This window comes from Microtetraspora sp. AC03309, assembly GCF_020826795.1.
In the GTDB taxonomy this organism is placed as follows: Bacteria; Actinomycetota; Actinomycetes; order Streptosporangiales; family Streptosporangiaceae; genus Microtetraspora; species Microtetraspora glauca.
Genome location: NZ_JADDIL010000080.1, coordinates 1 through 44250 on the forward strand (window position 1 = coordinate 1; position 44250 = coordinate 44250).

The following is a 44250-nucleotide window of genomic DNA, read 5'->3' on the forward strand; positions in this document are numbered from 1 at the left end:
AGGCTCTTGAACTTGGACATAGCGATTCTCCCCCGAAAAGGAATCGATTCCTCTAGACGCTCGAGCATCTCCGCCATCCATGCCGAAGAATGCCCCGGATAACCCCTGATAGGGCTATTTCCGCACCGTCTGGATCTCCGGAACCACGAGACGACAAACACCGCCATACCGTTCTTAGGCAGCTCTTGTCGTGTCATTGATCAACAAGGGCCCGGTTCGCGGCCTGATCATTGATCTGGCCGCAAGGCGCGCAGCGAGACTCCGCGTGACGGGCTTTCCTGGGGGGCGGAGCGCGTCGATCTTGGCCGGCACTGGATGATCGTGGCGGATCGTTGAGGATTACCAGATGTGTAATCCCAGGTCAGACGCTATTCCACGTCCTTGACCAGGAGGGCGACGCACTCCACATGGTGGGTCATCGGGTACTGGTCGAACGCCCTCAGATCATCCAGGCGATAGCCGTACGGGGCGAACCAGGCGATGTCACGCGCCAGCGTGGCCGGGTCGCAGGAGACGTAGACGACGCGGAGCGCGTCCAGCGTGGCGACGCGGTCCACCACGGGCCGTCCGAGTCCCGCCCTCGGCGGGTCGACCACGACGAGGTCGGCCCGCTCGATCTCCAGGCGGTCGAGCGCCTCCTCGACCTTGCCCCGCTCGGTCCGGGCCTGCGGCAGGTCCCGCAGGTTCCACCGCGCGTCCTGTACGGCCTGCGGATCCGACTCCACGCCCAGCACGGCGCCGTCGGGGCCCACGGCCTCGGCGAGGCCGGCGGCGAACAGGCCGACGCCGCAGTACAGGTCGAGCGCCCACTCCCCCGCCTTCGGCCGCGCGAAGTCCAGCACGGTGTCGAGGAGGGTCGCGGCGGCGCCCGGATGCACCTGCCAGAAACCGCTCGCGGTGACCCGGAAGTCCCGGTCGCCGACACGTTCGGTCATGGACGCCTGGCCCCGGACGGCGCGCGTGCCTCGCTTGCCCTCGTCGATGAGGACCGCGGCGTCGACATCGGGCAGGGACACCCGCCTGCCGGGCCTCGGGGTCACGATGACGGCCCGGTCGCCGCCCGAGGACGCCACCACCTCGACGGCGGCGGCCCCCGGCCACTCGAGCCCCTCCGCGCCGACCTCCTCGACCGCCGGATGGGCGATCGGGCAGGCGTCGATGTACTCGATGTCGTGCGACCGGTGCCGGCGCAGGCCGATGGAACCGTGCCTGTCGGCGGCGAACTGCACCCGCGTCCGCCAGCCGAGCCCGCCTCCGGCGGAACCGGGCACCTCCTCGACGGTCACCTTCCATTCGATGCCCGCGAGGCGGCGCAACTGCTCCTCGACGACGTCCGCCTTCAACCGGCGCTGCGCCTCGGGCGACGCGTGCTGCCAGTCGCAGCCGCCGCACCTTCCCGGGCCGCTGAACGGGCAGGGCGGCGTCACCCGGTCCGGTGACGGCTCCAGGATCTCGACCGCGTCCGCGCGCAGGAACCGCGCGGTCTCCTCGGTGATCGCCGCGAGGACACGCTCTCCGGGGAGCGCGTGCCGTACGAACACGACCCGCCCCTCGTGCCTGGCCACGCACCAGCCGCCGTTCGCGACCGGCCCCACCGTCAACTCGATCGCCATCGTGTTCTCCCCGCCGATTCCTTGCTTGGTCATGCCTTGATCTCGCCGTTCTTCACTTCGGTGTGCGACCGCCGTACGGCACCGGGCGCGAACGCCTCGGGGCGGCCCTTGAGCCGGTCGGAGGAGGCGAGCTGCCACGGCACGCTGGTGACCATCACTCCCGGCTTGAACAGCAGACGCCCCTTCAGCCGCAGCGCGCTCTGGTTGTGGAGCAGGTGCTCCCACCAGCGGCCGACGACGTACTCGGGGATGTACACGGTCACCACGTCGCGCGGCGACTTGCGGCGCAGCGACTTGACGTAGTCGAGCACCGGCCCGGTGATCTCCCGGTAGGGCGAGTCGAGGATCTTCAACGGCACCGGAATGCCCCGCCGGTCCCATTCCTCCTGAAGCCTGGCCGCCTCGTCGGCGTCCACGCTCACCGTGACGGCCTCCAGGGTGGACGGCCGGGTGGCCCTGGCGTACGCGAGGGCGCGCAGCGTCGGCTTGTGGATCTTGGACACGAGCACGATGGAGTGGTTGCGGGCCGGGAGCATCGTCTCGTCGATCTCGCCCTCGGGCGCGGCCAGCTCGTCGGCGACCCGGTCGTAGTGGTGCCGGATGCCCTTCATCATCAGGAACAGCACCGGCATGGCGATGCAGACGATGTACGCGCCGTGCGTGAACTTCGTGAGCAGGACGACGATGAGGACGATGCCCGTCATGACCCCGCCGAACCCGTTGATGACGCGGGCGCGCATCATGCGGAAGCGGGCCTTGGGGTCGGTCTCGGTCCTCAGGTGCCGCGTCCAGTGCCGCACCATGCCGATCTGGCTGAGGGTGAACGACACGAACACGCCGACGATGTAGAGGTTGAGCAGCTTGCTCACGTCGGCCTGAAACGCCCAGATGAGCAGGCAGGCGCCGGTGGCGAGCAGGATGATGCCGTTGCTGAACGCCAGCCGGTCGCCGCGGGTGTGCAGCTGGCGCGGCAGGTACCGGTCCTGGGCGAGGATCGAGGCGAGCACGGGGAAGCCGTTGAACGCGGTGTTCGCGGCCAGGAACAGAATGAGCGCGGTGACCGCGGCGATGGCGATGAACAGGATCGAGCCGTCACCGAACACGGCCGACGCGACCTGCGCGATGATCGGCTGCTGGTAGTAGCCGGGCCCGGCCGGCTGCCCGTTGATGAGGATGTCCCTGGCGACGTTGGCGGGCTCGGTCAGCTTCACCCCGGCCTTGAGGCCCAGGTAGATGATGCCGCTGAACATGACGACCGCGATGACGCCCATCATGAGCAGCGTCGTCGCGGCGTTCTTGCTCTTGGGCTTGCGGAACGCGGGCACGCCGTTGCTGATCGCCTCGACGCCGGTCAGCGCGGCGCAGCCGGAGGAGAACGCGCGCAGCACCAGGAAGGCCATCGCGAACCCGGCGATGTCGGCCTGCTCCGCCACGATCTGGTAGTCGGCCGTGGGGGCGCGCAGCGTGTCACCCAGCACGAGCAGCCGGAACAGACCCCACAGGACCATGCCGATCACGGCGAACATGAACGCGTACGTCGGAACCGCGAAGGCCGCGCCCGACTCGCGGAGGCCGCGCAGGTTCATGATGGTCAGCAGCACGACGATCGCGATCGCCACCAGCGGCCGGTTCTCCGCGACGAACGGCACCGTGGCGCCCACGTAGTCGGCGCCGTTGGCGACCGAGACCGCGACCGTCAGCACGTAGTCCACGAGGAGCGCGCTCGCCACGGTCAGCCCGGCGCTCGGCCCCAGGTTGGTCGTGGCGACCTCGTAGTCGCCGCCGCCGCTCGGGTAGGCGTGCACGTTCTGCCGGTAGGAGGCGACCACGGTGAGCATGACCACCACGACGCCCAGGGCGACCCACGGGCTGTAGCTGTAGAACGCGGCACCGCCCAGCGACAGGATCACCAGGATTTCCTGCGGCGCGTACGCCACCGAGGAGAGTGCGTCACTGGCGAAAACCGGAAGCGCGATACGTTTGGGGAGCAACTGGTCGTGGAGTTGCGTGCTGCGAAGCGCACGCCCCACGAGGAGCCGCTTGACGAGGTCCGTCACCTTTGACACGACTGTCGATGCTAGTCCTTCACCTTGGCTCCCCGCTCACCCGGCATCCACAGGGAGCGACATACTGTGCTCAAAGGAGACCGCCCCAACCCGACGGCGGGAGAGCATGCATATCGTGATCATGGGATGCGGACGGGTCGGTTCGACTCTCGCCCACATCCTCGAGGACAGCGGCCACTCGGTCGCGATCATCGACCGTGACCCGCAGGCCTTCCGCAGGCTGCGCGCGGGCTTCCGCGGCCGACGGGTCACCGGAGTCGGCTTCGACCGTGATGTCCTGGAGGAGGCGGGGCTGGCGACGGCCTCCGCCTTCGTCGCGGTGAGCAGCGGCGACAACTCCAACATCATCTCCGCCCGCGTGGCACGCGAGACCTTCGGCGTGGACAACGTGGTGGCCCGCATCTACGACCCCAGGCGGGCCGAGGTCTACCAGCGCCTCGGCATCCCGACCGTGGCGACGGTCCGCTGGACCGCCGACCAGATCCTGCGCCGGGTGCTCCCGGAGGGCGCGGAACCGCTGTGGCGCGATCCCACGGGGACCGTGATCCTCGCCGAGATGGCGTTCAACCCCGGCTGGATCGGGACACGGACGCGGAAGGTCGAGGAGGCGACGGGCGGCAGGATCGCCTTCCTCAACCGGATGGGCGAGGCCCTGGTGCCCAAGGACGACACCGTCATCCAGGACGGCGACATCCTGCACGTCATCGCCGCGGAGAACGACATGGACCGGATCAACAAGGTGCTGTCCGGCGCACCTTCCGAGGAGCACTGATGCGCGTCACCATCGCGGGCGCGGGCGCCGTCGGGCGCTCCATCGCCGCGGAACTCCTGGAGAACGGCCACGAGGTCCTTCTCATCGACGTCGATCCACGAGCCATCAAGATCGACAGCGTTCCCCGCGCCGAGTGGCTGCTCGCCGACGCCTGCGAGATCTCCTCGCTCGACGAGGCCGGGCTGAACGGCTGCCAGGTCGTCATCGCCGCGTCCGGCGACGACAAGGTCAACCTGGTGGTCTCCCTCCTGGCCAAGACCGAGTACGGCGTGCCTCGCGTCGTGGCCCGCATCAACCACCCCAAGAACGAGTGGCTGTTCAACGAGTCGTGGGGCGTGGACGTGGCGGTCTCCACGCCGCGCCTGCTCTCGGCGCTGGTCGAGGAGGCCGTCAGCGTGGGCGATCTCGTCCGGCTGATGACCTTCCGGCAGGGCCAGGCGAACCTGGTCGAGCTCACCCTGGCCGAGGACGCGCCGGTGGTGGGGCAGCGGGCCGGGTCCGTGCCGTGGCCGGTGGACGCGGCGCTGGTCGCGATCCTGCGCGAGGGCCGGGTCCTGGTGCCGTCGGCCGACGACCCGCTGGAAGCCGGGGACGAGCTGCTCTTCGTCGCCAACCAGGACGTGGAGCACGAGCTCGCCGAACTGCTGTCGGGGCGCTGAGCCGCGACTGGGCCGCGACTGGGCCGCAACTGGGCCGCGCAGCTGAGCCGCAGAGCCGGTCGCCCCTCCGAGCGGGGCGACCGCCGCTCAGCCGGTGCTCTGGATCGGGGTACGGCCCCGGGCGAGCACCCACACCATGGCCGCGAGCGCCGCGACCTGGAGTGGCCAGCCCAGTGCGATCTTGGTGAGGCCGAGCGTGACGACCTGGTCGAACATGTAGAGCGGGAGCTGCACCAGCACGCGCACCAGGCAGGGCAGCATCAGCAGCCACGTGAGCTTGGAGCAGAGCCGGACCAGACCCGGATCCTTGTGCCAGGCCGTCGGATCACCCGTCACCGAGCCGATGAGGAAGCCCAGGACCGGCCATCGGGTCACGATCGACAGCAGCATGGCCCCGGCGTACACGGCGTTGTAGAGGATGCCCGGCAGGAAGTAGTCCTTCGCGTCACCGCTGCGGGTGGCGAAGAACGCGCCGATGGCGATGCCGATCAGGCTGTTGATCACGAACTGCGGCGTGCTGCGCTGCACGAGCCGCACCAGCAGCAGGACGACCGCGGTGGCGATGCTGACGATCAGCGAGAGCTTGAGCTCGCTGGTGCCCACCCACATGGCGGTGAAGGCGATCGTGGGCACCGCGGCCTCGATGATGCCCCTCATGCCGCCCAGCGCCTTACTCAGCTGGGCCCTGAGGGCGGCCTCGACGGTGTCATGTGCGGCGTGCGTCGCCGTTACGTCCGCTGCACTCATGATTCCTCCTCGCGTCGCGACCGGCGGGGCCGGTCGCATGGCGCGTCGCTCGCGTCGATCCGCTCGGCGAACGCGCTCACGCGCGCTCCCCGACGATCACTGCCCACCGGCGGGGCGAAGCTCGTAACGTGGGTTGAACATGACCTTCCGGCCGTCCTGGACGCTGACCAGACCCTCGGCACGGACCACACGGCCGGGCTCGATGCCCGCGATCTTGCGGCGGCCGAGCCAGACCAGGTCGATCACGTCGGAGCCGTCGTACAGCTCCGCCTCCAGCGCGGGGGCTCCGCCCCGTGGCCGAAGTGTGACGGTTCGTAGTGTACCGGCGACGCAGGAGCGTTGCCGCTCCCCGCAGGAGGCGATGGGCGTGGCGCCGTGCCTGCCCAGGTCCTCGCGGAGTTCTTCGGCCTCCAACTCGGCCTGGCTGCTCGTCAGCCGCTGGAAGAAGCCGCGCAGACGGCCTTTCTTCACCGGCTCCGCCGTGCTCATCGATCGCTCACCGTCTCCTCGCGGGCCGTGCGGGCCGCCTCGCCGCCGGCGACGCTCTCTCGGGAGGCGTGTCGCCGGCCACTGCGCGTGCTCACCAAGCTCGCTCCCTGTTCATGCTTTCCAAGCGTAGGCGATGGAACGCGGCGGAGCGCATGCCGGGTTTCACCGGATCTCGGAGATCTCCGGGCCTCGCTCGAACGGCTTGAACTCCTCGTGCTCGGGCTCCTGCTCCATCGCCTGCCTGGCCTCGGCGGGCAGGCGCAGCTGGATGGGCTCGCGCGGAGCCATCGGCTCGTCGCCACGGACGACGACGATGTCGCGCACGACTCCTTCAAGGGTCTCGGCCGCGGCCGGATCGAGTGCGGCGCGGCCGCTGAGAGCGGCCCGCAGGAGCCAGCGCGGCCCGTCCACCCCGATGTAGCGGACCGGCTGCGTGCCCTGGCCCTGCGCCGGGACCTTCGCGGCCAACTCCGGCCCGAACGGGCCCTCCTGCTCCTCGGCGGTGCCGCCCAGGGCGGCCACCTCCCGGGACAGCTCGGCACGGACCTCGTCCCAGATGCCGCTGCGCTTCGGCGCGGCGAACGCCTGCACCTGCAGGGCGCTCTCCTCCACGAGCACGACGGCACCCACGATGCTGTCACCGGACATGGTGAGCTGGATCTCGAAACCGGGACCGACGGGCAGGAGCAGACCTCCCAGGTCGACCCGCTCGATCTCCGGATGCGCCTCTTCTGCGTCCCACGGACCTGATTCGCGCGCGGGAGCGGCGGGCTCCCTCTCGGGTACGGCCTGCGCCGTCTCCTCGTCCGCGCGTCGACGGCGTCCGAACACGTCGTTCACACTCCTTATGACCTGTGCTCGCCTGTGATCATCGACCGGTGGAGCCGAACCCGTTCGCGCCGCGTACCGAGCCGGGCAGCCGGTCCACCTCGTAGAAGGACGCCTTCTCCACCCGCTGGATGACCAACTGGGCGATGCGGTCGCCGCGTCTGAGCGACGCGGTCTCCTTGGTGTCGGTGTTGAGGAGGGTCACCTTGATCTCGCCGCGGTAGCCGGCGTCAACCGTTCCCGGCGCGTTCACCAGGGTGACGCCGAACTTGGAGGCGAGCCCCGACCGGGGGTGCACGAACGCGGCGTACCCGTCGGGAAGGGCGATGGCCACCCCGGTGCCGACCACGGCCCGCTCCCCCGGCAGCAACTCGACGTCCGTCGCGGCGTACAGATCGGCCCCGGCGTCACCGGGATGCGCGTAGCCGGGCAGCGGGAGCTCTGTGTCGAGACGGTGGATCAGCACCTCAACATTCATGAGCCAAGACACTACCCGTTGCGGTGGGGAGAAACCGCCTCCACGGACTCGGATGGCTTCGGTGTGGAGCGTTCCGGCGGCTCTGCTCCCTGGGGATGCAGGGGCGGCGACTGCGGAGGCTCCCCGACGGGAGGTGGCGGTTCACGGCGCAGCAGTTCCTGCAACACGCGGTAGATGACCGCGGCCACCGGGACCGCCACCGCCGCCCCCGCGATCCCCGCGATCACACCGCCCACGCCCAGCACCAGGATGATCGCCAACGGGTGGAAGTCCACCGCCCGGCCGACGATGAGCGGCTGCAGGACGTGGTTCTCCAGCTGTTGCTCGACGATGAGGACGCCCACGAAGATCGCCGCGGGCACCCAGCCCTGGGATCCGAACGTCACGAGGGTCGCGACCGTCCCCGCGAAGAGGATGCCGACGATCGGGATGAAGCTCGCGATGAACACCAGCACCGCGAGGGGCGCCCACAGCGGCACCCGCAGCACGGCGAGGGTCGCGCCGATCACCACACCGTGGATCGCGGAGATGGCGACGGTGCCCTGGACATAGTGCGAGAGGGTCCGCCAGGCGGACCGGCCCGCCCGGTCGACGTGCGGCGCCGCCCCGCCGAACGCGCGCAGGAACCAGTTCCAGATGCGGTCGCCGTCCTTGAGGAAGAAGAACGTGACGAAGAGCAGCAGCACGATGCCGGCGAGCACCTCGACCACCGCCGCTGCCCCGGTGATGACCGTGCCCGTGATCTGCCCGCGCCGTTCGACGAGCTGTTTCGTCAGCTCGTCGATGACGCCGGTGATCTGGGACTCCTTCAGATGGAAGGGCCCGTTGATCAGCCAGGTCTGCACCTCGCGCGAGGTCTTGTCGATCTGGTCGACGAGCCGGGGCGCCTCCGCGTTGGCCCTGATGCCGATGAGGAAGCCGATGCCGGCGATGACCGCGAAGAAGAGCAGGACCGTGAGCCAGGTGGCGTAGATCGGCCGCATCCGTCTGCGCAGGCGGCCGGTCACCGGATACAGCAGCGCGGTCAGCAGGAACGCCACCGCCACCGGCAGCGCCACGATGCCGACCCGGCCGATGATCTGCCAGAAGAAGTAGATCACTACGCCGAGGACGATCAGACAGGCGCCCCACACGGCGAGCGTGAGCAACGTGGGGGGCACATGAAGCGTTCGACGTTCCTTTTCCGGGATCACAACGTCCAGCCTGACATGTCGCCCCCCAACGCGCGCACCCGATTATTCATCCGGCGACGAACGCGTGACCGCCGTCACTCGGCGAGTGTGACGGACACCGTGGAATCCGGCCCAGCCGGGTCGAGCACGAACTCCTCGACGTTACCCGCCGCGCACAGGTCGTCCTGCGCCTGCCGTACGAGCGCGGCGTGGGGACCGGAGACGGAGAGGCGGGAGATCTCGGCCCGCATGGACAGCCTGGCCTCGGACTTGGCCTTGCGCACCTGGCGCAGCACCTCGGCCACAGCGCCGAGCACCGCGGGGTCGCCGTGGGCCCCGCGGCCGGGCTCGACGCCGGGGTCGGCCTCGAGATCAGCAGCGGACGGCCAGGCGGCGCGGTGCACAGAACCGGCGCGCCACCAGGACCAGACCTCCTCGGTCACGAACGGCAGGAAGGGCGCGAAGAGCCGCAGGAGCACGTCGAGCGCCTGGCGCAGCGCCGTGACGGCCGAGGCGTTCCCGTCGTAGGCCCGTGCCTTGACCAGCTCCAGGTAGTCGTCGCACAGCTCCCAGAAGAAGCGCTCGGTGCGCTCCAGCGCCCGGGTGTAGTCGTACTCCTCGAACGCCTCGGTGGCCTCCGTCACGACCGTGCGGAGCGCGGCCAGCATCGACAGGTCGAGCGGCTCGGTGACCCGCCGCTCCCCGGCGGGGGCCTCTCCGAAGCCGAGCACGAACCGGGAGGCGTTCAGGATCTTGATGGCCAGCCTCCGGCCGATCTTGATCTGCCCGGTGTCGAACGCCGTGTCCGTGCCGGGGCGCCCGTTCGCCGCCCAGTAGCGCACCGCGTCGGAGCCGTACTGCTCGAGCAGGCCCAGAGGCGTGACCACGTTGCCCTTGGACTTGGACATCTTCTTGCGGTCAGGGTCGAGGATCCAGCCGGAGATCGCGGCGTGCTTCCAGGGCAGGCCGCCGTGCTCCAGGTGCGCCCGGACGACCGTGGAGAACAGCCAGGTCCGGATGATCTCATGGGCCTGCGGGCGCAGGTCCATCGGGAAGACCCGGCGGAACAGGTCGTCGTCGCGCTCCCAGCCGGCCGCGATCTGCGGCGAGAGGGACGACGTCGCCCAGGTGTCCATCACGTCGGGATCGCCGACGAAGCCGAGCGGCTTGCCGCGCATGTTCTCGGTGAACCCGGGGGGCACGTCGCTGGACGGGTCCACGGGCAGGGACGACTCCTCGGCCGGGATCGGCGCCTCGTAGACGGGCAGGCCGTCGCCGTCCAGGGGGTACCAGACCGGGACCGGCACGCCGAAGAACCGCTGCCGGGAGATCAGCCAGTCGCCGGCCAGGCCCTCGACCCAGTTGTCGTACCTGACCCGCATGTGGGGCGGGTGCCAGCGCAGCTCGGTGCCCCGGTCGAGCAGGGCGAGGCGCAGCTCGACGTCACGGCCGCCGTTGCGGATGTACCACTGGCGGGTGGTGACGATCTCCAGCGGCCGGTCGCCCTTCTCGTAGAACTTCACCGGGCGCTGGATCTTGCGCGGGTCGCCGTCGAGGTCGCCGGCCTCGGCCAGCATCTCCACGATCCGCTCGCGAGCGCTGTGCACGGTCTTTCCGGCCAGCTCCTTGTACGGCTCGGCGGGCACGGCCTCCGGCGGGTCGTTCAGCAGGCGGCCGTCCCAGCCGATCACCGGCCGCGTCGGCAGGTCCAGCTCACGCCACCAGGTGACGTCGGTGACGTCGCCGAAGGTGCAGATCATGGCGATGCCCGAGCCCTTGTCCGGCTCGGCGAGGTGGTGGCTGAGGACCGGCACCTCGACCCCGAAGATCGGCGTGCGCACGGTCGTGCCGAACAGCGGGCGGTACCGCTCGTCGTCGGGGTGGGCCACCAGGGCGACACAGGCCGGGATCAGCTCGGGCCGGGTCGTCTCGATCCACACGCGGTCGCCGAAGCCCTGCTCGCGCTGCTCCGGGGACAGCTCGAACCCGATGCGGTGGAAGGCTCCGGGCCACTCCCGGTCCTCCAGCTCGGCCTGGGCGACGGCCGTGCGGAACGTCACGTCCCACAGCGTCGGCGCTTCGGACAGGTATGCCTCGCCGCGCGCGAGGTTGCGCAGGAAGGCCCGCTGGGACGCGACCCGCGCGTGCTCGCCGATCGTGGCGTAGGTCATCGTCCAGTCGACGGACAGGCCGAGGCGGCGCCACAGCTCCTCGAAGGCCTTCTCGTCCTCGGCGGTGAGCCGCTCGCACAGCTCGATGAAGTTCTTCCTGGACACCGGGACCTGGCCCTTGGCGTTCGCCGGCGGCTCGAAGTCGGGGTCGTACGGCAGCGAGGGGTCACAGCGGACGCCGAAGTGGTTCTGCACGCGACGCTCGGTGGGCAGGCCGTTGTCGTCCCAACCCATGGGATAGAAGACCTCGCGCCCGCGCATCCGCTGGTAGCGGGCGACGGTGTCGGTGTGGGTGTAGGAGAAGACGTGTCCGACGTGGAGCGAGCCGGAGACCGTGGGCGGCGGCGTGTCGATCGAGTAGACCTCGTCGCGGGTGCGGGACCTATCGAAGCGGTAGGTGCCGTCCGCCTCCCAGCGTGCTACCCATACCGCCTCGAGTCCATCCAGAGTGGGCTTCTCGGGCATGGCGGCGGTGCGCGGTCGCTGTTCGGTCATGCCACCTAATGGTATGGCGTCGGCGGCTCTACCGTGCGGAGAGACTAGGGTCGTTACCGAGGAGGAATCATGGCGGAAATCACGCACGCCGGCCACGAATCAGGCGCGGTGGACAAACCCGATATGACCTGGCGGATCGTCGGCGGCCTGGTAGGCATCGGCGTGGGCTTCGCCTCGCGCAAGGTGCTGTCGTTCGCGTGGCAGAAGACGACGGGAAAGAAGCCCCCTGCCAGCGCGGACTCGCTCGACATCAGCCTCGGCGAGGCGATCGCGTACGCCGTGGTGATGGGCCTCGGCATGGAGGTGGCCCGCATCGTCGCGGTCCGCGCGGCGGCCAAGAAGTGGCACTCGTGGAAGTCCGACGCCGAGACCAAGCTCTGACCGTCAACCGGCCTCGAGCGCGGTGAGGAAGTCACTGGCCCACTTGTCGACGTCGTGGGTGGCGACCCGGCGCCGCAGCGAGCGCATCCTCCGGGCCAGCTCGTGCGGCGTCGCGCGCATCGCGGTGAGCATGGCCCGCTTCATCCCGTCTATGTCGTACGGATTGACCAGGTAGGCCTGGCGCAGCTCGTCGGCGGCCCCGGCGAACTCGCTGAGCACGAGTGCCCCGCGCAGGTCGTAACGGCAGGAGACGTACTCCTTGGCCACCAGGTTCATGCCGTCGCGCAGCGGGGTGACCACCATCACGTCGGCCGCGCGGTAGAGGGCGGCCAGTTCGTTCTTGTCGTACGACTGGTGCAGGTAGCTGATCGGCTGGCGGCCCAGCATCCCGTACTCGCCGTTGATCCGGCCGACCCTGAGCTCGATGTCGCCCCGCAGCCGGATGTACTCGGCCACCCGTTCCCTCGTGGGGGTGGCGACCTGCACGAACGCCGCCTCCCCCGGCTGGATCGCGCCGTCGGCGAGCAGTTCGCCGAACGCCTTGAGCCGCTGGCCGATCCCCTTGGTGTAGTCGAGCCGGTCGACGCCGAGCAGGACGTGCTCGGGGTCGCCGAGCTCGGCGCGGATCTCCTTGGCCCGGGCGAGGATGTGCGGCTCGCGGACGAGCTGGTCCAGCTCGCCGAAGTCGACGGAGATCGGAAACGCCTCGGCCCGGACGGTACGGCCGTCCACCTGGACCTCGTTCCTGTGGTTCTGCAGGCCGAGCAGGCGGCGGCAGAGCCGGATGAAGTTGGAGGCGCCTCCGGGGCGCTGGAATCCGACCAGGTCGGCGCCGAGCAGGCCCTCCAGGAGCTCCTTGCGCCACGGAAGCTGCCAGAACAGCTCGGCCGGGGGGAACGGGATGTGCAGGAAGAAGCCGATCCGCAGGTCGGGACGGAGCTTGCGCAGCATCGCCGGGACGAGCTGGAGCTGGTAGTCCTGCACCCAGACGACGGCGCCGGGGGCGGCGGCGTCGGCGGCGGCCCGGGCGAACCGGTCGTTGACGGCCCGGTAGGCGTCCCACAGCACACGCGAGTAGACGGGCGTCGCGACGACGTCGTGATAGAGGGGCCAGAGGGTCGCGTTGGAGAAGCCCTCGTAGTAGAGCTCCATCTCAAGGGCGGAGAGCGGCACGGGGATGAGATGCATCCCGTCGTTGTCGAACGGCTTGAGTTCCTCGCCCGCGGCGCCGGTCCACCCGAGCCACGCTCCGTCGCGCCGCTGCATGACCGGCGCGATCGCCGTCACCAGGCCCCCGGGGCTGCGCCGCCATTCGGTCTCGCCGACACGGTCGACGGGCAATCGGTTCGCGACGATCAAAAACGCGCTGGTGCCATCCATTGAGCCCCTCCGGAGATCGTCCCCACTACGTCACGCCCCCGTAGGACAACCATACGAAAGGCCAGTCATACCGCCCATACCCGCCATGAAGTGCACAATTCATTTGGGCGGGTGTGAGAATGATCTCGCCAGGTCACGGGTGGTCACCAAGAGGTTTAGACCAATCGGCTACATTTCCGTATCGTTCGATCACACACAGCGCGTTCGACCGGATCGGCGTCCGGCACGAGAGAGACGAAGATCACACAAGATCACGCGGGAAGTGTCCGGGAGAACACACGGAGCCCGCGCGGAAAGCGGGGAACGCACGGAGATCGCCCGGAAAGCGGGGGAACGCACGGAGACCGTGACGATCACGTGGGTCCGACGCCGTGTCATTCGCCGCGACGTGACGTCACGCGGGGGGAAGAGCGCGCGACCTGAGGTCGGCGCGTACGGCCTGGGCGAGTTTCTTGGTGGCGACGCGATTGAACGTGCCACCCGCGATGGCTCCTGTGAAGAAGGGGCCGAGGGTGGTGAAATGCCGCCCGAGCGTTCTCATCAGGCGGTTGCGCAGCGCGGTCTTCGCCGCGGCGCCGATCGCGAGCGTGGCCGAGCCCGGGGCCAGCGGGTTGACTCCGCGCTGCCTGGCCCAGGCCACCGCGAACGCGGTGGCACGCTGGGTGCCGTTGCCGGGAACCTGCACGCCGTACACCTCGTGCAGCTCGGCGAGAAGCTTGACCTCGATGGCCGCGACGACGAGCGTCTCCGCGACCAGCTGGGCGGGAGCGGAGAGCAGCAGCGGCGGAGCGGCGAACTGGGCCGCGGCCAGGGCACCGCCGACGGCGCCGACGGCCATCGTGCCCTTCGCGGCGGTGCGGACCAGGTCGTCGGCGAGTTGCTCGCCGGTCAGCCCGTAGTGATGCCGCTGAAGCGTCGCGGCGTCTCTGATCGGGAGACGCGGCGCGATGTTCATGAAGACATCGGCGAGCCAACGGCCACGCTCGGGGCCGGCGACCTTCGCCTTCTTGGCGGAGTCGACGAGCACCCTGCTGAGGCGGCCGAGCAGGCGGCGCCGCTCGGCCCCGTCCGTTTCCTCAGGGGTCACGAGCTTGCCGACCAGCTCGGCGACCTCGTCTTGTGATCGATCCGCTTCAGAAGCCAACGGACTACTCCTAGCGTCTCCTAGGCGGCGCACTCGCGGCAGACCTGCTGACCGTTCTTCTCAGAGGCCAGCTGACTGCGGTGATGCACCAGGAAGCAACGCGAGCAGGTGAACTCGTCGGCCTGGCGCGGGATCACGCGGAGCGAGAGCTCCTCGTTGGACAGGTCCGCCCCCGGCAGCTCCAGCGACTCGGCAAGGTCCGTCTCGTCGATGTCGATGCTGCCCGACGACTTGTCGCTACGCCGTGCCTGGAGTTCCTGAAGGCTGTCCTCGTTCAGGTCGTCATCGGTCTTGCGCGGGCTGTCGTAGTCGGTAGCCATGTGCGTACTCCATCCCCCTCATCTAACTGTCGCGCTGGTCGCGCGTCTTTAACGCTTGGAAGGCCGTTCTTGTGCCCGTTTCGCCCGGGAGATTTTGCAATCGGTACCCCGGTTCGCGGAACACTGAACCTCCCGGCACGCGAGGGGATGCCGCGCAAGGCTCCAGTTAGCCAAATATGGCGAAAACCAGAGTATTGCGGGTATGACCCACCGCGTTCGACGGCACATCCAACCACATGTGCGGGGCGGTCGCTGTATCAGCGCGCCGACAGTGTCGTCCCGGCCGGGGCGCCGAGCCCCGCGAGACGCACCGTCACCACGAGACCGCCTCCGTCCCTGGGGACGGCGGTCACGGTCCCACCGTGCGCGCGGACGATCGCCCGCACGATGGACAGGCCGAGTCCCGCGCCCTTGGCGGACTCCACCCGGTCGGCGTTCAGCCTGCGGAACGGTTCGAAGATGGAGTCCACTTCGTACGCGGGGACATGTTGCCCCGTGTTGGCGACCTGAACAACGGCACCCCCGTCCACCATTCCCGTCCGTACCCAGACTTTTCCCGATGGGCCGGAATTGTGCTTGATGCCGTTCTCGATGAGGTTGGAGACGCAGCGTTCGAGCAAGACGGGATCACCCGTGACGGGCGCGGGATGGAGATCGTGCTCGACCGTGACGTCGTGCTCGGCGGCGAAGGGGGCGAGCTGCTCCACGGCGGTGGTGGCGACCTCCTGGACGTCCACCGGTTTGCGCACGGTCAGCTCGCGCTCGCTCCTGGCCAGCAGGAGAAGGCCCTCGATGAGGCGTTCGTTGCGGGCGTTCGTGCCGAGGAGGGTACGGCCCAGCACCCTGAGGTCCTCGGACGCCTCCGGGTCGGACAGCGCGACCTCCAGGACCGTCCGGTTGATCGCGAGCGGGGTGCGCAGCTCGTGGGAGGCGTTGTCGACGAACCGGCGCTGCGCGTCGAAGGCGCTGTTGAGCCGGGTGAGCATCTCGTCGAAGGTGTCCGCCAGCTCCTTGAGCTCGTCGTCCGGGCCCTGGAGGTCGATCCGCTCGTGGGCGAGGGAGGTGCCGGAGAGCTTCCTGGCCGTGGAGGTCATCTGTTTGACCGGCCGCAGCGCACGGTCTGCGACGAAATATCCGAGGATCAGCGCGAGGATCCCCACCCCGACCAGAGCCTCAAGCGACCTGATCAGCAGGCCCCTGCGCGCGCCCTCGATCGCCTGGTACTTGACGGACTCCCAATAGACCTGGAGGCGGATGAGCTCCTCCTGGGACGCGCCGACCATCGGCAGGTCCGGCCAGTTGGCCTGGATGGCCCAGCCGACCATGAGGTACATCACGAACATCAGCACCGCGCCCGCGACGAAGAACAGCGCGCCGTAGGTCAGGGTCAGCCGCCACCGGATGCTCATCCGGCCGGGCAGCGCCCGGATGTGCTCGAGCGGTCCCGCCGGTTGCACCGGGTTGGCCTCCACGGGCGGCGGGCCGTCCCACACGGGCGGGCCGCTCGGCGGCGGCGGGACCTGGGCGCGGTACGGGCCCGTTCCCATCGCCGACGTCATCCGCCCGAGGCGGCCACGCGGAGCCGGCGGGCCCTGGTGCCCCCGCGCCGTCTGTCCGCTCAGGCCACTCTGGTCACCCTGGTTCCCCTGGGGGACCCGGGCGGCGGGCCCTCCGGCGGTGCCGTCCGAGCCCGCGGAGGACTCCCTGGGAACGTCCGCGTCGTTCTTCGCGGGCTCGTACGGCTCGGTCACAGTCGGTACCCAACTCCGGGGACGGTCTCGATGATCTGAGGCTCACCCAGCTTCTTGCGCAGCGTCATCATCGTCACGCGCACCACGTTGGTGAACGGGTCGATGTGCTCGTCCCACGCCTTGTCCAGCAGATCCTCCTGGCTGACGACGGCGCCCTCGGCGCGCATCAGCTCCTCCAGGACGGCGAACTCCTTCTTGGTGAGGGCGACCTCCTTGCCGTCCCTGGTCACCAGGCGCTTGCCCGGGTCCAGCCGTACGCCCGCGCGTTCCAGCACGGGCGGCAGCGCGGGAGCGGAGCGGCGGCCGAGCGCGCGTACGCGCGCGACCAGTTCCATGAACACGAACGGCTTGGCGAGGTAGTCGTCGGCGCCCAGTTCCAGGCCCTCGACCTTGTCGTCGACCTCGCCCGAGGCGGTCAGCATGATGATCCTGGAGGCGGACCGCTCGGCCACCAGGCGGCGGGCGACCTCGTCTCCGTGGACCTTGGGCAGGTCGCGGTCGAGCACGATCACGTCGTAGTCGATGTAGCTGGTCTTCTCCAAGGCGGCGGCGCCGTCGTACGCCACGTCGACGGCCATCGCCTCGCGGCGGAGTCCGGTGGCGATCGCGTCGGCCATGACGCGTTCGTCCTCCACCACAAGCACGCGCATCCAGGTCCTCCTCAGAAGGTCGCAGGCCTCCATTCTGGCCCTGTCGGACGTAAGTCGACGGTAAGCGGTCCTCCAGCTCTACGTGACGTAGAGCACAGGCATTGGATGGTTTGAAAGTTCCTAACGTGTGGGTACAGGCAGGTCTACACCCCTCTGTCGTGTGCCGGGGAAGGGTCATGCTCTCCCCAGGATCCGGTGACGGGGTCAACTGGCACCTTTTCGCCCCCTGAGAAAGAAGGTGAGTATGGGCGAGTTCACGACCACGATCGAAACCCGGCTCAACCAGGCCTACAAGGGCCTCCAGGAAGCCACGTCGAACGGGGACGACTTCCTCGCCGACACCCTCACCGCCGAGATCGAGGACCTGCGCAGGCTGGCCGACGATCACGGCGTCGCGATCGAGCGATAGCACCCTCAACGACGCGGGGACCCACCGTTTCGGTGGGTCCCCGCGTCGTGTTCAGGGCCGGTTCCCGTGTCCGGGATCCGCTCCGGTCCGGACCGTCCGCCGTCTGCGGATCACCGTCTGCGGATCACCGGGTACGGATCACTCGTGGACGGCGGGGGCGTCGCGTTCGGGGTCGAGCGGCACGAGCAGGTCGTGCAGCCGGTCGAACAGTCCGGGAGCCGCGCACACCACCATGTCCGTGCCGTGCGGCCTGCCGCGCAGCCCGCCGATCCGCGCGCCGGCCTCGGTCGCGATCAGCCCGGCGGCGGCGTGGTCCCAGTAGTTGGTGCCGCGCTCGTAGTAGGCGTCCACCCGCCCCGCGGCGACCGAGCACAGGTCGACGGCACAGGAACCGCCCCTGCGGATGTCGCGCACCCGGGGCAGCACGTGCGCCAGCACCTCGGCCTGGACGGCCCGACGGCCGGAGTCGTAGCCGAATCCGGTCGCGACCAGCGCCCGGTCCAGCGCGACGCCGGTGTTGCAGCGCAGCCGCTCTCCTCCCAGCCAGGCGCCCTCGCCCCTGGACGCGGAGTAGAGCTCGCCGCGCCGCGGGACGCTGACCGCGCCCGCGACGATCTCGCCGTCCACCTCGACGCCGATGCTGACCGCCCAGTCGGGCAGGCCGTACAGGAAGTTGACGGTGCCGTCGATCGGGTCGACGACCCAGCGGGCGCCGCCGGTGCCGGGCGTGTCGCCGCCCTCCTCGCCCAGGACCGCGTCGTACGGCCTGGCCGCGGCGATGCGGGCGCGGATGAGCTCCTCGGCGGCGCGGTCAAGCGCGGTGACGACGTCGGTGGGGCTGGACTTGGTCTCGACCACCTCCGGCCGGGCCGGGCGCTTGGCGACGAGCATCCTTCCCGCCTCATCGGCGATGCTCACCGCCAGCGCCAGCAACTCCGCCCGGTCGGGTGAAACCCGCACCTCGTCCATCCTGACCCGCCCCCCTGCTCGGTCTGATCACACGATGTCCTGAAATTTCGTGACCGGTGAGGTCACCTGAGGCATCCTCCCAGACCGGGGGGCCAGCCGATCAGGCGAGAGTGGCCGGGTGGGTCCACTCCTCTCCGAGGACGTGCTGCGCCAGGAAGGCCAGCACGGTCTGGTACCAGGCGACGGCGTTCCCCGGCTTGAGCACCCAGTGGTTCTCGTCGGGGAAGTACAGGAACTTGGACTCGACGCCGGACCGCTGCAGGTCCCACCAGAGCCGCAGCCCCTCGCCGATCGGGACGCGGTAGTCCTTGTCGCCGTGGATCACCAGCATCGGCGTCGAGATCTCGCCGAGCCAGTTGTGCGGCGACAGCCGCGCGTACCGCTCGCTGCCCGGCCGGCCGAACTCGCGCTCCCAGTACATCGAGGCGTCCGTCGTGCCGGCGAACTGCTCCAGGTTCCACAGGGACGCGTGGGTGACGATCGCGCTGAACCGGTCGGTGTGCCCGGCGACCCAGTTGGCCATGTAGCCGCCGAACGAGCCGCCCATCGCCGCGATGCGCTGGTCGTCGATCTCGGGCAGCTTGAGGCACTCGTCGGTGATCGCCATGAGGTCGGCGTGGGTGACGGGACCCCACTCGCCCCACCCACGGTCGATCATCGCCTGGCCGTAGCCGGTGGACAGGCACGGGTCCGGCAGCAGGACGGCGTAGCCGTGCTCGGCCATGATCCACGGGTTCCAGCGCCAGGACCAGTCGTTCCAGCTCGACACCGGGCCGCCGTGGATCCACAGGAGGAACGGGGCGGGGTTCTCCGCCGTCGCCCCGGCGGGCAGGACCAGCCAGCCGCGGATCTCCGTACCGTCGTCGGCGACGGCGCTGACCTCGGTCAGCGTGCCGGGCAGGTCCAGCGCGGGAACCGGTGACGGCAGCGTGGTCACGGCGCCGTCGGGGGCGACGCGCACCGGGACGGGCGGCGCGTCCACGGCGCTCCTCAGCGCGTAGATCGACCCGTCGGCCGCCGGGCACAGCTCAAGGTAGGCGCCGTCATCGGGGGTGATCCGCACCGGTTCGCCGTCCTCCGCGCCGGTCACCGGCACGCGGAAGATCGGGCGGCGGCCCTGGTGGTCCGCGGCGATGAAGACCGCGTCAGACGAGGGCGCCCAGGCGACGTCCGCCGGGAAGAGCTCGCCGCCGAGCGCCCGGCCCTCGCCGGTGGACAGGTCGATGACCCACAGCCCGTACGCGCTGGAGAGTTCCTCTGTCGCGTGCCGCTCCCGTGTGCAGGCGACGAATCGGCCGTCGGGCGAGACCGCGACCGGCCCGCCGAAGTCGTGCTCCCCGGAGGTGGCCAGCACCCTGCGACCCAGCGCCTCGCCCGTGGCCGGGTCCAGGTCGATGGCGACGAGTTCGGAGCGCACCTTGCCGCTCGGGAGCGGCACGTACCAGGTGGTGATGACCGTGGCGCCGTCGGGCGTCACCGCGAACGACGCCAGGTCGAGCGCCCGGCCGGGCTCGGGCGTCAGATCGTGCCCGTCGAGCCGGTCGTAGTCGGCTCCGGCGCGCGCCGCGAAGAGCCGGGACTGCGCGGGACCGAGGTCCTGGTCCCAGTAACGGATGGGGTACCCCTCGTGCAGGATGGCGCTGACCCCGGCCTCCTTGCGCGCCTTGCGCCGGTCCGCCTCGGTGGCGGCGTCGCCCGGCAACACCTCGGCGGTGTACACGATCGTGCCGCCGGCCGCCCTGACGCCGGTGACGCCCCCGGGCCGGTCCGCGATCCGCCTCGGCTCGCCCCTCTCGGGCAGCAGCCAGAGCGCGGGGACCTCCTCCGCCTCGTCCTTGACCGTCTCGTCGGGTCTCCGCGAGACGAACAGCACCTCGCCTTCGGTGGTGAACTCCGCGCCCGCCTCGCCCTTGGCCGACCGGGTCAGCCGGTGCGGGCGGCCCTCGGGATCCAGGGGGATCTCCCAGAGCGCGGTGCCGTACGATTTCCTGTCGGGATTGAGGGACTGGACCACGGACACCAACCGCGTCCCGTCCGGGGAGAGCCGCAGCGACTGCACGCGCGGCACGGCGACGTATTCACTCATGTCCCGGAAATGACTCACCGATCGAACCTACCTCGATCTTCCGGCGCCACCAACGTACTCATCCCCCGCCCGGCCGCCGGACGCCCGGCAGGTCTCCCCACCGGACCGGCGTACGGGCCGAATAGGCTGTGAGACCGGATCGGCGGCGAGGCCGGGACGGCGAGCGTGATCGGGCGGGGAGCGATGGGCGATCTGACACATGAGGACGGGCGTCCGGCTCCGCGTTACGACGCGCTGCTCGTGGTGTCCTTCGGCGGTCCGGAGAAGCCCGACGACGTCATGCCGTTCCTGGAGAACGTCGTACGCGGGCGCGGGGTGCCGCGCGAGCGGCTGCTCGAGGTGGAGGCGCACTACCAGCGCTTCGGCGGGGTCAGTCCGATCAACCGGCAGTGCCGTGACCTGATCGCGGCTCTCGACGTGGACGTCCCCGTCTACTGGGGCAACCGCAACTGGCATCCGTTCCTGGAGGACACGGTCCGCCAGATGGCGGCCGACGGGGTGCGCAAGGCGGCGGCGTTCGCCACCTCCGCGTACAGCTCCTATTCGAGCTGCCGGCAGTACATCGAGGACATCGCGCGGGCGCGGGCGGCGGTCCCGGACGCTCCGGAGATCGTGAAGCTGCGCCACTACTTCGACCACCCGGGCTTCGTCGCCGCGATGGTGGACCACACGCGCCAGGCCCTGGAGCGGCTGCCCGAGCCGCGTCGGGAGCAGGCGCGGCTGGTGTTCACCGCGCACAGCATCCCGATCTCGATGGCGAAGACGGCCGGGCCCGCCGGGGGTGCCTACGAGGCGGAGCTGCGCCGGGCGGCCGCGCTCGTCGCGGCGGAGATCCCCGGGGACCGGCCGTGGGACCTCGTCTGGCAGAGCCGCAGCGGCCCTCCCCACATCCCGTGGCTGGAGCCCGACGTCTGCGACCACCTGGAGGCACTGCACGCCTCCGGCACGGAAGCGGTCGTCCTGGTGCCGATCGGCTTCGTCTCCGACCACATGGAGGTCGTCTACGACCTCGACGTGGAGGCGAAGGCGCTCGCCGAGCGGCTCGGCCTGCCGCTCTCCCGCGCGGCCACGGCCGGGATCCACCCCCGGTTCGTCGCGATGGTCTCCGAGCTGATGGCCGAGCCGGAGCCGACCCCGTGCCCGGCGACCTGCTGCCCGGCACCGGTACGGCACCCCCGCTGACCCCCCGCTGAACCCCCGCCGGGCCGACGCCCGCCGCCGGCGGATCAGCGGTAGGCCTGGGCGTACGCCTCGGCGAGGCCGAGGACCTTGTTCACGTAGTCCCACGAATGGTTGTAGAACCAGACGGCCTTCCTGAGCTTCTCCCCGCCGCGGGCCGCGCCGTTGGCGCAGAGGTACTTCGCCGCCGACGGCACCGCGTCGTAGGCGCTCCAGATGTCCGCCTTGCCGTCGCCGTCGCCGTCCACGCCGTACGACTTCCAGGTGGCGGGCATGAACTGCATCGGGCCGAGCGCGCCCGCGGAGGACGGGCCGTTGTTGCGGCCGTGCCCGCTCTCCACCTGGCCGATGGCGGCCAGCACGGTCCATGACAGGCCGGGGCACACCTCGGCCGACTTCCGGTAGAGCTCCAGGTAGCTGTCCGGCCGTCCCACCAGACCGTGCCCGGCCGTCCTGGTGGAGCCGCCGTCGCCGGCCTTCGTCGCGTCCCCGCCGCCCTTGCCGCCCTCGCCGTTCTTCGCGCCCTTCGTGTCCTTCGTGTTCCCGCCCGCGTTCCCGCCCGTGGTCCCGGCCGCCGGGACGGTGAGGACGTGCGCCTTCGCGCCGAGCACGCGCCCGACCCCGCGCGCGTCCGGAGAGTCCCCGTGGATCAGGACGACCACGCCGGGGGAGAATCCGAGCCGCCGCCCGAGGTCCACGCCGATCAGCCCGTCCACGGCGGGCAGGCCGAGGGACGCCGAGGCCGCCAGGCGCAGCCGCGGACCACCGTCCACCTGGTATTCCGCGCCGAGGTTCATGCCGAGCCGCCGGACCACCGCGGAGTCAGCGACGAGCTCGCCCCGGCTGAGCGCGCTCCACACCTCGGGGTGCTCGGCGACCGGCCGGGGAGTCCAGGACCGGAAACCGGCCGGATCGACGGCGAGGAGCTGCAACGAGTTGCCCGCGATGCGTATCGTGCCCCCGTCGGCCGCGGCGACCTTCCGTACGCGCTTGAGAGCGGCGAGCTTCCGCAGCGCGCCGTCGGACACCGCCGAGGTCATGATCGCCATCAGCTCGGGAGGGGTCACCTGGACGGCCGCGTCCGTGACCGGAGCGCTGGACGGGAGCGTGGCGTCGGGGCGCAGGGGCGCGCCGCCGCCGGTCCCATCTCCCCCGGCCGATCGCGGTGCCGGCGTCCGCCCGTCACCCCCGCCGTCCGCCGCCGCGGCGTTCCGGCCGTTCCCGCCGTCCGCCCTGCCATCCAATGGGCCGTCCGATCGGCCGTCCGCGAACACCATCGCGCCGCCCACGGCGCCGACGATCGCCAGCAAAGCCACCAGCCCCACCACAACCATGCGAAGTGACGCAAACCACGGAACAGGGGGCACCTGGTTCAGGTTAGACCCTCTGGCGTGCTGATCGAGAAATCACTTGCCAACCGCAGGGCGGTACGCCAGGGTCTGACAGGATAAGTGCACGTCCGCGTGCCGTGGGCGGGGGAGCCCGTGGCCGCATCCGATCACATCGAGGTGCCCGGACGCACAAGGTGCGAGGGGAATCGACATGGTTGGGCCGTACCGCGGGCTGCTTGGCACGCCCGGCGTCAAGGGCTTCGTCATCGCGGGATTCGTCGGCCGGATCCCGATGTCCATGCTCGGCATCGGCATCATCCTGCTCGTCTCGGAGCTGACCGGATCCTACGCCACGGCGGGCGCCGTCTCCGCGGTCCAGTCGGTGGCCTTCGCGGTCGCCGCCCCGCTGTCGGGCCGGCTCGTGGACCGGTTCGGCCAGGCCAGGGTGCTCGTCCCGCTGGTCTTCCTCCACGGCGTCGCGCTCGTCGCGCTGATGCTGTGCGCCCACGCCAAGCTGCCCATCTGGACCCTGTACGCCACCGGCATCGTCGTGGGAGGCGCCGCCACATCGCTGGGGTCGATGGTCCGGGCCCGGTGGTCGCACGTTCTCGACGATCCCTCGAAGCTGCACACGGCGTTCTCGTTCGAGTCCGTGGCCGACGAGGCGATCTTCGTGGCGGGTCCGGCCTTCGTCACCGCGCTGGCCACCGGCGTCAACGTCTACGCGGGGCTCATCGTCGCCGTCGTGCTCGCCGTCGGCGGCACCCTCGCCTTCGCCGCGCTCCGCGGCACGGAGCCGCCGGCCGTACGGCACCGCGAGCACTCGGGGTCGCCGATCGCGATCCCGGGAGTCGCGATGCTGGCGGTGGTGTTCCTCGCCGTGGGTTCGGTCTTCGGGTCGGTCGACATCGTCACCGTGGCGTTCGCCGAGGAGCAGGGCTCCAAGGGCCTGGCCGGCCTGATGCTCGCCTCGGTCGCGGGCGGCAGCATGATCTCCGGCCTGTGGTACGGCTCACGCCGCTGGAAGATCGCCCTGCGTGGCCGGCTCGTGCGCGGGCTGGGCGTGTTCGCCGTGGGGCTGACGCCGCTCATCCTGATGGGCAACGTCCCCACGATGAGCGTCGCGCTGTTCTTCGCGGGCCTGGCGATCTCCCCCACGCTGATCACCGGTTTCTCCCTCGTCGAGCGCCTGGTTCCCGCGTCGCAGCTCACCGAGGGCATGTCGTGGCTCTCGACGTCGCTCGGGTTCGGCGTGGCCATCGGCGCCTGGGCGGGGGGACGGCTCACCGACCTGTACGGAGCCTCCAACGCCTACGGTTTCCCCCTCATCTGCGCGCTGCTCGCCGTCGCCGTCGGGGTCGCCGGGTCAGCCTGGCTGCGCACTCCCGAGACGGCCGGCCAGGACGCCGTCTGACGGCGCCCGCCCGGGTCACGCCGGGGGGCGTGAGCGGCGTGAGCGCGGGCCGGTCCCGCCGGGAGCCGGCTCCCGGCCCCTCTTTCCCTGGTCTCACCTCTGGCCTCGGCCCATATTTCATGAGTATTGTTCATATTCTCCGAAATCGTGGGCTTGGATGGTCATGAGCGAGTTCCGCAACTGGGCTGGGAACCAGTCAGTCACCCCGGGCGAGGTCAGGACGCCCGCGTCCGCCGCCGAGGTGGCGCAAGCCGTACGGGACGCGGCGGACAGCGGGCGGCGGGTGCGCATGGTGGGCACCGGGCACTCCTTCACCGGCGTCGCCCTGGTCGACGGCATCATGCTGCGCCCCGACGCGCTCACCGGCGTCATCGCGACCGGCGACGACTGGGCCAAGGTCGCCGCCGGCACCCCGCTCCACGTGGTCAACGACGAACTGCACCGACGCGGCCTCGCCCTCGGCAACATGGGCGACATCACCGCGCAGACCATCGCGGGCGCGATCCAGACCGGCACCCACGGGACCGGCCGGGACATCGGCGGCCTCGCCGACCAGGTCATCGAGCTGGAACTGGTACTCGCCGACGGCACGATCACCACCGTGAGCGAGGGCCCGCTGTTCGACGCGGCCCGCGTGGGTCTCGGCGCGCTCGGCATCCTCACCGCGGTCACCTTCCGGGTGGAGCCGTCGTTCCTCCTCCACAGCCGCCGTGAGCCGCTGCCGTTCAGCGGCATCCTGGAGTCGTTGGACGAGCTGACCGCCGACAACGAGCACCTCGACTTCTTCTGGCTGCCGCACACCGACACCTGCCTGGCCAAGCGGAACAACCGGTCCCCCGGCCCGGCCAGGCCCACCGGTCCCTTCAAGCACTGGCTGGACAACGTCTTCCTGGAGAACACGATCTTCGGTGCCGCCTGCGCGACCGGCGCGAAGATCCCCGGCGCCATCCCGCGCATCAACGGGATCTCCGCCAGTCTGCTGAGCGCGTCCGAGTCCGTGGACACGTCGTACAAGATCTTCAACTCGGTTCGGGAGGTGCGCTTCCTGGAGATGGAGTACGCGATCCCGCGCGAGCACCTCGCCCGAGCCCTCCGCGAGACGCGTGACCTCATCGAACGGATGGACTGGAAGATCACCTTCCCGGTGGAGGTCCGCGTGACCCCTCCCTCTGACGCATGGCTGTCCACGGCGTACGGGAGGCCCAGTGCGTATATCGCCTGCCACGTCTACCGCCCGACGCCGAACCCGGCGTACTTCGAGGGCGTCGAGGAGATCATGACGAGACTTGAGGGACGCCCGCACTGGGGCAAGCTGCACACCCGGAACGCGGCCTACCTCTCGACGGCCTATCCCAAGTTCGCCGACTTCCTGGCCCTGCGGGACGAGCTCGACCCGCGGCGCCTGTTCACCAACGACTACCTGGACGGCGTCCTGGGCTGACCGGGCCGTCCCCGATCACCTCCCGACTCTGCTCACCGCCGCCCCGGAACCGGGCCGCGGCGGCCACCGCGACTCGCCGGAAACCTTCGAGGGCCGAGAACCGCTTGCGGGCACCGCCGCCCTGTAGAAAGGTGAATGCGACAAATGTGACTGGCGTCACGTCGCCTGCCACGCCCCTTGGGAAGGCGATGTTCGGACATGCCGGGTACGGTGCTGGAAGGCAACCGGCTCACGCGAGAGACTCAAGGGTCCGGGGGAAGATTGAGCACGACGACGAAGGGACTCGCATGCAGGAGCTCCGTCTCGTCGCGGTAAGTGAGGACGGCACCTACCTCGTTCTGGCGACGGCCGGGCGCGGTACGCGGTTCACACTTCCCGTCGACGACCGGCTCCGCGCTGCGGTCCGCGGCAACTTCTCCCGTCTCGGCCAGTACGAGATCGAAGTGGAGAGTCCGTTGCGTCCCAAGGAGATCCAGGCTCGCATCCGCGCCGGCGAGTCGGCGGAGGAGATCGCGGCCACCGCCGGTATCCCGGTGGAACGTGTCCGCTGGTTCGAGGGGCCCGTGCTCCAGGAGCGCGAGTACATGGCCCAGCAGGCGCAGCGCGTCGCCGTACGCCTTCCGGGCGAGAACACACCCGGGCCCACGCTCGGCGACCTGGTCGCGGAGCGGCTGACCCGGCGCGGCGTACCCGCCGACGAGATCGACTGGGACTCCTGCAAGCGCGACGACAACCTCTGGCGGGTGAAGCTCGGCTTCGTCTGGAACGGTCACACGCGGCACGCGGAGTGGCTGTTCGACCCGCGCCGCCGCCACATCACGCCCAACGACGACGAGGCGATGCGCCTGTCGGCGGCCGAGTACGTCGAGCCCGTCCCGCGCGAGGACACGACCGTGCGGCCGTTCCTGCCCCGCCTCGCGTCGAAGCTCGCACCCGTGCCGCCGCTTCCCGACGGCTCGCTCTCGATCCGGGCCGGTCGCACCGAGCCCGACTATCCGCCCGTACGGCACGAGCCCATGCGGCGGGACGAGCCGGTGTACGACGAGCCCGCCGCGCAGAGGGCCGAGACGGCCTACCTGCCCGAGCCGCCGATCGTCGCGGGCACGACCGCGTTCCGCCCGGATCCGGGCCGGGAGACGGCGTTCCACCTGCGCGAGCCCGTTCAGGAGCAGATCCAGGAGCAGATCACGGCACGGCCCGCTCCCCAGGCACCGGCCCCGGTTCACATGACCGGACCCGGCGTGGAGCGGCCCGGCGCCTTCGTCCCCGACCCCGCGGAAGCCGTGCCGCGGACCTCCCCCGCGCCCCCGGCCGGTACGGCGCACGAGCCCGCGATCGAGGCGACACCACGCGCCGAGGAGACACCGCGCGCCGAGGAACGGCTCTCCGTCGTTTCGGAGAGCGCGCCTTCGGCCGATCAGACGCGGGTCGCTCCCCCGGCGGTCGACGCGCCCAGGGTGGAGGCGCCCGCCACCATCGAGCATCCGTCGCGGCAGGTGGAGACCACGCCACAGGCGACGGCCGATGGCGCACGGCCTCCCGTCAAGGACGAGACCGGCACCCCCGACATCCCCGGCGCCGTGCCGCGGCAGCTCGTCACACCCGCTGTCGCGGACGTCGCGGCGGAGGAGAAGGCCGCCGTCACGGCGTCCGGAGACACCGGCACAGCGCCCGAGACCACACCCGCCGCCACACCCGCCGCCACGCCGGACGCGGCGTCCGCCACGCCCGACGCCCATTCCGTGCCGGATGCGGTGCCGGACGTGGTGCCGGACGTGGTGCCGGACGTGGTGAAGGATGTCGTGCCGAATGTCGTGCCGGATGTCGTGACACCGCCCGAGGCACAGGCCGTCACCGCACAGGCCGTCACCGCACAGGCCGTCACCGCACAGGCCGAGCCGGACGTTTCGCCGGAGGTCGGGCACGACACCGGGACGACTCCCCCGGCGGCCGAGGCCCGTCCCGAGCCCGTCTCACCCGAGCCCGAGCCCGAGCCCGAGCCCGAGCCCGCGGCTCAGGGCGAGGCCGCCGCTCCCGCGGCCACCGCTGAGCCCGCCGGTCCCGCGCCCACGGAACCCGAGCCTGAGCAGGCCAAGGAGCCAGTCGCCGTACCCGCGGCGAGGATCAGCGAAGAGCGCGCCGCACCACCACCAGTCCCGGCACCTGCGCCGGCCGCACCGGCGCCGGGCGCCAAGGGCACCGGCAAAGAGGCCGCGGCGGCGAAGGAGACGAAGCCCGAGCCGCCGGCTCCGCCCGCGCCCAAGCCCACCCCGGCGCGTCCCCGCAAGTCGCGTGGCCGCCGCGCCTCCGTGCCGACATGGGACGAGATCATGTTCGGCGCCCGCAAGCAGGAGTGACCCGCCGACTCGACCTGCGGCGGCTCAGCCGTCGATCCGGCCCGAGTTCTCCCCCCGATCGGGAGCGACGGCCACGAAGGGCGCGATCCACGCCGGGGTGACCTCGGCGGTGGTGGTGGCGATGTTCTGGTCCAGCGCCCATAGCCCGGCCCCGGCCCGCTGACGCGGTCGGCGATCTCCTTCAGCGTCTTCACCGACCTGCCGAGCCGGTCCGGCTTGGTGAACACCACCACGTCGCCGGGCCGCAGCGCATCCGTCATCGTGGACCCTATGCCGACACTCGGGGGTTCCTACTCCGGTCGTCGTCGCACGGCGTCGGCGATGACCCCTGTCACGAACTTGTCGACGACCGCCGTGGCCGGCGGGCCGGGGTCGCGGTCCGCGAACAGGAGATGACCGCCACCGACCAGGGAGAGGGTGAGCGAGTCGATGTCGGCGCCCGCCGCGATGCGGCCCAGTTCACGCTCATCGGCCAGATAATCGGAGATCGCGGTCGTGGCCTCGGCGAGGATCGCGATGCCACCTCCGGGCCTGGCTTGCCGCAGCCGCGCGCGCAACTCGTCCCGGAAGGTGATGAGCGGGATGATCGCCACCGGAACCGGTCCGAACAGGGTGGTCAGCGCACTGGTGAGGTTGTCGGCCACCGTGCCGGTACCGGCGGACTCGCGCAGCGCGCTCGCCTGCGTCTCGAGCCGCGCGGCCCGGTCGAGCACGAGGTCGGCGAGGAAGGCGTCGAAGTCGGTGAAGTGCCGGTGCAGGACGCCTTTGGCGCAGCCCGCCTCGTCGGTGACGGCCCGGCTGGTCAGCCCGTTCGGCCCGTCACGCAGAAGCACGCGTTCCGCAGCGTCGAACAGCTGCTGCCGGGCGTCGCGAAGGTGTACCCCCGTCGGCACTTAAGAGATCCTCTCGTGCGTCAACCAGCTGACATCTGTTGGCTAGTGGGCGTGCGCCCACTAAGGTGGGCGCATGCCCATCCTACCTCGAGAGCAACCAGAACCGTCCCCAGCGGATCCGCACAAGGCCCGACGGATGGCCGAGTCGTTCGGCGTGGACGCGCAACGCTACGACCAAGCCCGCCCCGGCTACCCCGATGCGTTGGTGACGCGGATCGTCACCGGGAGCCCCGGGCCTGACGTGCTCGACGTCGGCTGCGGTACCGGCATCGCGGCCCGCCAGTTCCAGGCCGCCGGCTGCACCGTGCTCGGCGTCGAGCCCGACGCTCGGATGGCCGACTTCGCGCGAGCCCGGGGCCTGCGGGTCGAGGTGGCGGCCTTCGAAGCCTGGCAGCCCGCCGGCCGGACGTTCGACGCGGTCGTCGCCGCCCAGTCATGGCACTGGGTGGATCCGGTCACCGGCGCCGCCAAGGCGGCACGTGTGCTGCGTCCAGGAGGACGGCTGGCGATCTTCGGGCACGTGTACGAGCCGCCTGCCGAGGTAGCCGAACCGTTCGCCGCCGCCTACCGGAGGGCGGCGCCCGACTCCCCGCTCAACGGCCAACCGGCCCGACGTCCGGTCGCCTTCTACCAGGCGGGATACGCGAAGTTCGCCGACAAGATCCGCGAGACCGAACAGTTCAACGATCCCGAACAGTGGCGATTCGACTGGGAGCAGTCCTACACGCGCGACGAATGGCTGGCCCTGCTACCCACCACCGGCGGCCTCACCCAACTCCGCCCCGATCAGCTGGCCGAGATACTGGACGCGGTCGGGGGCGCCGTCGACTCCCTGGGTGGACGCTTCACGATGAGCTACACCACCCTGGCCGCGACCGCCGTACGCGCCGGCGCCTCCTGAGTCCCACCCCCGAGTCGCCACCCGCCTAGGAATCCGCGCGGCCGTTCGACGCTCTGCCAGGCAGTTGGCGGAGTGCGGCCGGCCGCGTGGACGGCCGGCTCGACCGGGAGTCGCCGGCCGGGCGGATCGCCGGTGCCGACCGCCGACTCGTGTACGCCCTGTGGTCCGGGGCGTCGGGCCACAGGATGCCCGCCATCAGCGCCCGGGAGACGGACCGGCCGCAGAGGGCGATGAACGACAGAAGGCGCTCGGGTCCCCGGTGACAGGCATCTGATCGTCTCCGGCGAGTAGACGGAAACCGCCGAGAAGGGCGACCCGCAGCGGGCCGGTCTCAGCTCTCCATAATCCTCCCTCCTCGCATGGGAAACAGATGGGAACAGGATCCGACCGTCGGTTCCGCGGCGCTTTCCCTCCCCAGGTACCCGATATGTGATGAATCGCTGTGATTTTCACCGAATGGGTGGCCAACGTGCTTCCAATCGGATGTTCCCCGAGGTCACGCGGTGTCCGACCACACCTCTCAGCGCGCCGTCAGCGATATGTCAGCGCCGGCCGGAGAGGATCAGCGAAATGTCAGTGCCGTCCTCCAGAGTGGATCCGACACCGAAGAGAGAAGAGATCATGACATACGCGATTCAGGCCGAGGGTCTGGCCAAGCGTTATGGCGAGACCAGGGCGCTCGACGGGGTGGATCTGGAGGTGCCACGAGGCCGGCTGCTCGGCGTCCTCGGGCCGAACGGCGCGGGGAAGACCACCGCGGTGCGCGTCCTCGCCACATTGCTCAAGCCCGACGCGGGCCGCGCCCGGGTGGCCGGGTTCGACGTCGTCAAGCAGGCCCACCAGGTGCGGTCGCTGATCGGCCTGACCGGGCAGTACGCCGCGGTCGACGAGGCGCTGACCGGCGTGGAGAACCTCGTGATGATCGGCCGCCTGCTCGACATGCCGCGGGCCGAGGCCAAGCGGCGCGCCGCCGAGCTGCTCGACCGGTTCGACCTGACCGAGGCCGGCGGCCGGGCCGCGAAGACGTTCTCGGGCGGCATGCGCCGCAGGCTGGACCTCGCCGCGAGCCTGGTGGGCCACCCCCAGCTGCTGTTCCTGGACGAGCCGACGACCGGCCTCGACCCGCGCAGCCGCGCGGACCTGTGGGCGGTCGTCCGCGGACTGCGGGACGACGGCGTGACGGTGCTGCTCACCACGCAATATCTGGAGGAGGCCGACCAGCTCGCCGACGACATCGTGGTGTTCGACCACGGCAAGGTGATCGCGCGGGGCACGTCCGACGAGCTCAAGGCCACCACGGGCGCCCAGGTGCTGGAGGTGCGGCCGCTGCGGGCATCCCATCTGGACGTGGTCGCGGGTGTGGTGGGCGACGTTCTCGGCTCGGCGCCGGAGATCGCGGGCGGCCTGGTCACCGGCAGCGTTCGCGACCCCGCGCTGGTTCCCGCCATCGTGCGCCGCCTGGACGACCTCGGGGTGGTCGCGGCCGAGCTGTCGCTGCGCAAGTCCAGCCTCGACGAGGTCTTCCTGGCCCTGACCGGCCACCGCGCCGACGACGGCGGCGCCGACTCCCACGACGACACGCGGGACGGCACCGCGCGGAAGGAGGAGGTCGCGATATGACGACCTTCACGCAGACCGCCCCGGTCACCGCCTCCCCGAGGCCGGGGATCGCGGCGACCGTCCGCCACACCGCCACGCTCGCATGGCGGAGCCTGGTGCAGATCAAGCACAACCCGATGGAGCTCCTCGACCTGAGCGTCCAGCCGATCATGTTCCTGCTGCTGTTCACGTACGTGTTCGGCGGGGCGATCTCCGGCTCCACGGGTGACTACCTGCAGTTCTCGCTGCCGGGCCTGATCGCGCAGAACATGCTGTTCGCCAGCTTGACGACGGCGATCGGGCTGAACACCGACATCACCAAGGGCGTGTTCGACCGGCTGCGCAGCCTGCCGATCGCCCGCTCCGCACCGCTGACCGGGCGCATTCTCGCGGACACGCTCAAGCAGGTGTGGGCGTTCGCGCTGTTCCTCGGCCTCGGCATGGTCCTGGGGTTCCGGGTCCAGACCGGCGTGCTGGGGGTCGTGGGCGCCCTCGCGCTGCTGCTCACGTTCGCTCTGGCGCTGTCCTGGGCGGCGGTGCTCATCGGGCTGACCGCGGAGAACCAGGAGAAGGTGCAGATCGTGGCGTTCTCCCTGATGATGCCGATCACCTTCACCAGCAACGCCTTCGTGCCGACCGACACCATGCCGGGCTGGCTGCAGAAGTGGGTGGAGATCAACCCCGTCACCCACCTGGCCGACGCGGTCCGGGGCCTCCTCAGCGGTGGCCCGGTCGCCTCCAGCGCGACCATCTCCGTGCTCTGGGCGGCCGGTCTTGCGGTGGTGTTCGCCCCGCTGTCCGTCCGTGCCTTCCGCAACCGCACCTGAGCCGCGCCTGAACCACACCCGAGCCCACCTGTTGCTTTGGCCCGCCTTGTGCTCCGGGCCCACCGGGCCTCTCACGCCGAGGCGGCGGCGACCACCTCGTCGAACGGCATCCCCCGGCCGCGCTCGTACGACCGCGAGAACTCCTCGGGTCCGAGCGCGGCCTGCGCGTTCGCGGTGATGCGGGCGTGGTCGTAGGCGGTGACCTCCTCTATGCCGCGAATCGCGGCGGCGGCGCCGAGAAGGCTTGCGGCCAGTTCCGGCTCGTCGTCCAGCAGTGCCAGACCGGCCCGGGCGATCAGGATATATCCGATGATCGGCCCATCTTGCGACGTGAGGGCGGCGTCCAGCGCCTCCGCGTGCATCCGCCGGGACCGGACCGCGTCGCCCTCCTGCTCGGCGAGCAGCCCGAGGGACGCCCGCAGGGTCGCGAGGAACTGCGGCGGGTGCACCTCGGGTCCGTCGAGCATCCCCACGGCCTGCGCGTAGTGCATGCGGGCGAGGTCGAGGTCACCGTCCTCGCGGGCGAACTCTCCCTTGATGACGCACACGCCCGCCGCGCCGACCGGGTCGTCACCGTTCGCGCAGATGCGGGCCGCCTCGGCGAGCACCGCGATCGCCCCCGCGCGGTCACCCGCCGCGTTGAGGGTGAGCGCCAGCCGGCCCCGCATGTACGGGGTGTCGTCGGAGGCGCCGATCTCGTCGACGAACGCGATGGCCTCCCGCATGACCGGGATCGCCTCGGCGTTGTTCCCGCGCATGGCGCTGACCTCCGCGAGCGCGGACAGCGAGTTCGCGATGCCCCAGCGGTCTCCGGTCACGCGGAAGCCGTCCAGCGCGGCTCGCACGTCGGCCTCTCCCTCCTCGACCCTGCCGCTGTTGAAGTGCAGGTGACCGCGGAAAAGATGGGCGGAGGCGACCAGCCACGGATCCCGGTCGGCGAACAACTCCTCCAGGAGGGCGTCGATGGGGGCGTCCTGGCGCAGGAAGAGGTTCAGCACCGGCCGGGCGAGCGCGACGATCGGATGCAGCGAGCCTGGTTCGAGGAGCCCGGTCAGTAGGGAGACGCCTTCGAGTGCCTCCCTCGCCCGCTCCCAATCAGCGGATCCGCCCAGGACGGTCACTCCGTAGACCGCCAGCACCAGGGCCCGCCTGGCCGGATCCATGTCCTCGGGGACGATCCGGAGCACTTCGGCGGCACGTGCCGCGCCCTCCCCGCGGCGGCCGGCCAGCCACCAGTACCAGCCGAGGGCGCCGACCAACCGGACCGCCAGCTCCGCGGCGCCGCCGTCGACCGCCCGGCGCAGCGCGGCCGACAGGTTGTCCTGCTCTGCCGTCAGCCGCGCCAGCCACTCGACCTGGTCCCGCCCGCGCAACCGCGAGTCGGCGGTCTCCGCCAACTCGGTGAAATAGCCGGCGTGCGCCAGCTGTACGCGGTGCTCCTCGCCGGACTCGGCGAGCCGCTCGGCGGCGTAGGCCCTGATCGTCTCCAGCATCGTGTAACGCCCGCCGTCGTAGACGAGGAGGGACTTGTCCACCAGATGTCCGAGCAGGTCGACGGCCCAGCCGGACATGCCGGGACCGGCGCAGACCCGTTCTGCGCTCTCCAGCGTCGCCCCGCCCGCGAAGACCGACAGGCGCGCGGCGAGACGCCGCTCGTCCTCGTCCAGCAATTCCCAGCTCCACTCGACCACGGCGCGGAGCGTCTGGTGCCTCGGCAGCGCCGTACGGCTCCCGCTGGTGAGCAGGCGGAAACGGTCGTCGAGCCGGTCGGCGATCTGCGCGGCCGAGAGCGTGCGCAGCCGGGCGGCGGCCAGCTCGATCGCCAGGGGCATGCCGTCGAGCTCGCGGCAGATGCGTTCGACGGCGGGGCGCTCGCCGTCCACCGTGTAGCCGGACCGGGCGGCGGCGGCCCGGTCGGCGAACAGCCGGACGGCGTGATCGAGGTCGAGCGGCCGGACCGGCCACAACATCTCACCGGTGATCCCCAGCGGCTCGCGGCTGGTGGCGAGGACACGGACGTCCGGGCAGTCGGCCAGCAGCCGGTCCACCAGCACCGCGGCGGGCTCGATCAGGTGCTCGCAGTTGTCGAGCACGATCAGCATGCGCCGGCCCGCGAGAAGGCCGGCCAGCCGCCCCATGGGGTCGGTCTCGGCGTGCGGCGCACCCGGATGCCTGGTCATCAGGGACGCGTCCCTGAGGCCGAGCGAGGTGAGCACCGTCTGCGCGATCTCCTCAGGATCGCGCAGCGAGGCGAGCTCGACCAGCCACGCGCCGTCCGGCATGCGGGCGGAGAGGGCCTCGGCGGTCTCGACCGCCAGCCTCGTCTTGCCCGCCCCACCCGGCCCGAGGAGGGTGACCAGCCGGTGCCCGTCCAGCAGGTCCCCCGCGCGCTCGACGTCCGGCTCGCGCCCGACGAAGCTCGTCAGCCTGGCCCGCAGGTTGCCCTTGCGCGCGGCGGACGCGGGCCGCGTGGCGTCGTGATGCGGAGGGCCGTGATGCGGCGGGTCGTCACGCGGGGAGAGCAGGTCGTGACGCGGCGGGTCGTCACGCGGGGAGAGCAGGTCGTCATGCGGGTGGAGCGGGTCGCGGCGGAGCACGGCGAGGTGCAGCTCGGCGAGCTGGGGCGACGGGTCGGCGCCGAGCAGGTCGGCGAAGGAGGACCGGGCCTCCTCGTAGGCGGCGAGCGCCTCCACGTGCCGGCCGGACGCGTAGAGGGCCCGCATGAACTGGCCGCGCAACCGCTCGCGCAGCGGATGGGCCGTGATCAGGGAGCGGAGCTCGGGCAGCACCTCCGCGTGCCGTCCGAGCAGCAGGTCGGCGTCGATCCGGTCCTCGGTCGCGGCGATCCGCAGGTCGTCGAGCCGGGCGATCTCGGGCGCCCCGTCGGGCAGGTCGGGGAGCGCGGGCCCGCGCCAGAGGGCCAGGGCGTCCCGCAGGGTGCGCGCGGCACCGGCGGCGTCGCGCGCGGCCAGCTCGCGGCCGCCGTCCCGGCAGAGCCGGGTGAACAGGTGGACGTCCACCAGCTCGGGCGAGACGGCCAGGCGGTATCCGGAGGGGTGGGCGACCACCAGATCGCGGTCGATCACCGCGCGGAGCCGGGAGATCAGGGCCTGGAGCGCGTTGCCGACGCCGCTCGGCGGGTTGTCCTCCCACACTCCCGCGACGAGGGCGTCGACGGGAACGGCACTGCCCGCGTCGAGGAGCAGTGTCGTCAGGAGGGCGCGGAGCCGCTGTCCGCCGATCTCGATCAGCCGCCCGTCCTGGCGGACCTCGAGAGGACCGAGGACGGCGAATTTCAGACGCGTGTCCCGTTCCGTCCCCTCCATGCCTCGATTATCGGTGCCCGGAGGGGCCGGCGGGTCATCCGGCCGGAGGCGATCCGGGACCGGGCGCGAACATGCCCGTCCCGTCACTCCGGCACCGCCGGTGAGCACGGCGATCATGCCACTCCGGCACCGCCGGTGAGCACGGCGGTCATGTCACTCCGGCACCACCGGTGAGCACGGGTATCGCGTCGTCACGGGACCGCTCGCGGTGGCGGCCGGAGGAACGGATCGGCGCGATCCGGTCAGCGCACCGTCCAGATCCGCGTAGCATCATCGGGCATGGGGTCGCCGAACAAGTCAGGACGCGCGCGGCGTGCCGCCGCCATAGCGGCGGTGGCGCTCACCGCGACGGGCTGCGGGATCCTGGGCGGCGGCTCGCCCAGGAACCTCGACGTGATCAGTGTGTCGAGCCCGCGGTTCCGCGACGGCGCTCCCTTGCCGCACGGCTACTCCTGCAATGGAGGGATGGGCAACCCGCCCCTCCGCTGGTCGGGTACGTCGGGTGCCAAGTCGGTGGCCCTTGTGGTCGACGACAACAGCCCTCGAAGCGAAGCGGAGGTGCACTGGGTGGTCTTCAACATCGATCCCAACACCACTGAACTGGGCGAGAACGGCGTCCCCCGAGGTGCCCGACAGGGCCAGACGACAACGGGGAAGGTCGGGTACGTGCCGCCGTGCGCCACCGAGGGAAACTACCGTTTCACGGTGTACGCCCTCGACGCGAAGCTCGATCTCCAGCAGGGCTCCGCCCTCGCGGATACCTTGCAGCACATCGCCGATCACACCATCGCCCGCGGGCGTCTCACTGCGGCGAACATCGAGTGACATGGTGAACACCTCAGGTAGCAGTGCCTCACCAATCTTCACCAAGGGTGTGACAACGGTCATCGTGGTCGAGCAGAATCGGATCCAATTGCTGAGCGCAGGTGAACAAAGGGGGCAGGTCGCGTCGATGGCCGCGCGACCTCACCGGCGCCGCTGGAAGGCCATGGCCTTGAGGGTGGTGCTATGATCGCGGTCATTTTTGGCCTCGTCGCCGTCGTGCTCTTGGTGCTGGTGGTCGTGGCCATGGGCATGCGGTCGATGAACCGCAGGGAGAGCGCGCTCTCTCCCGAGCGGATCAAGGCGATGGCCGAGAACAAGGGTCCTAAACCCCGGCGGCCGGCCGAGGACACGTTCTTCGAGAGTTTCCCCAAGGGCTTCGACGCCTTCGAGGAGCCCCCGGCCAAGCGCCCGGCCGGCCCCCGTCCGGCGCCCCGTCCCGGCGGCCGCCAGGCCTCGCGCCCCGCGCAGCGCGGCGGCAAGCAGCCCGCCGCCGCCCGCGGCCGTCGCGGGGTGGACGAGTGGGGCGAGCAGGACGATTACGACGACGACTACTGGACCCGCGTCCGCGCCGACGACGGCGGTTACGACGGCGCGGCCGGAGGGCAGGCCGGTAAGCCCCGCACCGGCGCCGCCTCACCCGATCCCGACGCCGTCACACTCCAGGGCTCCTTGCCGCAGCATTCCGGCGCGTCCGGCCTGGCCGATCTGGTCGAACCCCGGCGCGCCACCCCCGCCTCGGCACTCGCCGAGCAGAAGACCATGACCTTCTCCGCCCCGGCCTCCGACGCGCTGAGCGCTCTGGGCACCCCGGCGCCCGCCTCGCGGCCTGACCCGCTGCTCGACCGCGGCGCCCCGATGCCCACCGGCCCGTTCGCGGCCTCTCAGCCGAGCGGTCCCTTCCCCGCCCCGCTTGCGGGCGATCCGCTGGACACCTCCCGCGGCAGCGGCTCCTTCGAGGCCGTACGCGGCGCGACACCGTCCACCGGCCCGTTCGAGAGCGTGATGCCGTCCACCGGGATGTTTGAGGCCATCCGCGACACCGGCCCCGCCCCGTCCACCGCCTCCGGCTCGTTCGAGGACGCGATCCCGTCCACCGGGATGTTCGAGGCCATCCGCGACACCGGCCCCGCCCCGACCTCCGCCCGCTCCACCGGCTCGTTCGAGACCACCGCCCCCTCCACGGGGATGTTCGAGCGGCCCGCCTCCTACGACGCGCCTCCGGCCGACCCCTACGGACCGACGGGGCGGTTCACCTCCGACACCGGCCCCTCCTACGCGGTGCCTCCGGCGAGCCCGGCTCCCCTCCCCTCGACTCCGCCCGTGGACGAGCCCGTCTGGGGGCAGGCGTCCCACACGCCGCCTCCGGCGGCCACACCGGCCTGGCCGGGCGCGCGCGACGTGCTCGACGACCCCGAGCCGCCGCACGGCTACCAGACCCCCTCCTACGGCGGGTACTCCTCGGACCAGACCTATCCGCCCACCCCCTCCTCGGCGTCCTACGAGGTGAGCGCCGGCTGGGCGACGATCGACGACTCCGACACGGTGACCGGGCCCACCCCCGCCTCCGGACTTCCCACCAGCCCCTCCAGGGCGGTCTCTCCCACCGCTGACGCCTCCCCGGCAGCGCCGTACGAGCCCGACTACTACGGGCAGGATCGGCAGCAGGGATACCCGAGCACGCCCGAGCCGTCCGCGTGGCCGGAGCAGAACCCCGGCGGCAGCTGGCCCTCCTACGACGAGCTGTACGGCGGCGCCACTCCGGAGCCGAGCGGACGCCGGGGCAGCCACCGCACCCCCGAGAGCGACTATCCCGACTATTACCGCTGACTTTCCTCCCGCTTGCCTGACCTGCGCGTGATCCCTGCCATAGGGTCGCGTCATGACGGAGAGTGGCTATACGAATACAAAGCGTGATTGGCGGTCGGTTCTCCGGCACGACTTTCCCGCTTCGCTGGTGGTTTTCCTCGTCGCGGTGCCCCTCTCCCTCGGGATAGCCGTCGCGTCCGGTGCGCCGATCGCCGCGGGACTGGTCGCGGCGGTCGTCGGCGGCGTGGTCGCGGGCGCCCTGGGCGGGTCCGTGGTCCAGGTCAGCGGTCCGGCCGCCGGGCTGTCCCTGGTGGTCGCCGACCTCGTCCACACGTACGGCTGGCGCGCCACCTGCATGATCACGCTGATTGCGGGGCTGGTGCAGCTCCTGCTGGGGGTCTTCCGGGTGGCGCGGGCGGCCCTGGCCGTCTCCCCCGCCGTCGTCCACGGGATGCTCGCCGGGGTGGGCGTCGTGATCGCGTTGTCGCAGCTGCACATCGTTCTCGGCGGCCAGCCGCAGAAGTCCGCCGTGGAGAACCTGTTGGAGCTGCCCTCACAGATCATGAACAACCACGGCCACGCCGTCATGGTGGGCGTCATCACCATCGCGGTCATGCTCGTGTGGAACCGGCTCCCCCGTCTGCGCGCGGTCCCCGCACCGCTCGCCGCCCTCCTGATCGGGGCGCTCCCGGCGAGCGTGCTGGGCTGGGACATCACCAGGGTGGACCTGACCGGCGGGTTCTCGTCGCTTCAGGGTCCGGTGCTGCCGGCGGGCGACTGGCACGCCATCGTCTCTGCCGTGCTGCTGGTCTCCCTCCTCGCCGGGGTCGAGTCCCTGCTCACCTGCGTCGCGTCCGACCGGATGCACAGCGGACCGCGCGCCGACCTCGACCGGGAGCTGACCGCGCAGGGGGCGGCCAACGTGATCTCGGGAGCGCTCGGCGGGCTGCCCGTGGCCGGCGTGGTCGTACGGACCACCACCAACGTGCGGGCGGGGGCGCGCAGCCGGTGGTCGACGGTGCTGCACGGCGTGTGGGTCCTGCTCTTCACCCTGGCCTTCGGCTGGGCGATCATGCTGATCCCGATGGAGGCGCTCGCCGCCCTGCTGCTCTTCATCGGCGTCCAGATGGTGAACGTCGCCCATGTGCGCAACCTGCGCGGGCACGGCGAGATGCCGGTCTACTTCGTCACCATGGCGGGCGTGGTGCTGATCGGGCTCGCCGAGGGCGTCCTGATCGGGCTCGGCCTGGCCGCGCTGCTCGCGCTCCGCCGCCTCACCTGGCTCTCGGTGCAGGTACGGCCCGACGCCGGCTGCTGGCGCGTCGTCGTCACCGGCTCGCTCACCTTTCTCGGCGTGCCCCGGCTGACCGACTCGCTGCGGGCCATCCCCGCCGGCTCGGCGGTGGAGCTCGACCTGCACGTCGACTTCATGGACAACGCCGCCTTCGAGGCGCTGCACGCCTGGCGGCTGGAACACGAACGGACCGGCGGCACGATCGACATCGACGAGCTGCACGACGAGTGGTACTCAGCCGCCGTGAGCGGCACCCGGATGTTCCCGGCCAAGAGCCCGTTCCGGCACGACCGGTGGTGGCTGCCCTGGGCGTACCGGCGTTCCGGCCCCCCTTCCGGTGAGGTCGGCCCGGACGCGGTTACCGCCGTGGCGGTCGCCGAGGCGGAAGCCGTACCGGATCTGCTGAAGGGGACCCGGGAGTTCCAGCGGCGGACGGCCCCGCTGGTGCGGCCGCTGCTGACCCGGTTGGCACGCAGGCAGGCGCCGTCGCATCTGTTCATCACGTGCGCCGACTCGCGGATCGTGCCGAACATCATCACCGCGAGCGGGCCAGGCGACCTGTTCACGGTCCGCAACATCGGCAACCTGGTCCCCCGCCATCGCATGGCGCCGCACGACGACTCCCTCATGGCCGCGGTCGAGTACGCCGTGGGGGTCCTGGCGGTGCGGACGATCACGGTGTGCGGGCACTCCGGCTGCGGCGCGATGGCGGCCCTGCTGGGTGAGGTCCCGCCCGCACCGGCCGAGTGGGAGGCGGTGTTCGGGACGGACTTCCCCTCCCTGCGCGGCTGGCTCCGCCACGGACGGCACACCCTCGCCCGGTTCGTGGCGTCGGAGAGCGCGGGGGACGACGCGGGCCCGCTGGACCGGCTCTGCCGGGTGAACGTGATCCAGCAGCTGGACAACCTGCGTTCTCATCCCCGTGTGGACGCCCTGGTCCGGTCGGGGAAGCTGGAACTTTCCGGCCTGTACTTCGACATCGGCTCGGCGAGCGTCCACGTGCTGCACCAGGAGCGCTTCACGCCCGTACCCGAGCTACGGGCCGCGGCGGGCACCGGATGAAGCAGGGGTACGCCGGGTGCGGCCGCTTCGTGGTCTCCCGCCTGCCGCGAGGCTGCTCTCCCGTTCACCCTGAGCACACGTCGTCCGCTCACCGTGAAACGCCGGAGACACGCGCCGCCATCGGGCTGAGGATGACGGTATGAAAATCTTGGTTATCGGTGGCTCGGTGTTCCTCGGCCGGGCGATCGTGGCGGAGGCGCTCCGCCAGGGTCACGAGGTCACGACATTCAACCGCGGCAAGAGCGGGCCGGACGCGCCCGGGGTCGAGGCGGTGCACGGCGACCGCGGCGTGTCCGCCGACCTGGACCGTCTCGTCGAGGGCCGCACGTGGGACCTCGTGATCGACGTGTGCGGCTTCGTCCCGCGGGTCGTCCTCGACTCCGTACGGAGGTTGTCCGGGCACGCCGGGCACTACACGTTCATCTCCAGCATCTCCGCGTTCCCCGGTTTCCCCGCCGAGATGGAGCTGAACGAGGACTCCCCCCGGTACGAGTGCCCGCCGGACGCGGACAGCGAGTACGGCGACTACGGCGTGCTCAAGGCCGGCTGCGAGCGGGCGGTCGAGGAGCACTTCGACGGGCAGACCCTGATCATCGACCCGGGCCTCATCCTCGGGCCGCACGAGAACGTCGGGCGGCTGCCGTGGTGGCTCACCCGGATCGCCCGCGGGGGCAGGGTGCTCGCGCCCGGCGACCCCTCGCGGGCCATGCAGCTCATCGACGCCCGGGACATCGCGGCCTTCACGGTGGACCAGGCGGCCAAGGGCACCACGGGCCGGTTCCTCACGTCGGGGGTGCCGGGCAACACGACGTACGGCGACTGGCTGCGGGACTGCGTCGAGGTCACCGGCTCCGACGCCGAACTGGTCTGGGTCGACGACTCCGTCCTCCTCGAACACGACGTCCAGATGTGGACCGAGATGCCGCTGTGGGCCCCGGACAGCCCCGAGATGTCGGGCGTCTGGCTGCCGTCGTCGGCAAAGGCGCTCGCCGCCGGTCTCACCTGCCGCCCCGTCAGCGAGACGGTCCGGGATACGTGGGCGTGGCTGAAGGACATTCCGGAGGACCAGCGCAGCTTCGGGTCCTCCATGCTGAGCCACGGCATCGACCCCGAGAAGGAGGCCCGCATCCTCGCCGCGTGGGACGCCCGTTCCTGATCTCCGTTCCGTTTACACGTGGCTCTAGGCTTGCGGCCATGCGGGATCTGTCACTGTTCGTCACCCTGATCATCGTGGCGGCCGCCGTACTCGCCGTGGCCCTCACCGCCACGGCGAAGCGGCGGGGCCGGAAGCCGGACCGGCCCTCGACCGCCTCGCGCGGCAGCACGCGAGGCGGCTCGCCTGGCGGCTCACCGCGCGGGCGGGGAGCCGAGGCGCCGTCCAGACGACCGCAGGGGCGCCCCACAGGCCGCGCGACAGGCGCCCCTGCCTCATCCGGTCGGCGACGGGGCGAGCCGTCCCGTGGACGCCCTCAGCCGCCGGACACGGGCACGGCGCAGCGCCCCGGGGAGATCTGGTGGGCGGACGTGCCCTTCGAGGACGGGCCCGGTTCCAAGGTCCGGCCCTGCGTGGTGTTGAGAACGCACCGGGGTGGCGCCGAGGTGCTGAAGATCACCAGCCAGGATCAGCGCCATCGCGACGACCACATCGAGATCCCCACGCGTACGTGGGACCACGACGCCGACCACAACAGCTTCCTCGACCTGAGCGACCCGATCCGGGTCACCACCGCCGCCTTCCAGGACCGCGCCGGAGAGCTGGATCCCAAGATCTGGCGGCACGTCTGCTCCCTCCACGGAATCCCCCGCTAGCCGGGTTCGCATGACCGGCAGGCTTTCGGCGATCTGAAGATCATGGTAAGGGTCTCCCATGCGCCGCTCCCCGGCAGCCTTACTGGCGATCATCGGCTTCGTCGTCGCCATTGGCGCCGCCTTCGTGCTCACGCTGACGTCGCTGCTCCCCCCTCAGGACCAGACCGATCTCAGCTCCGCGGCGGCGCCCTCGCCGTCGGCCTCTCAGGTGGCCGATGAGGAGCCGGAGGAGGAAGAGGACCTGCCACCGGAGCAACGCCTCCCCGCGGGAACCGCGTTGCCGCTCAGGATCGATCAGGAGACCCGTGACCTGCTCAGTGCCGCGGCACGGGCCGCCGTCGATCCCTCGGGTCCCGCGAAGAGAGCCGTGGACGTGACCGACAGCGGCACCATCTACTACGGCGAGATCTACGGCACGACCCCCGATGCCGATGCCTACTACGTCGTCGCTGCCATCGACCGGCTGTACTTCTGGAAGCTGGAAGGCGACGGGTCTTGGCAATACCGAGGCGACTATGACGCACGGGTGTGCATGCCCCCCGTTCCCTCCGTGCTCAACAAGGCGTGGGGCGCACCTTTCGGGGGCGGGCCGACCCCGAACCCGGTCCCCACATGCACCTGACCGGCCGGCCTCATGGCGTCCGTTCGCGGAGATCGATCCGGTCGCACGCCTACCAGGACCGGCTCCGCACCTTCACGCGCCCACACCCCGCCCTTTACGGCGGCGGCGCTCGATTCTCGGCCGTGTGGGGAGGCGAACTGCTCGTACAAGATCTCTGCCTGCGCTCGTGGTCCATGATTGTCCACGAGTGTCCAGCGTCGTTCGTCGGCGTCGTCACGCGGTTGGTCACGCAGCGGATTCAAGGCTGCCGGCGAGTCATGATGACGAATCCGCGGCCGTCCGTTGTGGCGTTGAAGGTTCTGGTGGGCACGAAGCCGAGTTTCTGAACGACCTGCTGGGCACGGATGTTGAAGCTGGCGACGGTCACCCGAAAGGCCATGGGCCGGAAACGTGCGGCGCCGTACTCCAGGCCGGCGGCGATTGCCTGCTCACCGAGACCACGGCCCGTCAATTCGGGACGTAGACCTCCACCCGTGTCAAGCGCTGATTCGTCGTACTCACCGCCTGGTACGCGGCCGTCACGGCCGAACACGCGATAGCCGATGAGTTCCCCCTTATCCACGAGGGCGACATATCCGTTTCGGGGATCTGTGAAGAACTCCGGATCCGTACCAACGAGGTCGTAGCAGTCATAAGGCGCGGGATAACGCCATGTGACGATGTCGGCCGCGTACTCGTCGGTCATATTAACGATCTCCACGACACCCATGGGAGCAAGTCAGGCGCTGTTGAGTCAACAGGCGCTCAAGCTGCGCATCGCTCATTTCGAGGTACGACAACCGCTAGAACGGCCGACTCACTTGCCCGAACAGGGGATATACCGCCGGTATACGACCTCCTGGATATGGTTGCCGCATCCTGCGATCAAGAAGGAGGCCAATGAAAGCGGGAGTAAGAAAAGCGCTCAAGGCGGCTGTGATCGGTGGGCTGATGGCCGGAGCGGTGATTGTTCCGACGACGGCCGCGCACGCGGCGTCCTGGAAC

General features: G+C 70.7%; 36 protein-coding genes. 17 read left to right on the top strand and 19 right to left on the bottom strand.

Features of this window, described 5'->3' with window-relative positions; translation table 11 throughout:
- Positions 1-368: 368 nt before the first annotated feature.
- Both IMZ11_RS34745 and IMZ11_RS34750 read right to left on the bottom strand, forming a co-directional pair.
- Positions 369-1646 (bottom strand): class I SAM-dependent RNA methyltransferase, encoded by a 1278-nt coding sequence (locus tag IMZ11_RS34745; RefSeq protein WP_228646680.1) that lies wholly within the window; start codon positions 1644-1646, stop codon positions 369-371.
- Complete coding sequence (locus IMZ11_RS34750) at positions 1643-3679, bottom strand: APC family permease (protein ID WP_228646681.1); 2037 nt, start codon at positions 3677-3679, stop codon at positions 1643-1645. Before IMZ11_RS34750 ends, IMZ11_RS34745 begins: the two co-directional genes overlap by 4 nt.
- 106 nt (positions 3680-3785) lie before the next feature.
- Here IMZ11_RS34750 and IMZ11_RS34755 point away from each other — a divergent pair, with 106 nt between their 5' ends.
- Positions 3786-4451 (top strand): TrkA family potassium uptake protein, encoded by a 666-nt coding sequence (locus IMZ11_RS34755; RefSeq protein WP_061255322.1) that lies wholly within the window; start codon positions 3786-3788, stop codon positions 4449-4451.
- Complete coding sequence (locus IMZ11_RS34760) at positions 4451-5110, top strand: TrkA family potassium uptake protein (RefSeq protein ID WP_061255321.1); 660 nt, start codon at positions 4451-4453, stop codon at positions 5108-5110. The genes IMZ11_RS34755 and IMZ11_RS34760 overlap by 1 nt, the downstream gene beginning before the upstream one ends.
- 87 nt (positions 5111-5197) lie before the next feature.
- Here the strand turns inward: IMZ11_RS34760 and IMZ11_RS34765 are convergent, their stop codons facing one another.
- The 6 genes from IMZ11_RS34765 to valS form a co-directional block, all read right to left on the bottom strand.
- Positions 5198-5857 carry a DUF3159 domain-containing protein gene (locus IMZ11_RS34765; RefSeq protein ID WP_228646682.1) on the bottom strand — a complete coding sequence of 220 codons (660 nt, stop codon included), beginning with the start codon at positions 5855-5857 and terminating at the stop codon, positions 5198-5200.
- Between the two features lie 96 nt (positions 5858-5953).
- On the bottom strand, positions 5954-6346 hold the full coding sequence (locus IMZ11_RS34770) for an OB-fold nucleic acid binding domain-containing protein (protein ID WP_061255319.1): 393 nt from the start codon (positions 6344-6346) through the stop codon (positions 5954-5956).
- Between the two features lie 162 nt (positions 6347-6508).
- Positions 6509-7186: a DUF3710 domain-containing protein gene (locus IMZ11_RS34775; RefSeq protein WP_228646683.1), complete on the bottom strand. Its 678-nt coding sequence runs from the start codon at positions 7184-7186 to the stop codon at positions 6509-6511.
- Between the two features lie 28 nt (positions 7187-7214).
- A complete protein-coding gene (dut, locus tag IMZ11_RS34780; RefSeq protein ID WP_228646684.1) occupies positions 7215-7652 on the bottom strand; it encodes a dUTP diphosphatase in 438 nt (145 codons plus the stop codon).
- A gap of 11 nt (positions 7653-7663) precedes the next feature.
- Complete coding sequence (locus IMZ11_RS34785) at positions 7664-8812, bottom strand: AI-2E family transporter (RefSeq protein ID WP_228646685.1); 1149 nt, start codon at positions 8810-8812, stop codon at positions 7664-7666.
- A 107-nt stretch (positions 8813-8919) separates the two neighbouring features.
- Positions 8920-11490, bottom strand: coding sequence for a valine--tRNA ligase (gene valS / locus IMZ11_RS34790; protein ID WP_228646686.1), 2571 nt, complete (start codon positions 11488-11490; stop codon positions 8920-8922).
- 69 nt (positions 11491-11559) lie between these two features.
- On the opposite strand from valS, the gene IMZ11_RS34795 reads away from it, so the two are divergent.
- Complete coding sequence (locus IMZ11_RS34795; RefSeq protein WP_061255316.1) at positions 11560-11871, top strand: DUF4235 domain-containing protein; 312 nt, start codon at positions 11560-11562, stop codon at positions 11869-11871.
- Positions 11872-11874: 3 nt separating this feature from the next.
- On the opposite strand, the gene IMZ11_RS34800 is transcribed toward IMZ11_RS34795, so the two are convergent.
- The 5 genes from IMZ11_RS34800 to IMZ11_RS34820 form a co-directional block, all read right to left on the bottom strand.
- Positions 11875-13251 (bottom strand): trehalose-6-phosphate synthase, encoded by a 1377-nt coding sequence (locus tag IMZ11_RS34800; protein WP_228646687.1) that lies wholly within the window; start codon positions 13249-13251, stop codon positions 11875-11877.
- A 394-nt stretch (positions 13252-13645) separates the two neighbouring features.
- Positions 13646-14395 carry a hypothetical protein gene (locus tag IMZ11_RS34805; protein ID WP_228646688.1) on the bottom strand — a complete coding sequence of 250 codons (750 nt, stop codon included), beginning with the start codon at positions 14393-14395 and terminating at the stop codon, positions 13646-13648.
- Positions 14396-14415: 20 nt separating this feature from the next.
- The gene (locus IMZ11_RS34810; RefSeq protein ID WP_030505490.1) at positions 14416-14715 is read right to left on the bottom strand and encodes a DUF4193 domain-containing protein; all 300 of its coding nucleotides are present in this window, start codon (positions 14713-14715) and stop codon (positions 14416-14418) included.
- 257 nt (positions 14716-14972) lie between these two features.
- Positions 14973-16466: a cell wall metabolism sensor histidine kinase WalK gene (locus IMZ11_RS34815; RefSeq protein ID WP_228646689.1), complete on the bottom strand. Its 1494-nt coding sequence runs from the start codon at positions 16464-16466 to the stop codon at positions 14973-14975.
- The gene (locus IMZ11_RS34820) at positions 16463-17116 is read right to left on the bottom strand and encodes a response regulator transcription factor (protein WP_061255497.1); all 654 of its coding nucleotides are present in this window, start codon (positions 17114-17116) and stop codon (positions 16463-16465) included. Before IMZ11_RS34820 ends, IMZ11_RS34815 begins: the two co-directional genes overlap by 4 nt.
- Before the next feature lie 244 nt (positions 17117-17360).
- On the opposite strand from IMZ11_RS34820, the gene IMZ11_RS34825 reads away from it, so the two are divergent.
- A complete protein-coding gene (locus tag IMZ11_RS34825) occupies positions 17361-17525 on the top strand; it encodes a hypothetical protein (RefSeq protein ID WP_228646690.1) in 165 nt (54 codons plus the stop codon).
- Positions 17526-17663: 138 nt separating this feature from the next.
- Here the strand turns inward: IMZ11_RS34825 and IMZ11_RS34830 are convergent, their stop codons facing one another.
- The gene (locus IMZ11_RS34830; RefSeq protein ID WP_228646691.1) at positions 17664-18485 is read right to left on the bottom strand and encodes an inositol monophosphatase family protein; all 822 of its coding nucleotides are present in this window, start codon (positions 18483-18485) and stop codon (positions 17664-17666) included.
- A gap of 109 nt (positions 18486-18594) precedes the next feature.
- Positions 18595-20580 (bottom strand): S9 family peptidase, encoded by a 1986-nt coding sequence (locus IMZ11_RS34835; RefSeq protein WP_228646692.1) that lies wholly within the window; start codon positions 20578-20580, stop codon positions 18595-18597.
- 183 nt (positions 20581-20763) lie between these two features.
- On the opposite strand from IMZ11_RS34835, the gene IMZ11_RS34840 reads away from it, so the two are divergent.
- Positions 20764-21762: a ferrochelatase gene (locus IMZ11_RS34840; protein ID WP_228646693.1), complete on the top strand. Its 999-nt coding sequence runs from the start codon at positions 20764-20766 to the stop codon at positions 21760-21762.
- A gap of 44 nt (positions 21763-21806) precedes the next feature.
- On the opposite strand, the gene IMZ11_RS34845 is transcribed toward IMZ11_RS34840, so the two are convergent.
- On the bottom strand, positions 21807-23075 hold the full coding sequence (locus IMZ11_RS34845; RefSeq protein WP_228646694.1) for a lytic transglycosylase domain-containing protein: 1269 nt from the start codon (positions 23073-23075) through the stop codon (positions 21807-21809).
- Positions 23076-23301: 226 nt separating this feature from the next.
- Between IMZ11_RS34845 and IMZ11_RS34850 the strand changes: the two genes are divergently transcribed.
- The 3 genes from IMZ11_RS34850 to sepH all read left to right on the top strand — a co-directional run bounded on the left by IMZ11_RS34850 (position 23302) and on the right by sepH (position 28302).
- Positions 23302-24504: an MFS transporter gene (locus IMZ11_RS34850; protein ID WP_228646695.1), complete on the top strand. Its 1203-nt coding sequence runs from the start codon at positions 23302-23304 to the stop codon at positions 24502-24504.
- Positions 24505-24667: 163 nt separating this feature from the next.
- The gene (locus IMZ11_RS34855; protein WP_228646696.1) at positions 24668-25945 is read left to right on the top strand and encodes a D-arabinono-1,4-lactone oxidase; all 1278 of its coding nucleotides are present in this window, start codon (positions 24668-24670) and stop codon (positions 25943-25945) included.
- A gap of 287 nt (positions 25946-26232) precedes the next feature.
- On the top strand, positions 26233-28302 hold the full coding sequence (gene sepH / locus IMZ11_RS34860) for a septation protein SepH (RefSeq protein WP_228646697.1): 2070 nt from the start codon (positions 26233-26235) through the stop codon (positions 28300-28302).
- A gap of 290 nt (positions 28303-28592) precedes the next feature.
- Here the strand turns inward: sepH and IMZ11_RS34865 are convergent, their stop codons facing one another.
- The gene (locus IMZ11_RS34865; RefSeq protein WP_228646698.1) at positions 28593-29195 is read right to left on the bottom strand and encodes a TetR/AcrR family transcriptional regulator; all 603 of its coding nucleotides are present in this window, start codon (positions 29193-29195) and stop codon (positions 28593-28595) included.
- Between the two features lie 73 nt (positions 29196-29268).
- On the opposite strand from IMZ11_RS34865, the gene IMZ11_RS34870 reads away from it, so the two are divergent.
- The 3 genes from IMZ11_RS34870 to IMZ11_RS34880 all read left to right on the top strand — a co-directional run bounded on the left by IMZ11_RS34870 (position 29269) and on the right by IMZ11_RS34880 (position 32522).
- Positions 29269-30096 (top strand): class I SAM-dependent methyltransferase, encoded by an 828-nt coding sequence (locus tag IMZ11_RS34870; protein ID WP_228646699.1) that lies wholly within the window; start codon positions 29269-29271, stop codon positions 30094-30096.
- A 621-nt stretch (positions 30097-30717) separates the two neighbouring features.
- The gene (locus IMZ11_RS34875) at positions 30718-31716 is read left to right on the top strand and encodes an ATP-binding cassette domain-containing protein (RefSeq protein WP_228646700.1); all 999 of its coding nucleotides are present in this window, start codon (positions 30718-30720) and stop codon (positions 31714-31716) included.
- A complete protein-coding gene (locus IMZ11_RS34880) occupies positions 31713-32522 on the top strand; it encodes an ABC transporter permease (RefSeq protein ID WP_228646701.1) in 810 nt (269 codons plus the stop codon). Before IMZ11_RS34875 ends, IMZ11_RS34880 begins: the two co-directional genes overlap by 4 nt.
- Positions 32523-32593: 71 nt before the next feature.
- Here the strand turns inward: IMZ11_RS34880 and IMZ11_RS34885 are convergent, their stop codons facing one another.
- Positions 32594-35848, bottom strand: coding sequence for a BTAD domain-containing putative transcriptional regulator (locus IMZ11_RS34885; protein ID WP_228646702.1), 3255 nt, complete (start codon positions 35846-35848; stop codon positions 32594-32596).
- A 279-nt stretch (positions 35849-36127) separates the two neighbouring features.
- On the opposite strand from IMZ11_RS34885, the gene IMZ11_RS34890 reads away from it, so the two are divergent.
- The 6 genes from IMZ11_RS34890 (at position 36128) to IMZ11_RS34915 (ending at position 43266) form a co-directional block, all read left to right on the top strand.
- Complete coding sequence (locus IMZ11_RS34890) at positions 36128-36673, top strand: YbhB/YbcL family Raf kinase inhibitor-like protein (protein ID WP_061255304.1); 546 nt, start codon at positions 36128-36130, stop codon at positions 36671-36673.
- Between the two features lie 183 nt (positions 36674-36856).
- Positions 36857-38500 carry a hypothetical protein gene (locus IMZ11_RS34895; protein ID WP_228646703.1) on the top strand — a complete coding sequence of 548 codons (1644 nt, stop codon included), beginning with the start codon at positions 36857-36859 and terminating at the stop codon, positions 38498-38500.
- A 52-nt stretch (positions 38501-38552) separates the two neighbouring features.
- Complete coding sequence (locus tag IMZ11_RS34900; RefSeq protein WP_228646704.1) at positions 38553-40835, top strand: SulP family inorganic anion transporter; 2283 nt, start codon at positions 38553-38555, stop codon at positions 40833-40835.
- Between the two features lie 139 nt (positions 40836-40974).
- On the top strand, positions 40975-41991 hold the full coding sequence (locus IMZ11_RS34905) for an NAD-dependent epimerase/dehydratase family protein (RefSeq protein ID WP_228646705.1): 1017 nt from the start codon (positions 40975-40977) through the stop codon (positions 41989-41991).
- Positions 41992-42029: 38 nt separating this feature from the next.
- The gene (locus tag IMZ11_RS34910) at positions 42030-42644 is read left to right on the top strand and encodes a type II toxin-antitoxin system PemK/MazF family toxin (protein ID WP_228646706.1); all 615 of its coding nucleotides are present in this window, start codon (positions 42030-42032) and stop codon (positions 42642-42644) included.
- 58 nt (positions 42645-42702) lie between these two features.
- Positions 42703-43266: a hypothetical protein gene (locus tag IMZ11_RS34915; RefSeq protein ID WP_228646707.1), complete on the top strand. Its 564-nt coding sequence runs from the start codon at positions 42703-42705 to the stop codon at positions 43264-43266.
- 238 nt (positions 43267-43504) lie between these two features.
- On the opposite strand, the gene IMZ11_RS34920 is transcribed toward IMZ11_RS34915, so the two are convergent.
- Positions 43505-43951 (bottom strand): GNAT family N-acetyltransferase, encoded by a 447-nt coding sequence (locus tag IMZ11_RS34920; RefSeq protein ID WP_228646708.1) that lies wholly within the window; start codon positions 43949-43951, stop codon positions 43505-43507.
- Positions 43952-44250: the final 299 nt, after the last annotated feature.

Bases quoted from the DNA above. Each gene is read 5' to 3' on its own strand.
- IMZ11_RS34745 (WP_228646680.1), bottom strand. From the start codon at position 1,646: ATGACCAAGCAAGGAATCGGCGGGGAGAACACGATGGCGATCGAGTTG.
- IMZ11_RS34755 (WP_061255322.1), top strand. From the start codon at position 3,786: ATGCATATCGTGATCATGGGATGCGGACGGGTCGGTTCGACTCTCGCC.
- IMZ11_RS34760 (WP_061255321.1), top strand. From the start codon at position 4,451: ATGCGCGTCACCATCGCGGGCGCGGGCGCCGTCGGGCGCTCCATCGCC.
- IMZ11_RS34765 (WP_228646682.1), bottom strand. From the start codon at position 5,857: ATGAGTGCAGCGGACGTAACGGCGACGCACGCCGCACATGACACCGTC.
- IMZ11_RS34770 (WP_061255319.1), bottom strand. From the start codon at position 6,346: ATGAGCACGGCGGAGCCGGTGAAGAAAGGCCGTCTGCGCGGCTTCTTC.
- dut (WP_228646684.1), bottom strand. From the start codon at position 7,652: ATGAATGTTGAGGTGCTGATCCACCGTCTCGACACAGAGCTCCCGCTG.
- valS (WP_228646686.1), bottom strand. From the start codon at position 11,490: ATGACCGAACAGCGACCGCGCACCGCCGCCATGCCCGAGAAGCCCACT.
- IMZ11_RS34795 (WP_061255316.1), top strand. From the start codon at position 11,560: ATGGCGGAAATCACGCACGCCGGCCACGAATCAGGCGCGGTGGACAAA.
- IMZ11_RS34800 (WP_228646687.1), bottom strand. From the start codon at position 13,251: ATGGATGGCACCAGCGCGTTTTTGATCGTCGCGAACCGATTGCCCGTC.
- IMZ11_RS34810 (WP_030505490.1), bottom strand. From the start codon at position 14,715: ATGGCTACCGACTACGACAGCCCGCGCAAGACCGATGACGACCTGAAC.
- IMZ11_RS34820 (WP_061255497.1), bottom strand. From the start codon at position 17,116: ATGCGCGTGCTTGTGGTGGAGGACGAACGCGTCATGGCCGACGCGATC.
- IMZ11_RS34825 (WP_228646690.1), top strand. From the start codon at position 17,361: ATGGGCGAGTTCACGACCACGATCGAAACCCGGCTCAACCAGGCCTAC.
- IMZ11_RS34835 (WP_228646692.1), bottom strand. From the start codon at position 20,580: ATGAGTGAATACGTCGCCGTGCCGCGCGTGCAGTCGCTGCGGCTCTCC.
- IMZ11_RS34840 (WP_228646693.1), top strand. From the start codon at position 20,764: ATGGGCGATCTGACACATGAGGACGGGCGTCCGGCTCCGCGTTACGAC.
- IMZ11_RS34850 (WP_228646695.1), top strand. From the start codon at position 23,302: ATGGTTGGGCCGTACCGCGGGCTGCTTGGCACGCCCGGCGTCAAGGGC.
- IMZ11_RS34855 (WP_228646696.1), top strand. From the start codon at position 24,668: ATGAGCGAGTTCCGCAACTGGGCTGGGAACCAGTCAGTCACCCCGGGC.
- sepH (WP_228646697.1), top strand. From the start codon at position 26,233: ATGCAGGAGCTCCGTCTCGTCGCGGTAAGTGAGGACGGCACCTACCTC.
- IMZ11_RS34870 (WP_228646699.1), top strand. From the start codon at position 29,269: ATGCCCATCCTACCTCGAGAGCAACCAGAACCGTCCCCAGCGGATCCG.
- IMZ11_RS34875 (WP_228646700.1), top strand. From the start codon at position 30,718: ATGACATACGCGATTCAGGCCGAGGGTCTGGCCAAGCGTTATGGCGAG.
- IMZ11_RS34880 (WP_228646701.1), top strand. From the start codon at position 31,713: ATGACGACCTTCACGCAGACCGCCCCGGTCACCGCCTCCCCGAGGCCG.
- IMZ11_RS34885 (WP_228646702.1), bottom strand. From the start codon at position 35,848: ATGGAGGGGACGGAACGGGACACGCGTCTGAAATTCGCCGTCCTCGGT.
- IMZ11_RS34890 (WP_061255304.1), top strand. From the start codon at position 36,128: ATGGGGTCGCCGAACAAGTCAGGACGCGCGCGGCGTGCCGCCGCCATA.
- IMZ11_RS34895 (WP_228646703.1), top strand. From the start codon at position 36,857: ATGATCGCGGTCATTTTTGGCCTCGTCGCCGTCGTGCTCTTGGTGCTG.
- IMZ11_RS34900 (WP_228646704.1), top strand. From the start codon at position 38,553: ATGACGGAGAGTGGCTATACGAATACAAAGCGTGATTGGCGGTCGGTT.
- IMZ11_RS34905 (WP_228646705.1), top strand. From the start codon at position 40,975: ATGAAAATCTTGGTTATCGGTGGCTCGGTGTTCCTCGGCCGGGCGATC.
- IMZ11_RS34910 (WP_228646706.1), top strand. From the start codon at position 42,030: ATGCGGGATCTGTCACTGTTCGTCACCCTGATCATCGTGGCGGCCGCC.
- IMZ11_RS34915 (WP_228646707.1), top strand. From the start codon at position 42,703: ATGCGCCGCTCCCCGGCAGCCTTACTGGCGATCATCGGCTTCGTCGTC.
- IMZ11_RS34920 (WP_228646708.1), bottom strand. From the start codon at position 43,951: ATGACCGACGAGTACGCGGCCGACATCGTCACATGGCGTTATCCCGCG.